Annotated in this window: 51 protein-coding genes (2 of these 51 only partly in view); 19 read left to right on the top strand and 32 right to left on the bottom strand. The window is 64.0% G+C overall.

Annotated elements, in window-relative coordinates; translation table 11 throughout:
* The 6 genes in view from ACE2AA_RS09285 to hrpB are tightly spaced (at most 36 nt apart) and all read right to left on the bottom strand, a layout consistent with a single transcriptional unit that may run on beyond the window.
* A protein-coding gene (locus ACE2AA_RS09285; RefSeq protein ID WP_141260991.1) for an SIMPL domain-containing protein crosses the window boundary here: on the bottom strand, positions 1-389 show its 5' portion. 376 nt of this gene lie to the left of the window's left edge; 389 of the gene's 765 nt are visible here — the first part of the coding sequence; the start codon lies at positions 387-389; the stop codon falls past the left edge of the window.
* The gene (locus ACE2AA_RS09280) at positions 386-709 is read right to left on the bottom strand and encodes a hypothetical protein (RefSeq protein ID WP_395369543.1); all 324 of its coding nucleotides are present in this window, start codon (positions 707-709) and stop codon (positions 386-388) included. Before ACE2AA_RS09280 ends, ACE2AA_RS09285 begins: the two co-directional genes overlap by 4 nt.
* A gap of 4 nt (positions 710-713) precedes the next feature.
* Positions 714-2291 carry a HAMP domain-containing sensor histidine kinase gene (locus ACE2AA_RS09275; protein WP_193557668.1) on the bottom strand — a complete coding sequence of 526 codons (1578 nt, stop codon included), beginning with the start codon at positions 2289-2291 and terminating at the stop codon, positions 714-716.
* A 30-nt stretch (positions 2292-2321) separates the two neighbouring features.
* Positions 2322-3002 (bottom strand): response regulator transcription factor, encoded by a 681-nt coding sequence (locus ACE2AA_RS09270; RefSeq protein WP_010508133.1) that lies wholly within the window; start codon positions 3000-3002, stop codon positions 2322-2324.
* A 30-nt stretch (positions 3003-3032) separates the two neighbouring features.
* On the bottom strand, positions 3033-4259 hold the full coding sequence (locus tag ACE2AA_RS09265; protein ID WP_141260986.1) for a S1C family serine protease: 1227 nt from the start codon (positions 4257-4259) through the stop codon (positions 3033-3035).
* Between the two features lie 36 nt (positions 4260-4295).
* A complete protein-coding gene (gene hrpB, locus ACE2AA_RS09260; protein ID WP_395369541.1) occupies positions 4296-6854 on the bottom strand; it encodes an ATP-dependent helicase HrpB in 2559 nt (852 codons plus the stop codon).
* Positions 6855-6945: 91 nt separating this feature from the next.
* Here hrpB and ACE2AA_RS09255 point away from each other — a divergent pair, with 91 nt between their 5' ends.
* Positions 6946-9057, top strand: coding sequence for a protein-disulfide reductase DsbD family protein (locus ACE2AA_RS09255; protein ID WP_395372178.1), 2112 nt, complete (start codon positions 6946-6948; stop codon positions 9055-9057).
* A 96-nt stretch (positions 9058-9153) separates the two neighbouring features.
* Here ACE2AA_RS09255 and ACE2AA_RS09250 read toward each other — a convergent pair whose 3' ends face one another.
* The 5 genes from ACE2AA_RS09250 to ACE2AA_RS09230 form a co-directional block, all read right to left on the bottom strand.
* Positions 9154-10083 (bottom strand): hypothetical protein, encoded by a 930-nt coding sequence (locus ACE2AA_RS09250; RefSeq protein WP_395369539.1) that lies wholly within the window; start codon positions 10081-10083, stop codon positions 9154-9156.
* Positions 10084-10179: 96 nt separating this feature from the next.
* Positions 10180-11160 carry an Hsp33 family molecular chaperone HslO gene (locus ACE2AA_RS09245; RefSeq protein WP_141260982.1) on the bottom strand — a complete coding sequence of 327 codons (981 nt, stop codon included), beginning with the start codon at positions 11158-11160 and terminating at the stop codon, positions 10180-10182.
* Between the two features lie 31 nt (positions 11161-11191).
* Positions 11192-11512: a hypothetical protein gene (locus ACE2AA_RS09240; RefSeq protein WP_141260980.1), complete on the bottom strand. Its 321-nt coding sequence runs from the start codon at positions 11510-11512 to the stop codon at positions 11192-11194.
* Positions 11509-12495 carry an ornithine carbamoyltransferase gene (gene argF / locus ACE2AA_RS09235; RefSeq protein WP_141260978.1) on the bottom strand — a complete coding sequence of 329 codons (987 nt, stop codon included), beginning with the start codon at positions 12493-12495 and terminating at the stop codon, positions 11509-11511. The genes ACE2AA_RS09240 and argF overlap by 4 nt, the downstream gene beginning before the upstream one ends.
* On the bottom strand, positions 12492-13697 hold the full coding sequence (locus tag ACE2AA_RS09230; RefSeq protein ID WP_395369536.1) for an aspartate aminotransferase family protein: 1206 nt from the start codon (positions 13695-13697) through the stop codon (positions 12492-12494). Before ACE2AA_RS09230 ends, argF begins: the two co-directional genes overlap by 4 nt.
* Before the next feature lie 291 nt (positions 13698-13988).
* Between ACE2AA_RS09230 and ACE2AA_RS09225 the strand changes: the two genes are divergently transcribed.
* The 12 genes from ACE2AA_RS09225 (at position 13989) to ACE2AA_RS09170 (ending at position 26012) form a co-directional block, all read left to right on the top strand.
* Positions 13989-14630: a regulatory protein RecX gene (locus ACE2AA_RS09225; RefSeq protein ID WP_141260974.1), complete on the top strand. Its 642-nt coding sequence runs from the start codon at positions 13989-13991 to the stop codon at positions 14628-14630.
* The gene (locus ACE2AA_RS09220) at positions 14627-15091 is read left to right on the top strand and encodes a CHAP domain-containing protein (RefSeq protein WP_141260972.1); all 465 of its coding nucleotides are present in this window, start codon (positions 14627-14629) and stop codon (positions 15089-15091) included. Before ACE2AA_RS09225 ends, ACE2AA_RS09220 begins: the two co-directional genes overlap by 4 nt.
* A 135-nt stretch (positions 15092-15226) precedes the next feature.
* Positions 15227-15472: a twin-arginine translocase TatA/TatE family subunit gene (locus tag ACE2AA_RS09215; RefSeq protein WP_141260970.1), complete on the top strand. Its 246-nt coding sequence runs from the start codon at positions 15227-15229 to the stop codon at positions 15470-15472.
* A 40-nt stretch (positions 15473-15512) separates the two neighbouring features.
* A complete protein-coding gene (locus ACE2AA_RS09210) occupies positions 15513-16136 on the top strand; it encodes a methylthioribulose 1-phosphate dehydratase (protein ID WP_193558361.1) in 624 nt (207 codons plus the stop codon).
* Positions 16133-16675 carry an acireductone dioxygenase gene (locus ACE2AA_RS09205; protein ID WP_141260966.1) on the top strand — a complete coding sequence of 181 codons (543 nt, stop codon included), beginning with the start codon at positions 16133-16135 and terminating at the stop codon, positions 16673-16675. Before ACE2AA_RS09210 ends, ACE2AA_RS09205 begins: the two co-directional genes overlap by 4 nt.
* A gap of 23 nt (positions 16676-16698) precedes the next feature.
* Positions 16699-17415, top strand: coding sequence for an acireductone synthase (mtnC, locus tag ACE2AA_RS09200; protein WP_141260964.1), 717 nt, complete (start codon positions 16699-16701; stop codon positions 17413-17415).
* A complete protein-coding gene (locus tag ACE2AA_RS09195; protein ID WP_141260962.1) occupies positions 17412-18371 on the top strand; it encodes a bifunctional riboflavin kinase/FAD synthetase in 960 nt (319 codons plus the stop codon). Before mtnC ends, ACE2AA_RS09195 begins: the two co-directional genes overlap by 4 nt.
* A 91-nt stretch (positions 18372-18462) precedes the next feature.
* The gene (ileS, locus tag ACE2AA_RS09190) at positions 18463-21336 is read left to right on the top strand and encodes an isoleucine--tRNA ligase (protein ID WP_395369533.1); all 2874 of its coding nucleotides are present in this window, start codon (positions 18463-18465) and stop codon (positions 21334-21336) included.
* Positions 21337-21341: 5 nt separating this feature from the next.
* Complete coding sequence (lspA, locus tag ACE2AA_RS09185) at positions 21342-21815, top strand: signal peptidase II (protein ID WP_395369531.1); 474 nt, start codon at positions 21342-21344, stop codon at positions 21813-21815.
* 94 nt (positions 21816-21909) lie between these two features.
* Entirely contained in the window at positions 21910-22398 is a 489-nt protein-coding gene (locus ACE2AA_RS09180; protein ID WP_395372177.1) for a DUF3035 domain-containing protein, read from the top strand.
* Between the two features lie 67 nt (positions 22399-22465).
* Positions 22466-24337, top strand: coding sequence for a DNA mismatch repair endonuclease MutL (gene mutL / locus ACE2AA_RS09175; protein WP_395369529.1), 1872 nt, complete (start codon positions 22466-22468; stop codon positions 24335-24337).
* Between the two features lie 133 nt (positions 24338-24470).
* Positions 24471-26012: an NADH-quinone oxidoreductase subunit M gene (locus ACE2AA_RS09170; RefSeq protein WP_141260955.1), complete on the top strand. Its 1542-nt coding sequence runs from the start codon at positions 24471-24473 to the stop codon at positions 26010-26012.
* Between the two features lie 157 nt (positions 26013-26169).
* On the opposite strand, the gene parE is transcribed toward ACE2AA_RS09170, so the two are convergent.
* Positions 26170-28209: a DNA topoisomerase IV subunit B gene (gene parE / locus ACE2AA_RS09165; RefSeq protein WP_141301159.1), complete on the bottom strand. Its 2040-nt coding sequence runs from the start codon at positions 28207-28209 to the stop codon at positions 26170-26172.
* Between the two features lie 149 nt (positions 28210-28358).
* Positions 28359-28892, bottom strand: a complete 534-nt coding sequence (locus ACE2AA_RS09160; protein WP_141260951.1) for a hypothetical protein — start codon at positions 28890-28892, stop codon at positions 28359-28361.
* Positions 28893-29296: 404 nt separating this feature from the next.
* Here ACE2AA_RS09160 and ACE2AA_RS09155 point away from each other — a divergent pair, with 404 nt between their 5' ends.
* Entirely contained in the window at positions 29297-29734 is a 438-nt protein-coding gene (locus ACE2AA_RS09155; RefSeq protein ID WP_395372176.1) for a hypothetical protein, read from the top strand.
* 60 nt (positions 29735-29794) lie between these two features.
* Here ACE2AA_RS09155 and ACE2AA_RS09150 read toward each other — a convergent pair whose 3' ends face one another.
* Positions 29795-30241: an Rrf2 family transcriptional regulator gene (locus ACE2AA_RS09150; RefSeq protein WP_026018474.1), complete on the bottom strand. Its 447-nt coding sequence runs from the start codon at positions 30239-30241 to the stop codon at positions 29795-29797.
* A gap of 154 nt (positions 30242-30395) precedes the next feature.
* On the opposite strand from ACE2AA_RS09150, the gene cysK reads away from it, so the two are divergent.
* The gene (gene cysK / locus ACE2AA_RS09145) at positions 30396-31385 is read left to right on the top strand and encodes a cysteine synthase A (protein WP_141301157.1); all 990 of its coding nucleotides are present in this window, start codon (positions 30396-30398) and stop codon (positions 31383-31385) included.
* Between the two features lie 109 nt (positions 31386-31494).
* On the opposite strand, the gene ACE2AA_RS09140 is transcribed toward cysK, so the two are convergent.
* From ACE2AA_RS09140 to gltX, 10 genes are all read right to left on the bottom strand, one after another.
* The gene (locus ACE2AA_RS09140) at positions 31495-32640 is read right to left on the bottom strand and encodes an OmpA family protein (protein WP_162851932.1); all 1146 of its coding nucleotides are present in this window, start codon (positions 32638-32640) and stop codon (positions 31495-31497) included.
* Between the two features lie 247 nt (positions 32641-32887).
* Entirely contained in the window at positions 32888-33226 is a 339-nt protein-coding gene (locus tag ACE2AA_RS09135; RefSeq protein WP_141260945.1) for a DUF1491 family protein, read from the bottom strand.
* Between the two features lie 78 nt (positions 33227-33304).
* On the bottom strand, positions 33305-35011 hold the full coding sequence (locus ACE2AA_RS09130) for a S41 family peptidase (protein ID WP_141301155.1): 1707 nt from the start codon (positions 35009-35011) through the stop codon (positions 33305-33307).
* Entirely contained in the window at positions 35008-37224 is a 2217-nt protein-coding gene (locus ACE2AA_RS09125; protein ID WP_395369527.1) for a ribonuclease R family protein, read from the bottom strand. The genes ACE2AA_RS09130 and ACE2AA_RS09125 overlap by 4 nt, the downstream gene beginning before the upstream one ends.
* A gap of 32 nt (positions 37225-37256) precedes the next feature.
* Positions 37257-39992: a type I DNA topoisomerase gene (topA, locus tag ACE2AA_RS09120; protein ID WP_395369525.1), complete on the bottom strand. Its 2736-nt coding sequence runs from the start codon at positions 39990-39992 to the stop codon at positions 37257-37259.
* 45 nt (positions 39993-40037) lie between these two features.
* Positions 40038-41213 (bottom strand): DNA-processing protein DprA, encoded by a 1176-nt coding sequence (gene dprA / locus ACE2AA_RS09115; protein ID WP_395369524.1) that lies wholly within the window; start codon positions 41211-41213, stop codon positions 40038-40040.
* Entirely contained in the window at positions 41210-41848 is a 639-nt protein-coding gene (gene plsY, locus ACE2AA_RS09110; protein ID WP_141260936.1) for a glycerol-3-phosphate 1-O-acyltransferase PlsY, read from the bottom strand. The genes dprA and plsY overlap by 4 nt, the downstream gene beginning before the upstream one ends.
* The gene (locus ACE2AA_RS09105; protein WP_395369523.1) at positions 41845-43140 is read right to left on the bottom strand and encodes a dihydroorotase family protein; all 1296 of its coding nucleotides are present in this window, start codon (positions 43138-43140) and stop codon (positions 41845-41847) included. Before ACE2AA_RS09105 ends, plsY begins: the two co-directional genes overlap by 4 nt.
* A complete protein-coding gene (locus ACE2AA_RS09100) occupies positions 43137-44102 on the bottom strand; it encodes an aspartate carbamoyltransferase catalytic subunit (RefSeq protein ID WP_395369522.1) in 966 nt (321 codons plus the stop codon). Before ACE2AA_RS09100 ends, ACE2AA_RS09105 begins: the two co-directional genes overlap by 4 nt.
* The gene (gltX, locus tag ACE2AA_RS09095; RefSeq protein WP_141260930.1) at positions 44095-45501 is read right to left on the bottom strand and encodes a glutamate--tRNA ligase; all 1407 of its coding nucleotides are present in this window, start codon (positions 45499-45501) and stop codon (positions 44095-44097) included. Before gltX ends, ACE2AA_RS09100 begins: the two co-directional genes overlap by 8 nt.
* Positions 45502-45615: 114 nt before the next feature.
* On the opposite strand from gltX, the gene ACE2AA_RS09090 reads away from it, so the two are divergent.
* Positions 45616-47811, top strand: coding sequence for a ComEC/Rec2 family competence protein (locus ACE2AA_RS09090; RefSeq protein ID WP_395372175.1), 2196 nt, complete (start codon positions 45616-45618; stop codon positions 47809-47811).
* Between the two features lie 157 nt (positions 47812-47968).
* Here ACE2AA_RS09090 and nth read toward each other — a convergent pair whose 3' ends face one another.
* Positions 47969-48688 carry an endonuclease III gene (gene nth, locus ACE2AA_RS09085; protein WP_141260928.1) on the bottom strand — a complete coding sequence of 240 codons (720 nt, stop codon included), beginning with the start codon at positions 48686-48688 and terminating at the stop codon, positions 47969-47971.
* A gap of 190 nt (positions 48689-48878) precedes the next feature.
* Between nth and ACE2AA_RS09080 the strand changes: the two genes are divergently transcribed.
* Entirely contained in the window at positions 48879-50663 is a 1785-nt protein-coding gene (locus ACE2AA_RS09080; RefSeq protein ID WP_395369520.1) for an ABC transporter ATP-binding protein, read from the top strand.
* Positions 50664-50779: 116 nt separating this feature from the next.
* Here ACE2AA_RS09080 and ACE2AA_RS09075 read toward each other — a convergent pair whose 3' ends face one another.
* Genes ACE2AA_RS09075 through hisB form a run of 7 tightly spaced genes read right to left on the bottom strand, consistent with a single transcriptional unit; the run spans position 50780 to position 55396 of the window.
* The gene (locus tag ACE2AA_RS09075; RefSeq protein WP_141260924.1) at positions 50780-51157 is read right to left on the bottom strand and encodes a histidine triad nucleotide-binding protein; all 378 of its coding nucleotides are present in this window, start codon (positions 51155-51157) and stop codon (positions 50780-50782) included.
* Positions 51158-51181: 24 nt separating this feature from the next.
* Positions 51182-51592, bottom strand: coding sequence for a phosphoribosyl-ATP diphosphatase (locus tag ACE2AA_RS09070; protein WP_141260922.1), 411 nt, complete (start codon positions 51590-51592; stop codon positions 51182-51184).
* Positions 51593-51623: 31 nt separating this feature from the next.
* Positions 51624-52385, bottom strand: a complete 762-nt coding sequence (gene hisF, locus ACE2AA_RS09065; RefSeq protein ID WP_141260921.1) for an imidazole glycerol phosphate synthase subunit HisF — start codon at positions 52383-52385, stop codon at positions 51624-51626.
* Positions 52385-53737 (bottom strand): 1-(5-phosphoribosyl)-5-[(5-phosphoribosylamino)methylideneamino]imidazole-4-carboxamide isomerase, encoded by a 1353-nt coding sequence (gene hisA / locus ACE2AA_RS09060; protein ID WP_141260919.1) that lies wholly within the window; start codon positions 53735-53737, stop codon positions 52385-52387. Before hisA ends, hisF begins: the two co-directional genes overlap by 1 nt.
* The gene (hisH, locus tag ACE2AA_RS09055) at positions 53734-54414 is read right to left on the bottom strand and encodes an imidazole glycerol phosphate synthase subunit HisH (RefSeq protein ID WP_395369519.1); all 681 of its coding nucleotides are present in this window, start codon (positions 54412-54414) and stop codon (positions 53734-53736) included. The genes hisA and hisH overlap by 4 nt, the downstream gene beginning before the upstream one ends.
* An 8-nt stretch (positions 54415-54422) precedes the next feature.
* A complete protein-coding gene (locus tag ACE2AA_RS09050; RefSeq protein WP_141260915.1) occupies positions 54423-54803 on the bottom strand; it encodes a hypothetical protein in 381 nt (126 codons plus the stop codon).
* Positions 54800-55396 (bottom strand): imidazoleglycerol-phosphate dehydratase HisB, encoded by a 597-nt coding sequence (gene hisB / locus ACE2AA_RS09045; RefSeq protein ID WP_141260913.1) that lies wholly within the window; start codon positions 55394-55396, stop codon positions 54800-54802. The genes ACE2AA_RS09050 and hisB overlap by 4 nt, the downstream gene beginning before the upstream one ends.
* A 176-nt stretch (positions 55397-55572) precedes the next feature.
* On the opposite strand from hisB, the gene ACE2AA_RS09040 reads away from it, so the two are divergent.
* Together ACE2AA_RS09040 and ubiM are read left to right on the top strand one after the other, a co-directional pair.
* Positions 55573-56160 (top strand): nitroreductase, encoded by a 588-nt coding sequence (locus ACE2AA_RS09040; RefSeq protein WP_141301137.1) that lies wholly within the window; start codon positions 55573-55575, stop codon positions 56158-56160.
* A gap of 203 nt (positions 56161-56363) precedes the next feature.
* Positions 56364-56893, top strand: partial view of a 5-demethoxyubiquinol-8 5-hydroxylase UbiM gene (ubiM, locus tag ACE2AA_RS09035; protein ID WP_395369517.1) — the start only. 652 nt of this gene lie beyond the right edge of the window; only the first 530 of its 1182 coding nucleotides appear in the window; the start codon lies at positions 56364-56366; its stop codon lies beyond the right edge, outside the window.

Raw genomic sequence — 56893 nt, 5'->3', positions numbered from 1 at the left:
TGGCGTGCCACCCATTGCGGTCTGCGGTTCTGGTGCGCGTCACCATCATCATGATGCACGAAATACGACTCGGCATTCAGGGTCAGTCCCGTTACATGGGCACTGGCCGCCGTGACCTTGCCCACCAGCGCGTTGACCTGCGCCTGTGCGCTGGCGGCCGTATCAGCCCGCGCTTCGGCCAGGAAGGTGGCGGTCAGTTCATCCGGCTGGGCCTGCACCGTGCCGGATGCGGACAGTTCCAGTTCTGTTGCATTGGGGGGAAGTGCGTTGTTCGCGGGCTGGGTCTGGGCCATGCTACCTGCCGGGTGCAGTGTTGCCGCCGCCAGCATGCCGGGCAGGGCTATACGCAGGCTGTGACGGGCAAGGGTCGTGAAAGCTGGAAAAGTCATGAATGCGTAGTCTCCTTCAGTTCGACCAACGCACGACGCAGCCGCACGATGCCAGAACGGATTCGCCCTGCGCGGCACATGTCTTCGCCCTGCGTGCGCAGGCTGTCTACATCCTGCGGCAGGGCCGGGCCATAGGCGTCGATAATGTTCAGCAGCCGGTTGCAGTAAGCCTTGGTGTCACTGGTAATGATCACGGGCTTGTCCGATCCATCCCGTGCGGCGATTACGTCCGCCCCGGTGTCAGCCCCGGCCGGGGCCGCGCCACACAGGCAGAAACTCATCACAACAATGGCAGGCGCCATGGCGGGGTGCATGTTCATGGCGTTACTCTACGCTACTGTTCATGTCATGCTGATGGGGGAAAGGTGACCTTTCCGTCATGCCTGATATGTGTGGGGGAGATGGAAAATCCTCCTCGCTTTTCGAAATCGCGCAGGCCGCGATCGGCAGCGCCAGCGAAACCGTAAGTCCGGGGTTATGCGCCGACAGGTGCATCCGCCCCCCATGCAGTTGCACGATGGCCCGCACCATGGACAGCCCCAGCCCCGAACCGGGGGTGTTGCGTGCCTTTTCCGCGCGGAAAAAACGTTCCGTGGCGCGGGCCATGTCGGCCTCGCTCATGCCCACGCCTTCATCACTGACACACAGGTCCAGCATCCCTTCGCCCGTGGGGCCGATAACGCGGCCAGGTGCCAGTTCGCGCACCTGCGCGCGCAGGTGGACGGTGCCACCGGGGGGCGAGAACTTGATGGCGTTGTCCAGCATGTTGGCCACGGCCTGCTGGACCAGCGAACGGTCACCGTAAAAGCTCAGGCTGTCGGGCAGGTCCAGCGCCAGCCTGATGTCATGATCTTCCGCCACGGCTTCATACAGGTCGGCAACATCGCGCAGGACCGGCACCAGATCGAATGTCATGAAGGCGGATCGGCGGGCGCCGGCCTCGATCTGGGCAATGCGCAGCAGGGCCTCGAACACGGCGGTTACGTTGTCCAGATTACCGACCGCGCGTTCGATCGCATCGCGCAGTTCCGCGTCCGATTTCGCGTGCAGGGCCGCATCTTCCAGCTGGGTGCGCGCGCGGGCGATGGGGGTGCGCAGGTCATGGGCGATGGAATTGGATACCTGACGCACGCCATCCATCAGGCGCACGATCCGGTCCAGCATTTCGTTGATGGCTTCGGCCACCTGATCCATTTCATCGCCATTGCCAACCAGCGGCATGCGGCGGCTCAGGTCGCCATGGGCGATGGCCGAGGTCGTGCGGGCCACGGTCTTGACCATGCGGCGGAAAATGCCATGCACCAGCACCGCCCCGCTGACAGCCAGCAGCGTGACCATGACCCATGCCCATAACAGCGAATCGGTCAGCAGGTGGCGCAGGATGCCGCGCGCGCGCACGTCACGTCCCACCAGCAGGCGGTAGCCGCTGTCCAGCTGTCCCGCGGTATGGCTCTGCGCCGTGCCGGGCAGGCGGTAGGCATGCAGTTCCGCCATCCCACGCAGTCCCGCCCGTGTATCAGGCAGGGAATACCAGCGGTCCGTGTACTGCACTTTCGCAGGCCATGCCGAGACATTGCCCGTCAGGTAATTTCCCTGTGGGTCGATGACGAGATAGATCGCATCGTCATCCAGATTCTGCTCCAGCCTGTCCTCGATGGTCAGGGCCAGCGTGGGCAGGCCCCCCATTATCCACCGTTCGGCCAGGGCGTGGGCGTCGGCGTTGATGGCGGTTTCCACCTGGCGTTCCAGAAACCCGATCGTGCCCCACCACATGAAGGACATGAACAGGATGGAGGACAGGGCGAACATCATGCCATACGCCAGCGAAAACCGCAGGCTGGCCGATCGCCATGCCCGCCAGCGTGACGGGCGGGGCATGGCGCGGGGAAAACCGGTGGGCATCAGTGTCCCGCCCACAGGCAGGAATGGGGCCTATTCGGCACGCAGCATGTATCCTGCGTTGCGGATGGTGTGGATCAGCGGCGTGCCGAACGGCTTGTCCACCTTCTGTCGCAGGCGCGAGACATGAACGTCGATCACGTTGGTCTGCGGGTCGAAATGGTAGTCCCATACGCCTTCCAGCAGCATGGTGCGGGTCACGACCTGCCCCGCGTGGCGGGTCAGGTATTCCAGCAGGCGGAATTCACGCGGCTGCAGGTCGATCTTCTGGCCTGCGCGGCGTACAGTGCGCGACAGCAGGTCGATTTCCAGGTCGGCCAGTTCCAGCTTGGTCTGGGGGGCCGTTTCCGTCCGGCCACGCCGGCCCAGGGCCTCGACACGGGCCAGCAGCTCGCTGAAGGCAAATGGCTTGGTGACATAATCATCGCCCCCCGCCTTCAGCCCCTGCACGCGGTCATCCACATCCGCCAGCGCCGACAGCAGCAGCACGGGGGTCGTGTTGTTCTGCGCGCGTATGGTTTCCAGCAGGCGCACGCCATCAATGCCGCCGGGCAGCATGCGGTCGAGTATGATCAGGTCAAATTTCTCGCTTACGGCCATGAACAGGCCGTCCTTGCCGTTATCGGTCAGTTCGACCAGATGCCCGGCTTCCTTCAGGCCCTTGGCCACGAAGTTGCGGACGGTGGGGTCATCTTCAACAACAAGAATATGCACGTTGCCTCACGTCGTTTGGGGCGGGATCAGTCAGTCTTCCATGTCCTCGTCGGGGCGGTGGCCGACACAGGCTGGCAGGCTTAACGCCTCGTGGTGGCGGCGGATGTGCAGCACCACGGTTGATTGGGGTCTTTTTGCCGCGATCGAGCGGATCAGCATGCGTGACGTATCGATCGGTTCATCGTTCACGGCGGTAATGACATCCCCTATATGCAGGTGCGCCTTCATGGCCGGTCCATTCCGGTCGATGCCGACAATCTGCACGCCGTCATGTCCCGTTCCGTCCGTCAGTGTAACACCCAGCCACCCCCGGTCGATATGGCCATTACGGCGCAGTTCTTCCACAATAGGTGCCACGATTTCCGACGGAAGGCCAAATCCGATACCCACCGATCCGCCGGTGGGGGAGACAATGGCCGTATTTACCGCCACCACCTGCCCGCCAAGGTTGAAGGACGGCCCGCCGGAATTGCCGGGATTGATCGGGGCGTCGATCTGGAAGAAATCATCAAACGGGCTGGTGCCGATATCGCGTCCGCGCGCAGACACGATGCCCGCGGTAACGGATGACCCCAGCCCGAACGGGTTGCCTGCCGCCATGATCCAGTCCCCGATATTGACCAGACGGCTGTCCCCCCATGGCACGAAGGGCATGGGATGGGGTGCATGGATCTGGATGACCGCGATATCCGTCAGGTCGTCGCTGCCAACCAGATGGGCGGGGAATTCCGTGCCATCGGCCAGTGACACGGTAATCAGGTCGGCCCCGCCCACTACATGCGCGTTGGTTACGATCACGCCCCCGGGGTCGATCAGGAAGCCCGAGCCGGCCCCCAGCATTTCCTCCCCATGTGCGCGCATGCGCTCGCGGAATTTGTGTTCAAACGGTGTGCCCTTGACGCTGGGGGGCAGGGGCTGGCGGCTGCCGGTGGTGGTGTGGCTGTCCTGCGCCACCGCGATATTGACCACGGCCGGTCCCACCTGGCGCACCAGCGGGGCGAAGGTCAGCGGTCCGGTCGAGACCACCGGCGGCACGGGTGGTGCGAACAGGGAAGGATTGGGTGACACGGCGGGTGAGGGCGTAATCTCCCCGGCGTACGCCACTGTTGCCATTCCGCCCGGTCCGGGCAGGCCCAGCAGCAGCATCGGTAACAGCCGGAAAGCCGGACGACAGACCATGGCAATCCGTTTCATGCAGGGCGGGGCGAAGGAATGTTCATGATGCCCCATGTTATCTGAAAAAAGCGGCAATGCCATGGCTGCATGACAACATCGACGTAAATGCATGCAGTTTTATGGTGTGCGCCGTGGTCCTGGCGGCGGTGGACTGGTCGTGGCGGGATTTTCAGGCCAGTCATGGCGGGGATAACGACCGCGCATGTCACGGCGCATATCCGCCCATGAACCGGCCCAGAATCCGGCCAGGTCGGCGGTGATGGCCTGTGGCCTGCCCGCAGGCGACAGCAGGGCGATACGCAGGTCCACCCGGCCACCGGCAATGCAGGGTGTCTGTGTCACACCATAGAAAGTCTGCGCCCGTGCCGCCGCCACCGGCACGGGTTGCAGGTAATCGATCGCGGCCCGCCCGCCCGGCAGGTCCAGATGGGTGGGCAGCATGCGATCCAGCCATTTCAGCGTGGCATGGTCCATCGTGGCGCGCAGCATGCCCAGCAGGTCCATTTCCGCCAGCGCCGACAGGCGGTTCACCCCCGCAAGCCATGGGGCCAGCCAGCTTTCTGTTGCCTGGGCCAGCGCCTCATCCGACAGGTCGGGCAGGTCTGGACGGTCCAGACGGGTGCGTGCCAGTTCCACGCGGGCCTGCAACTGCCGGCAGGCGTCGCCCCATGTAAATGCCGCGGCCAGGTTCTGCGCCGCCTGCGCGCATAACAGCGCACGGACTTCATCGGCACCTGCGGTCACGGTGCGGTCACGCAGCACAAGGTTGCCCAGGCGCAGCCTGCGCCGCGCCAGCACGTTGCCCGTTGTCGTATCCAGCGTGGTTTCAACCTGTTCACGTGCCCGCGCCAGCAGGCTGGCAGGCAGCGCATCACGGTCCAGCGGGACGGCAAGGCAGATCTCGGCGGCCTTGCGCACATGCATTCCCGCCACCGCCAGCAGGGAACATCGCGCCAGTTCATCCGTCTTGGACAGGCGTGCGCTGCCACCGCCAGCAAGGCGGAAAGACCCTGCATCCCCACGGGACTGCGCCACCCGGTCGGGGAAGGCTGCGGCAATCAGGGCGGCGGGGTCACCACTTGCGGGAATGTCACGTCCCAGCCCCAGCCGCCTGCGATACTGCCGGGCGGCATGGCGGATGCGCGACAGCGCCGCGCGGTCTGCATCGGGATGGTCGCCACCGGCCAGCAGATCCAGACGCAAGCGGATATCCGCAGGGGCCACGGGTGGCGCGCCCCGGCTGCCACCGGCGGGGCGACGGGGACGTAGCGGGTCGCGTTCCTCCAGCAGGGCGGCGATATCGGCGGCCATGGCGCGCTCGGCAGGTGTGCGCGCGGCCAGCATCATGGCGGCAAGGCGGGGATGGGCGCCAAGGACGGCCATGCGCGTGCCCTCCCGCGTGATCCGGGCATCATCATCCAGCGCGCCCAGCGCCTGCAGCAGGCTGCGCCCGGCCTCGAACGCGCCATTGGGGGGCGTGTCGGGAAAGGGCAGGTCGGCGGGCGCCGTGCCCATCGCATCCTGCCATGCCGCCGCATCCAGCCGCAGGCCGGTCAGTTCGGCCTCCATCATTTCGGGCTGGTCATGTGGTGGCATGGCGCGGGTGGTCATTTCCGTCCACAGCCGTATGGCGACACCGGGGGCGACACGTCCCGCGCGGCCCGCGCGCTGGCTGGCCGCAGCCCGCGAAATCCGCACCGTATCGAGTCGCGTAAGCCCCGTGCCCACATCCAGCCGGGGTACGCGGCGGAAACCCCCATCCACCACAATGCGCACGCCCGGCACGGTCAGGGAGGTTTCGGCAATGGAGGTGGACAGGATCACCCGCCTGCGCCCGTCGGGGCGGGGGGTAAGGGCGCGATCCTGCTCGGCGGGGGGGAGTTCACCATATAATGGCAGGATATCCGCCGCGATTCCGTCCAGCAGGCCACGTGTGCGGTGGATTTCGGCCACACCGGGCAGGAAGGCCAGCACATCACCGGGGGCCTGTGTGATGGCGGTGCGAATGGCGGCGGCCATCGCGTCAGGCAGGTCGCGGCGGTGGACAAGGTCGCGGGTGGCGTGGCGGATTTCCACCGGAAACATCCGGCCTTCGCTTTCCACCAGTTCGGCATTCATGCGCTGCGCCAGCGCCGCGCCATCCATGGTGGCGGACATGGCGACCAGCCTTAGCTCGGGCCGCAGGCTGCGTTGCAGGTCCAGGCAGAAGGCGAGGGCTGCGTCCGCATCAACCGAACGTTCGTGGATTTCGTCAAAAATGACGCATGCCACCCCATCCAGTGTGGGATCGGACAGCAGGCGGCGCACAAGCAGACCTTCGGTAATGACCTCTATGCGCGTGCGTTCCGACGTCGCACCATCCAGCCGGGTGCGGTAGCCCACCAGACCGCCCGGCTGTCCATCCATAAGCTCCGACATGCGCGTGGCGGCCGCACGGGTGGCCAGCCTGCGTGGCTCCAGCATCACGATCCGCCCGTCCCCCCGCCACGGGGCATCCAGCAGCGCAAGCGGAACCAGCGTGGTCTTGCCCGCACCCGGTGGTGCGACCAGAACGGCGTTGGACGTGCGCGCCAGCGCGGCCTGCAGCGGTGGCAGGGCTGCGGCGACAGGCAGTGCGTTGCCGTTTTCGGACAGAAGGGTGTTGAGACGGTTTTGCAAGGTGGGGTCTAAGGCCATATCCTGATCTTATGGCGTCCGGCATGGTGGTGGGGCAATCCTTGGCATGGTACACCGGTGCGTTTTTCCTTTACCCGGTTCTTGCGGAGTACTGTCCGTGCCCTTTCTGTGGCTTGTGTCCATCCTGTGCCTGCTGGTGAGCATCCTGCCCACGGCGCGTGCCGCACAGAGTGATGCCGTGATTTCCCCCCGGGCCACCGTAACCCTGGTCACGGATGACGATACTTACATGCCCGGCAGACCCCTGCATGTGGGGCTGCGCCTGCGGCTTGCGCCGGGGTGGCATACCTACTGGCTCAATCCCGGTGACGCGGGGGATGCGCCGACGCTGGATGTGCGGGCGACAGGCGGGGCAACAGGACAGGCCGGTACCATTGAATGGCCCACGCCACGCGTGCTGCATGACGGGCCGCTGACGTCCTATGCCTATACCGGCGATGTGCTGCTGCCGGTCATGCTGTCCCCGGTGGCCGGGGCAGGGGATGGACCGGTCACACTCAGTGCAAAGGCGGAGTGGCTGGTCTGCGCCGAAGTCTGCGTGCCGGAAAATGGCAGCTTCACCCTGACCCTGCCACGCGGCGATGTACACCCTTCGGCGGAGGCCGCGGCCTTCGCACGTGCTGCCGCTGACAGGCCGGTGCCGTCGCCCTTTGCCGCCCGCGTCTCGCCTGCTGGTGTCCTGCAACTGGACGGGCGTGGACTGTCACCGGATGCGGTGAAGGATGCGTGGTTCATGCCCGAAGTGGCGGGCGCGATCGATCAGGACGCGCCGCAGGCTGTCACCGTGCGTGACGGGGTCGTGCAACTGGTGCTGAAACCGGGGCCGGTCTTCCATGACGGGGCGGCCCTGTCCGGTATCGTGGTGCTGCGTGATCCCATGGGGCGGGAACGCGGTTTGTCGGTCCTGCCGGTGGTGGGCGAAGTGCGCACGCTCGTGTCGCCGCCCGTGGAAGCCCCCCCCGACGGGATCGTGCATGTCGGCTGGTTGGTGGGTATGGCGTTTGTGGGGGGAATGATCCTGAACCTCATGCCCTGCGTGTTTCCGGTGCTGGCGATGAAGGTACTGTCGCTGGAACGCATGGCGCGTGGCGAACGCAGGGCGGCGCTTGCCGGGGCCGGGGCCTATGCGGCGGGGGTGGTCGGGTCGTTTGTTGTATTGGGGGGGGCGATTGCCGCCCTGCGCGTGGCGGGCCAGCAGGCGGGATGGGGGTTCCAGTTCCAGTCCACCGGCTTTGTCATCGCGATCTGCCTGCTGCTGTTTGCCGTCGCCCTGAACCTGCTGGGTTTCTTTACCATCGGCCTGCGACTCATGGGACTGGGGGATGGGTTGCCTGCACATGCGGGGGATTTCCTGACCGGAGTGCTGGCGGTTGTCCTCGCTTCGCCCTGTACCGCGCCGTTCATGGGGGCGGCGGTGGCGGGTGCGCTGGCGGCACCGCCGGTGGTGGGGCTGCTGGTTTTCGTGTCCCTTGGGTGCGGGCTTGCGGCCCCTTACCTGTTGCTGGCGTGCATGCCGGGGCTTCTGGGCTGGCTGCCACAGCCGGGGCGGTGGATGGAAACCGTGCGCAACCTGCTGGCCCTGCCGGTGCTGGGCACATGCGTGTGGCTGGCATGGGTGGCGAAGCTGGAAGGTGGCATGGATGCGCTGGGCCTGCTGGCCGCGGGGCTGGTTTTGGTGCTGGTGGGGTGCTGGTGCCTGCGCCGTGCCAGCATGATGGACCTGCGTGACGCCATGGAAGGCCGCGCGGGGCTGTATCGTGCCATGGCGATCCTTCTGCTGCTGGTGGCGTTCGTGGGGGGCGGTGTGCTGCCACCCGCCAGCGTGCATGACCGCAGCCGGGGGACCGACCGGGTGACGGATGGCAGTTCCGCCTTTTCCCCCACCCGCCTGGCGGAACTGCGTCGGCAGGGCCGTCCGGTATTCGTGGACATGACGGCGGCATGGTGCATTTCATGTCTGGTCAATGAACGCGTGGCCCTGTCCACCCATGCGGTGCAGGATGCCTTTGCCCGGCGCGGGATCGTTTACATGAAAGGCGACTGGACCCTGCGGGATGCGGCTATTACCGCCTTCCTGCATGAGCATGGACGCGATGGTGTACCGTTTTACATTTATTATCCAGCCCACGGGCCGGAGGTGATCCTGCCTGAAATCCTGACACCCGGCCTTGTCATTCGTATGACCGCGCCGGAAGAGAAATAAGCATAAAGGTTTCTGGTGAAGCTTTTTTCAAAAAGCTCCGGAAGAATACCGCCTTTTTGAAAAAAAAGGCGGTACCAAAAACTGGGAATGGAAAGATCAGTCGGTGCTGCCCGGCAGCGTCAGGTTCCCCGGTGGAGGGGAACGCAATTGCGGCTTGGCCACCGGTGTCGCGCTGTCTCCGTCATCGGATGGATAGCCGGTGGGGAAGATGGCGTCCGGTCCCTCATTCGCGGGTTTGGGGGTGGCCTGCGCCGGGGCGGACGTGGAAGGTGCCGCGGCCGGAAGATCGGTCGGTCCGCCGCCAATGGTCATTGTGCTGGTGTCCGGGGTGGTGGGGGTGGCCTGTGTGGTCGGGGCGGGCTGAGGCTCCTCGGTTCCATCCAGAGGCTGTGCGACGATGCCGCCGGGCACCTGTCCCTGTCCGGTGACCAGCCAGTTGCCCAGATTGTTGCGGATCTGGTTCTCCAGCTCTTTGTTCATGTCCACCAGCATCATGTTGGTGAGCGTGTTCAGGTTTTCCGGCGTGTCGCTGTTACCGTGCTTGCGCTTTGGGTCATAGGACCGGGTTACCTGGGCTACGGCATAGCCCGTCCGGCGGCCATCGGCCGAAGTCACGTCCAGATGCACGTTCAGTTGCCCGTCCAGTATGCCGCCGGGTTCATGCAGGATGGAGGCCCGGTCGATGGTGAACACACCCTCGCCCCCGCTACCGGCGGCAATCAGCCGGTCATGTGCCATCTGCTTGAGAAGCTGGTCAGGCGGATTGGGTGCACGGCCTGACAGGTCGCCCGGCACCAGCCCCGGCTGCCCCCGGTCCACGATCGAGATGGACGCCACATTCAGGTTCAGCGGCTGGGCATCGCCATATTGCGGTCCCTCGAACGTGGTGGGGGCGTCATTATGATGGCTGCGGCTGTAGGCAGGACCGCACAGCGGCAGCGTCAGGAACGGCAGGCTGGCCACAAGCGCCATGCGCAGGCTGCGGTGCAGGGCAGGGGCGAAAAACGGCGAACGGTTCGGTCGCATGGATTATATCCCGGTAACGGCAGGCGCTGGCAGCGCAGTAGGTCAGGCTGGCAAGCGTGCCACGTTACGCGCTGGTGGAACAGGGGCAGGGCAGCGTCAGGCCGCCTGGCCGCCGATCTCATCACGCTGGAAGTGGAAGCTGTGGTTGCAGAACGAACAGTTCATGGTGATCGTGCCGTCCTGTGCCATATGGTCCAGGTCATCCAGCGGGAAGGTCTCCAGAATACCCGACAGGCGGGCACGCGAACAGCGGCAGCCAAACGCCAGCGCGCGCGGCTGTCCCGGGATCAGTCCTTCGGCATGAAACAGGCGGTACAGCAGGTCCCCCGATGACAGGTTGTCATCCAGCACCTCACGCGCCGTCAGCGTCGTGGCCAGGGTGACGGCGGTTTCCCATGCATCATCACCTTCTTCGGTCGTGATGTCGTTGTCCACGCCGCCATCCATGGCGATCTTTTCCATCACCAGCGCACCCGAGCGCCAGCCAGCGGGCGTCTTTTCACAGAACAGCCTGACCCAGCAGGCATGCTGTTCACTGGTGGCGAAGTAATGCGCGGCCATTTCCGACAGGCTTTCACCATTCATCTCGACAATACCCTGATGGATGTCGGTGTCTGGCCCCTGATCGACGCTGAACGCAATGTAGCCCTTGCCCAGCAGCTGGCTTGCGGTCGGGTCGGGGATGGTTTTCAGCAGTTCGGCCACCTGTTCATCATCCGAACGGGCATGGAAACGCAGCGCGCCGGAATCGGTGCAGTCAGCCAGCAGCAGGCTGACCGGGCCATCGCCCTTGGCCTGCAGGGAAAATGATCCCTTGAACTTCAGGGACGACGCAAGGGCCGCGACCAGCGCCAGCGCTTCCCCCGCCAGCCGCAGCACGGCGTCGGGATTGTCATGGCGGGTCAGCAGCGTGTCGGTCAGCACGCCGGGGCGGACAAGGCGGCCGCGCACCGGCCGGTGGTCCAGATAGAATGGCACCACACCCTGCGGCACGACCAGATCGGGCGTGTCAGGACGGCTGGCGTCGAGAAAGGCGGGGGAGGAATGATTGGCAGTCATGGCAGAAACCCGCAGCATCACGCACCCCGTTGCCGGGGGGCGTGGGTCATCAGAGATTGGCGGTAATGTCCGCCTCCAGCGCGGCGAGGCGCTGGTCGAGGTCTTTCAGCTGGCCCGCAGGCAGCAGGCCGTCCGTTTCCAGCGCGGTCATGGCGCGCAGGCGGCAGCGGTCATGCTCCATATCCAGGTCTTCCGTGCGGCCAGCGCCGGCAATGCAGTCCAGATAGGCATCACGCACCGCATCAATGCGGGTGTCACGGGTGGGCAGGGCGGCAAAGATGTCGCGCACGCTTTTTTCCGCCCAGCCGGGGACTTCCGGCGTATCTTCGGTAGCGGAGGGCAGGGCGGGCTGTTCGGCCGGTCCGGTCATGCCGTGGGTTCCTTTCCATATTGCTGCCAGTCTTCGCCACACAGCGCCCAGACAAGGATGCCCTTCTGCGCATGCAGGCGATTTTCGGCCTCATCGAACACGACGGAATGCGGGCCTTCGAACACGTCTTCCGTCACCTCTTCCCCGATATGGGCAGGCAGGCAGTGCAGGAAAAGGGCATCGGGTGCCGCATGCGCCATTAAGGCTGCATCGACACGGTATGGCTCAAACGCGCTGATGCGCTGTGCCGATTCCTTGTCGGACATGCTGACCCATGTATCGGTAATGACCGCATCTGCCCCCCTGACCGCCGCCAGGGGGTCGGTTGTGACTGTAATCTGCGCCCCATGTTCGCGCGCCCACGCAACGGCAGCACCTGACGGTGCATGCGTCGCGGGGGTTGCCAGACGCAGGTGGAAGCCGAACAGGGCCGCCGCCTCGATGAAGGATGTGGCGACGTTGTTGCCATCGCCCACCCATGCCAGCGTACGTCCCCGGATCGGGCCGCGATGTTCCTCGAACGTCATGATGTCGGCCATGATCTGCACCGGATGCGAATCCGGCGTCAGGCCGTTGATGACGGGAACGCTGCTCCACCGCGCAAGCTCGCGCAGGTTTTCCGTCCTGCCGGTGCGCAGCACGATGGCGTCAACAAAACGCGACAGCACGCGGGCGGTATCGGCAATGCTTTCCCCCCGGCCCAGCTGCATGTCGGCCGGCGACAGCAGGATCACGTTTCCGCCCAGCTGCTGCATTCCCACTTCGAACGAGACGCGGGTACGCGTGGACGGTTTGGACAGCATAAGGCCAAGCGCGCGTCCATGTACCGGCAGGGCCGGGTGCAGCGGGCGGGCGCGATGGCGCTGCATGCGCTTGATCCCGGCCGCGACATCCAGGATCGCGCGCAGGGTGGCAGCGTCAAGGTCACGCAGGTCAAGGAAATGGCGCGGGGTTACGTGGATGGGGTTCTGCAGCGCATTCATGCCACGTTCTCCGGCTTGGCGGCGGCGACATGTGCGCGCACCCGCTGGGCCGCGCGGTCCAGCATGGACAGGGCATCCACGCAATCGGCCTCGGTCACGGTCAGGGGCGGCAGCATGCGCAGCACGTTGTCCCCCGCCGTGACACTCAGCATGCCCTCAAGGATGGCGGCATTCTGCACCAGCGCCACATCGGCCTTGCATTTCAGGCCGATCAGCAGCCCAAGCCCGCGGCGGCCCGCGAAAACATCGGGATAGGCCGCGCACAGCCGGTCAATGCCCGCATCCAGCTGTGCGGCACGTGCGCGCACGCCTTCGAGGAAACCGGGGGCGAGCAGGATGTCCAGCACCGCATTCGCCGCCGCACATGCCAGCGGGCTGCCGCCAAAGGTCGTGCCATGGCTGCCTGGCGTCATGTGCTTCGCTATGGTTTCGGTGGTCAGTACCGCCCCCATGGGGAAACCGCCGGCAATACCCTTGGCTGTGGACAGGATGTCCGGGGTTATGTCCGACCATTCATACGCGAACAGGCGGCCGGTGCGGCCCATGCCGCACTGGACTTCATCCACGCCCAGAAACAGGCCGAATTCATCGCACACCGCGCGTAATTCCTGCATGAAGCGCGGGGTGGCGACATGGATGCCGCTTTCGCCCTGCACCGGCTCGATCATGATACCGGCCGTCTCCGCCCCGATGGCGTCGCGCACGGCGTTCATGTTGTTGAGCGGTACATGGTCAAATCCCTCCACCCGCGGGCCGAACCCGTCGAGGTACTTTGGATTGCCCGTGGCCGACAGCGTCGCCAGCGTACGCCCGTGGAACGCGCCGTTGAAGCAGATGATGCGCGTGCGTTCGGGGTGACCGGACCTGGCCTGCGCACGGCGGATCATCTTGATCATGCCTTCGTTGGCTTCCGCGCCGGAATTGCAGAAGAACGTGCTGTCGGCAAAGGTGTTGGCCACCAGCCGTTCCGCCAGCCGCTCGGCCTGCGGTACGCGGTACAGGTTGGACACATGCATCACGCGCTGCGCCTGCTGTGTGATGGCGCCGACAAGGTGGGGGTTGTTGTGTCCGACCGAGGATGTGGCGATGCCGGACCCGAAATCGAGGAATCGTCGCCCGTCCACCGTGTACAGCCAGGCACCTTCGCCGCGCTCGAAAGCGAGGTCGGCGCGATTGTAATTCGGCATCAGGGCGGAAATCATGGAACAGCCTTGTGATTTCAGGTCAAAGAAAAAGGATCGGGGTTCAGAAACGAAAACGGCCCACCGCCATGGGGGTGGGCATATTCCGTTTTCCGATTTCTCCGGCTACTACGGGGTGGCGCCCCAACGCGCCGTCCTGTCTCCGTATGTCAATCCGGAAAGAAGGAAGAATATGGCCCGCCTGTGCGAAATGCAACCTTCGCGCCATTTCCGCCCCCGATACGGCCATGGCAGCCATACATCCGTGCATAGTGATGGGCGCGGGCGCATGGCTGTGGCACAGTAAGGACTATGGTGGCCCGTCCTTCCCGTTCCGAACCCCGACCGCTTGCCCCCGTGCCGGATGCAGCCCGGCTGCGTGAGGCGGCTCTTGCCTATCTTGCGCGCTTTTCCGCGACCCGCATGGGCGTGGAACGGATGCTTGCGCGTCATATCGACCGCTGGGTACGTCGCGCGGTCAGCAGCGGCATGGATGCAGATGAGGCAGCCCGCGCCGTGCTGCCCGCGCGCGGCGCCATTGCCGGTATCGTGACCGACATGGAGGGGCTGGGCGCTGTGGATGACGCCCGCTTTTCCGAATTCCGCGCCCGCTCCCTTACCCGCGCGGGCCGGTCGCGGCGCATGGTCGCCGCCCATCTGGGCGCGCGCGGCGTGGATGAGGCCACGGTGGGCCACGCGGTGGAGGAAGCCCTTGGCCCCCGTGACGGGGAAGGGCGGGATACCGAACTGGCCGCCGCCCTTGTCTTTGCCCGCAAGCGGCGCGCCGGTCCCTTCGTCCGGCCCGATGCGGATGAAGTCGAGGCGGATAAACGTTACCGCCGTGCGATGGACGCCATGGCGCGGGCAGGTTTTGGCCATGATACGGCGCGCAGGGCGCTGGACATGGAACTGGAGGAGGCGGAGGACAGGATCATGCGCATGAGGATGGCATGAAGGGCGTGCTGGGGCGGATTGCAGCCGTGGGCGGCCTGCTGTCGCTTGCGGCCTGCGCAGGTGGCGGCAGTGGACATGGCTGGCACGGGGCGGTGCAGTGCGCACCCTATGCAAGGCAGGTTACGCATGTGCAGCTGAGTGGGGCGGCCGCGTCATGGTGGGGGCAGGCGCAGGGCCATTACCCGCGTACCCATGCGCCAAGATCGGGGGCGGTGCTGGTGTTCCGCGCCACGGGCCGCCTGCCCGACGGGCATGTATCCGTCGTGCGTTCGGTACGCAGCCCGCGTGAGGTGCTGGTGGACCAGGCCAACTGGGTGCCCGGACGCATCGGCCGGGGTGAGCCGGTGATCGACGTGTCGGCCCGCAATGACTGGTCGCGGGTGAAGGTATGGTGGTCCCCCATTCACGACATGGGCAAAACCGTCTATCCTGCTTACGGGTTTATCCTGCCGGCGGGCTGACCGGTATTGTGGCGGGGGTGCTTGCATATCACCGGTTCTCCCCTCACATAGGCGGGGAAGGGCAGGCCGCCGCCATATGGGATGGCGGATGGACAATACGGTATTTTGCGTCATGGACGCGGATCGAGGGATGCGATGGGTAGCTTGAGCTGGGGACATTGGCTGATCGTGCTGGCGGTGGTGCTGGTGCTGTTTGGCGGCGGTGGCAAGATCAGTTCGCTCATGGGTGACATGGCGCGCGGGATCAAGTCGTTCAAGAAGAACATGGCGGACGACACGCCGGAAGAGCCGGTGCCGACCGGCCATATCCAGGGGCCGGGCAAGGAAAAGGACGCGTCCTTTTCCGAAGCACCGCAGCATTCGGCCAATAACGTAAAATGATGATGGACCGTGCGCCGGCGGCGCACGGGTGGGCGGCGTAATGGATAAAGCAGTGTTTCCGGCTGGTGCGTACTGCCGCGCGGTGGAACAGGTCATCGCGGCGGGACAGCGCATGGACCGCTTTGGCTGGGTGCCGGCCACGGCTGGCAATATCAGCATCCGCCTGCCCGACGGCAATCTGGCCATCACGCGCTCGGGCGGCCACAAGGGCATGCTGGGGGTGGATGGGGTCATATGCGTTGATGCGGCGGGCAGGCCCCTGACCACAGGCGACCGGCCCAGTGCGGAAACCCTGCTGCATTGCCAGATCTATGCCCATGACCCACATGCGGGTGCGGTGCTGCATGGCCATTCCGTGGCCTCCACCGTGCTGTCGCGACTGGGTGGGGATGCGCTGGTGCTGGACGGGTATGAAGTCCAGAAGGTGTTTGCGGGCCAGAGCACCCACGCGGCACAGGTGCGCGTGCCCATATTCGACAATGACCAGGACATTGCCCGCCTGTCCGGTGTCGTGGCCCCGCATCTGGATGGCATGTGCGCAGGCTACATCATCCGTGGTCACGGGGTGTATGTGTGGGGCGCGGACATGGATACCGCGCTGGCCCGGCTGGAAGGCCTGGAATTCCTGCTTGCCTGCGAACTGGAAGAAAGAAAGATCCGATGAGCAGCCTGAACGTCTATGCCGATAACAATCCCGGCACGCCCATCATCCATCTGACCGACCCGAAGCGGATCGCCTCCGAACTGGCGGCGATCAATGTGCGCTTCGAACGCTGGGACAGTCCCGTCGTCCCCGTGCGCACCGCATCCGAAACCGAGGTACTGGATGCCTACCGTCCCTATCTTGACCAGCTGATGGGCGAGACGGGCGCCGGCTCAGCCGATGTGCTGCGGGTCGGCCCCGAAACACAGGGCTGGGCGCAGGCGCGCAGCAAATACCTGTCCGAACACGTCCATAGTGAGGACGAGGTCCGCTTTTTCGTCCATGGGCAGGGGGATTTCATCCTGCATGTGGGCGGGCGCGTGTATGACGTGCGCTGCACGGCGGGTGACCTGATTTCAGTACCCGCCGGTATTCCCCACTGGTTTGATGGGGGGGAGACGCCGGATTTCGTGACCCTGCGCATATTCACCAACCCCGATGGGTGGATCGCGCAATATACTGGCAGTGACATCGCGGCCCGCTTCCCCGTTGAAGCCTGATCCGCACTGAGGGAGATGAGAACGTGACCCAGGCCACGCAGCCGCCAGTACGCGCGGTGCTGCTGGATATTGAGGGAACGACCATACCGGTTTCCTTCGTCCATGACACCTTGTTCCCCTATGCCCGCAAGGCGCTGCCAGTACTGCTGCGCAAACAGGCGGACGACCCGTCCGTCCATGCGCAGGTGGAAGAAATCGCACGGCTTGCCCCCGGCGTGCCGCCCCTGCGCCAGCTTGAGACATGGATGGACGCCGATGCCAAGGTAGCCCCCCTGAAGGCGCTGCAGGGCATGGTGTGGGCGCAGGGCTATGCCGATGGCGTGCTCAAGGCCACGCTATACCCCGACGTCACGCCCGCGCTGCGCTGCTGGGCGGCGGCGGGACTGGCGCTGGCGGTCTATTCATCGGGGTCGGTCGCAGCGCAGAAGCTGATCTATGGCCATACGACCGATGGCGACCTGAGCAGCGTGTTCGTCGGCTTCTATGACCTGCAGATGGGTGGCAAGCGCGATGCGCAGAGCTATGCCAGAATCCTGCAGGACGCGCAGTGGCAGGCGGGCGATGTGCTGTTCCTGTCCGATGTGGTGGCCGAACTGGATGCGGCAGCGGCGGCAGGCCTGCGCACCTGCCAGATCGTCCGCCCGCAGGACGGCACGCAGCCCGGCACCGCGCATCCCGTGGCCGCGACGCTGGATGAGGTTGCCGAACGCTTTGGCCTGCCCCGCGCGGGGCAGGCATGAAGGCGCACCTGCATACAGACTGGCGCGATATTCCCGATACCGCGCGGGGGACCGTGGCGGCGCTGGGCAATTTTGACGGCGTGCATCTGGGTCATGCCCACTTGGTACAGGCCCTGCACACGGCGCGTCCTGACCGGAAGCTGGCCGTTGTGACGTTCGAACCGCACCCGCGTGAACTGTTTCGCCCGCAGGACCCTCCCTTTCGCCTGACATTGCCGCAGGAACGCTTTGCCGCCCTGTCCGCCCTTGGCGTCCAGCATGTGTTCCAGATCGGCTTCGACCGTGAATTTAGCGCAATGAGTGCGGAGGATTTCGTCACCCGCGTGCTGCATGAAGGATTGGGGCTGCATCATGTCGCCTGCGGCATGGATTTCGCCTTTGGCCACCGCAGGCGCGGCAATGTCGCTTTCCTGACCGAACGGACTGCTGAACTGGGCATCGGGCTGAGCGTGGTGCCACCGCTGTCGGATGCGCTGGGGCCGTATTCATCCAGCCGTATCCGCAGGTTGCTGCAGGATGGCTACCCCGAACGCGCGGCGGAGGAACTGGGCCGTCCATGGTCGATTCGTGGCGTGGTCCAGCATGGGGACAAGCGCGGTCGCCTGCTGGGTTTTCCTACCGCCAACATCGCGTTGGGCCGCCATCTGGAACCTGCGCGCGGGGTATATGCCGTCAGCGTGCGCATGGCCGATGGCGGTGTCTATCCCGGCGTTGCCAATATCGGCCGCAGGCCAACCATCAATGACGGACAGGAAAGCCGGCTGGAGGTCCACCTGCTGGGCTTTTCAGGCGATCTGTATGGCCAGACCCTGTCGGTGGCGCTGCATACCCTGCTGCGGGCCGAACGCCGGTTTGACGGTCTTGACGCGCTCAAGGAACAGATCGGGCGGGATTGCACGCAGGCGATGTCGTACCTGTCCACCCACGAATTCGCGCCCATATCCGCCAGAACTTGACCACGCGCCGTCGCGGTCCCCATAACGTTGCCCTGCATGCGGGCCACCGGTCACGCATGCACTTCCCCTTGCCAGAAGAACAGAACAGGCCATGTCCGAGTCAAAACCACAGGATCTCTACCGGGAGACGGTCTTCCTGCCGACCACTTCCTTTCCCATGCGGGGCAACCTGCCCAGGCGGGAGCCGGAGATTCTGGCGGGGTGGGAGAGCGAGAAGCTTGATGACCGCCTGTTCGAACAGGCGCGTGGGCGTGACGTGTTCATGCTGCATGATGGCCCGCCCTATGCCAACGGGCACCTGCACATCGGCCACGCGCTGAACAAGATTCTCAAGGATGTCATCAACCGCGCCCACCGCATGTCGGGCTACGGCATCCATTATGTGCCGGGCTGGGACTGCCACGGCCTGCCGATCGAATGGAAGATCGAGGAAGAATATCGCAAGCGCGGGCAGGACAAGGACAGCGTGCCCGTCCTGCAGTTCCGCGCCGAATGTCGCGCCTATGCCCAGAAATGGCTGGATACGCAGGCCAGTGAGTTCCGCAGGCTGGGCGTGCAGGCGGAATGGGCCAACCGTTACGCCACCATGGATTTTTCATCAGAAGCGGCAATCGCGGGCGAAATCGGTAAATTCCTGCTCAACGGCCTGCTGTACCGTGGCCTGCGCCCGGTCATGTGGAGTCCGGTTGAAAAGACCGCGCTGGCCGAAGCCGAGATCGAATACCGTGATCACGAATCCACCGCCATCCACGTGGCCTTCCCCTTCGTGACCGATCCCACGCCGGCGAAGGCGCTCAAGGACGTGGCGGCAGTGATCTGGACCACCACGCCGTGGACCATTCCCGCCAACCGCGCCATCGCTTATGGTCCCGACATCACTTACGCCGTGGTGCGCGTTGATGGCGTGGGCGACAATGCAACACTGGAACCCGAAGCCCGCGTGCTGGTGGCCGAAGAACTGATTGCACCGTTCTGTCAGGCGGCGGACGTGACGGCCCATCATGTGCTGTACACACTGCCCGGCAGCGCCCTGGAGGGGGCCATATGCGCCCATCCGCTGCGGGGGCAGGGCTATGATTTTGACGTGCCGCTGCTGCCCGGCGTGCATGTTACGACCGAAGCGGGCACCGGACTGGTTCACACTGCTCCCGCCCATGGCGAGGACGACTTCAACCTCGGCCGTGCCTACGGGCTGGAAATCACTGAAATGGTGATGGATGACGGCCGCTACGCCGACTGGGTGCCGCTGTTTGCCGGTGGCCATGTGTTCAAGGCGGCCGAGCCGGTGTGCCAGGCGCTGCTGGAGGCCATGCAGCGCGCCGTGGTGGCAGGCGCGGCACCATGCGGCCTGGTGGCGCGTGCGTCACTGGTCCATTCCTATCCGCATTCATGGCGGTCGCGCGCGCCGATCATCTACCGTGCCACACCGCAGTGGTTCATTAGCATGGACGGTGAAGGTCGCCTGCGTGAACGGGCACTTGCGGCGCTGGAAAAGGTAACGTTTGTCCCTGCGCAGTCGCGCAATCGCCTGACATCCATGGTGGCGGGCCGTCCCGACTGGTGCATCAGCCGCCAGCGCGCATGGGGCGTGCCGATTGCCGTGTTCGTGGAAAAGCGCACGGGTGAGGTCCTGCGTGACGCCGCGGTGATGGACCGCATCGTCACCGCCTTCCGCGCCGAAGGGGCTGATGCGTGGTACAGTTCTCCCGCCTCGCGCTTCCTTGGTGAGGGCCGCAACCCCGACGATTACGAACAGGTGTTCGATATTGTCGATGTGTGGTTCGAAAGCGGTTCGACCCATGCCTTCGTGCTGGGGCATGGCGACATGCCATTTCCCGCCGACCTGTATCTGGAAGGCTCCGACCAGCATCGCGGCTGGTTCCAGTCCTCGCTACTGGAAAGTGTCGGCACCCGTGGCATCGCCCCCTACAAGGCGCTGGTCACCAATGGTTTCGTGCTGGATGAGCAGGGCCGCAAGATGTCCAAATCGCTGGGTAATGTCATCGCGCCACAGGACGTGAATGACAGCCTTGGTGCCGACATCCTGCGCCTGTGGGTCATGAATTCGGATACGAATGATGACCTGCGCATCGGCAAGGAAATCCTCAAGCAGCAGGGTGAACTCTACCGTCGCCTGCGTAACACGCTGCGCTGGCTGCTGGGGGCGCTGGACGGCTTTGCCGAAGCCGAGCGCGTACCGTTCGGGGAACTGCCGGAACTTGAACGCTGGGTGCTGCACCGCATGTCCGAACTGGGCAGCCTTGTGGCGCGTGCGGTGGAAACGCATGAATGGGTGGGCGTCTATCCCGCGCTGCATGGGTTCTGTGCCGCCGACCTTTCGGCCTTCTATTTCGACGTGCGCAAGGACACCATCTACTGTGATGGCGCATCCAGCCTGAAGCGCCGTGCTGCGCGCACCGTGCTGGACCATCTGCATCGCTGCCTGTGCGCCTGGCTTGCCCCTGTGCTGGTTTTCACGGCGGAAGAGGCATGGCTGGCCCGTCCGGGCAATACCGAAAGCGTCCACCTGCAGCCCTTCCCCGAACTGCCGACGCAGTGGCATGATCCCGAACTGGGTGAACGCTGGGCCATGCTGCGCGCGGTGCGCCGCGTAATTACGACTGAAATCGAGACAGCGCGCCGCGACGGCATGGTCAAGTCATCGCTTCAGGCGGCACTGGAACTGCCACTGTCGGAAGCGGAAGCCGCACGGTTTGATGGCGTGGACTGGGCGGAACTGACCATCGTTTCGCAGGCGGATGTAAACGTCATCGCGGGTGCCGGTTCGATCTATCTGGGCGAGGACGGGGCGCAGGAAGGCGTGCCGCACGGCATTCCCACCATCAGTGTGGCGGCGGGCCATAAATGCGCGCGCTGCTGGAAGGTGCTGGAGGAAGTAGGTCAGGACAAGGCCCACCCCGAACTGTGCCTGCGCTGTGTCGACGTGGTGCGGGACGGGACGTAACCTTCATGAACAACCGTGTTCTGGGCGGCGCCTGCCTGCTGGGCGCGCTGGCCGCCGATCAGGCCAGCAAGTTCTGGATACTGGATATCTATGACCTGCCGACGCGTGAAAGCGTGCCGCTGCTGCCGGTGCTGAACCTGACGATGGTATGGAACCATGCCATCACGTTCGGCATGCTGGGTGGGGCCGGTGCCGCCGGGCGCATCATCTTTTCCGTGGCGGCGCTGGCGATCGTGGCGGGTCTGTCGGTATGGCTTGCGCGCACGCCGCGCCGGTGGGTGGCGGTTGCGCTGGGCATGATCATGGGGGGCGCGATCGGCAACGTGATTGACCGGTTGCGCTTTGGCGCGGTGGTTGATTTTATTGACGCCCATGCCTTTGGCTGGTCATGGCCGGTGTTCAACATCGCCGACGCCATGATTGATTGTGGCGTCGCGATCCTGATTATCGACAACATGCGTAATCGCGATGTAAATTAAGGGGGGCGCGGCCTGCACATGCTTGCCGAACCGTTCCACTAACGGTAATAGGCGAGATATGGCGATTTCTGTTCTCAGACCCCTTTCCTGTGCAATGCTCGTGTCGGGTGGCTTCCTGTTGTCAGGCTGCACCGGTGCCGATGTTTCGCGCGCCTTCGGCCTGGAGCGGAGCCTGCCGGATGAATACACGGTCACGACCCGTGCGCCGCTGTCCATGCCGCCGTCCGATGAGCTGGGAGCACCCAACAGCAACGCCATCCAGCGCGCGCAGGACACCAATCCGCGCATGCAGGCGCTGGAAACGCTGTCCCCCAATGTGGCGCTGCAGGGCGCGGATGGCACCGGCAGCGCCGGGCAGACCGCGCTGGTGGGTGAGGCGCAGGTTGCCTCCAATGAGGAAGACAAGGGCGAAATGGGCCGCGCCGACACCAGCTTCGTGGACAAGCTGATGTTCTGGCATGGTGGCGGGGCCGGTAACCTTGTGAACGGTAAGGCGGAAAATGCCCGCCTGCGTGAGGATTCGGCCCTTGGGCGCAACCTGACGCAGGGTGCGACGCCCACTGTCAGCGGTCCCGCCAAATAAAGTGTCCCTGACGCGCGTCCTGTGGGCGTGCGGCATGTGGCCTGATGCGTGAAGTCCGGTCCGTGATATGAACATGTCTTCTGGTAATGGCCAGCCGGTCATCCGTCGCCTGTCGGAACAGGTCGTCAACCGCATTGCTGCGGGCGAGGTGATTGAACGCCCGGCCGCAGCCCTGAAGGAACTGGTGGAAAACGCCATCGATTCCGGTGCGCGCCGGATCCACGTCCGTCTGGACCGTGGTGGTATCGACCGGATCGATGTCACGGATGATGGCTGCGGCATGTCGCCCGATGACCTGCTTCTTGCGGTGGAGCGGCATTGCACGTCCAAGCTGCGTGACGAGACACTGGTGCGTATTTCCACGCTTGGTTTTCGTGGCGAGGCCCTGCCTTCGATCGGCGCGGCGGCGCGGCTTACGGTCATGTCCCGGCTGCACAACAGCGATTCGGCATGGGCGATCCGTGTGGAAGGTGGCGTGGTGGGGGAAGTGGAACCCTGCGCCGGGCCGCCCGGCACGCGCGTGCTGGTGGAAGACATGTTCTTTGCCACACCCGCGCGGCGTAAATTCCTCAAAAGCCCACGTGTCGAATCCAGCCATGCCGAAAACGTGGTGCGCCGTCTGGCCCTGTCTGCCCCGCATATCGCCTTCCGGCTGGAGTTCGACCAGCGTGTGGTCCTCGACCTTCCGGTGCAGGATATGGCCGCGCGCGTGGCCGCCATTCTGGAGGCGGGCCATGCCGATGGCCTGCTGCCGGTGGAAGGGCAGCGTGGTGATCTGAAGCTGAGTGGTTTTATCTGCGCGCCATCCGTACACCGTGCCACGGCCAACGGGCAGATGCTGATGGTCAATGGCCGCCCCGTGGTGGACCCGGTCCTGCGCACGGCGGTGCGGGTGGCCTATCGCAATGTAATGGAACACGGGCGGCATGCCGTTGTGGCGTTGTCACTGGACATTCCGCCAGAACAGGTGGACGTGAACGTGCATCCGGCCAAGACGGAACTGCGCTATGCCGACTCGGCGGCGGTACGGGCGCTGGTGATCGGATCGCTGGGGCGCGCACTGGGCACGGGGGCAGGGGTCGCAGGTGTCAGGCCCGACCTGCTGCAATCGCGTGGGCCATCGTCCGCGCGGATCTGGTACCCCAGCGAACGCAAAGCTGATGCAGCAGGGGTTTCCGCCCGTCTGGCCGCCCCTCTTGATGCCCCTGGCCAGCCTGATGCGGGCCTGCCGCCGGGCTTTGCCGAATCGACATTGCCCCTGTCCGCCCTGCCTGCCGCGCGCAAGGTGGTGCCCGACGGGCCGGGACAGCCGGCAACCGATGACATGACGCCTGCCATCGACCACCCGCTGGGTGCTGCGGTGGCGCAGGTTCTGGGTACCTATATCGTGTCCCAGACGGCTGATGGTGCGCTGGTTCTGGTGGACCAGCACGCAGCCCATGAACGCCTGACCCATGAAATCCTGCGTCAGCAGTATCTGGGTGGTGAAATCCGCGCCCAGCGCCTGCTGCTGCCTGAGGTAGTGGATCTGCCGGCACGACAGGTGGAGGCGCTGCTGTCCTTTGGCGCCGCCCTTGCCCGGCTGGGAATCGAGATCGAACCCTTTGGCGGCACGGCCGTTCTGGTCCGGACCATGCCAGCCCTTCTGGGCAAGGAAGACCCGGTGGGCATGTTGCGTGATCTGGCGGAGGAACTGGAAGCTGATGATCTGGCCAACCCCGCACAGGCCGATGCGCTGGATGCGCGCATGGACGCGATCATCGCGCGCATGGCCTGTCATGGCAGCGTACGGGCAGGTCGGAAGCTGACACACGAGGAAATGAACGCCCTGCTGCGTGACATGGAACGTACCCCCCGTTCAGGCACATGCTCACACGGGCGGCCGACATGGCTGAAGCTGGAAAAAGCTGATCTGGAGCGGATGTTCGGCCGCAGGTGATCCCCTGCGGCCAGTACCCGCGCATGCTGGTGACGGGGTGGCTGGACACGGAACGGGGCATGGCCTCTGCATAATGTGAGCGGCGGCTTACTGGATTCCCGGGGCGTAACACCCCTAGGGTCAGCCATTATCCATGGATGATGTGAGACCGAATGTGCATCCGATCCTGCTGTCCCTAGTTACGTATCTGCCCCTTGCCGGGGCCCTGGCCATATTGCTGACGCGCGGCACGACCCAGACGGTCGAGACCGCCGCCCGATGGGTGGCGTTGTGGACCAGCGGCATCGTATTCGCGCTGGCCGTGATCATGTGGGCCGAATTCGACCCCGCCCGGCCCGGCATCCAGTTCGAGCAGCAGGTGGGATGGGCCAGTAATGCCGGCATTTCCTACCATGCCGGGCTTGATGGCATCAGCCTCATGTTCGTGCTGCTGTCCGCGTTCCTGACCCCGCTGTCCATTATTGGTGGCTGGCGTCAGGTGACGGGGCGGGTACGGGATTACATGATCGCCATGCTGGTGCTGGAAACAACGCTGATCGGGCTGTTTTCCGCCCTTGATCTGGTGCTGTTCTACCTGTTTTACGAAGCGACGCTGCTGCCCGCCAGCCTTATGATCGGCGTCTGGGGTGGGCCGAAGCGGGTCTGGGCGTCGCTGCAGTTCTTCCTGTTCACCTTTGGTGGGTCGCTGTTCATGCTGCTGGCGTTGCTGGCCATGTGGAACGTTGCAGGTACGACCGACATCGTGGCGCTGCAGCATCATGGTTTTGGCCATGCCATGCAGTGCTGGCTGCTGGCAGGCTTCATCATTGCCTTTGGCGTGAAACTGCCGCTGTTCCCGCTGCATGCATGGCTACCCGATGCCTATACCGAGGCTCCGACCCCTGCATCCGTCATGCTGTCAGGCGTGCTGTCCAAGGCGGGGGCGTATGGCCTGCTGCGTTTTGGCGTGATGATGTTTCCCGACGCCGCGCGGATGTTCGCGCCGGTGGTGCTGACGCTGGGTGTGATTGCAGTGATCTACGCCGCCATGATTGCGCTGGCGCAAACGGACATGAAGCGGGTGATCGCCTATTCCTCGTTCTCGCATATGGGGGTGATCGCCATAGGGCTGTTCACCATGACGCCGGAGGGAATCGACGGCGCGATTTTCCAGATGCTGTCGCATGGCATCGTGATCGCGGCGCTGTTCTTCTGTGTCTCCGCCGTGTCGTGGCGGGCGGAAACGCGTGAAATCAGTGCATTTTCGGGGGTTGCGCACAAAATGCCGGTGCTTGCCACGCTGGCCATGCTGTTTGTCATGGCCAATATCGGCCTGCCAGGCACGGGCGCGTTCGTGGGTGAATTCCTCGTCATGGTCGGCGCGTTGCACGTGTCGTTCTGGCTGGCCTTCCTTGGGGGAACCAGCATGATCCTTGGTGCGGTCTATATGCTGGTGCTGTATCGCCGGGTATTGTTCGGGGCGGATCAGGGTGGGGTTGTGGCCCTGCTGCGTGACCTGACGGGACAGGAACTGGCCGTGCTGGTGCCGCTGGCTGTCGTGACGATCTGGATGGGAGTGCATCCGGGATCGTTCCTGCGGGTGTTTGATCCGGCGGTGACCGGTCTGCTGCATCCGGTAACAACTGTTGCTACGGTTGACCCGCAGCAGGTTGTTCCGCTGAACAGCGCGGGTTGAAACTGACAGAGCATAATAAAAGTTTCTGGGCGCCACCTTTTTTCAAAAAGGCGGCGTTCCGTGAGGCTTTCTGAAAAAAAGCCTCGGCAAAAAGCTTCTTATGAAAAAGCCCGGCTACCTTGATGCAGGCAACCGGGCTTTTTTTGTTTCGGATGGTTCAGACGTCGAGGTTATCGACCTGACGGGCATGTTCCTGAATGAAGCGGAAGCGCAGTTCCGCCTTGCGGCCCATCAGGTGTTCCACGCGTTCCAGCGTCAGCGCCCTGTCCTCGGGCGGGGTGATGACCTTCAGAAGGGTGCGGTGTCTGGGGTCCATGGTGGTCTGTTTCAGATCACCCGGCGGCATTTCACCAAGCCCCTTGAAGCGTGAGACCTCAACCTTGCTGTTGGATTTGAAATCTTTCTTCATCTTTCGCTCACGGTCGGCATCGTCCATGGCATAGATGCTCTTTCCGCCCTGTGTCAGGCGGTACAGCGGTGGCTGGGCCAGGTACAGATGCCCGCCCCGGATCAGGCCCGGCAGTTCACGGTAGAAGAACGTCATGAGCAGCGAGGCGATATGCGCCCCGTCCACATCCGCGTCGGTCATGATGATGATGCGGCCATAGCGCAGCTTGGTCGCGTCAAAGCGTTCGCCCATGCCACAGCCCAGTGCCTCCACCAGATCGCGCAGTTCCTGATTGCCACGCAGCTTTTCGGTCGAGGCGCTGGCAACGTTCAGGATCTTGCCACGTAACGGCAGGACCGCCTGCGTTTCACGGTTGCGGGCCTGTTTGGCAGATCCACCCGCCGAGTCTCCCTCGACCAGAAAAATTTCAGTTTCAGCCGCGTTTTCACGCGTGCAGTCCGTAAGCTTGCCCGGCAGGCGCAGGCGGCGGGTCGCGCTTTTGCGCGGGGTTTCCTTCTGCTCCTTGCGGCGCAGGCGTTCCTCGGCGCGTTCCACGACAAAGGCCAGCAGGTTGTCCGCCTGTTGCGGGTTACCCGCCAGCCAGTGGTCAAAGCGATCACGCAAGGCGGTTTCAACCAGCTTGCTGGCCTCGCTGCTGGTCAGCTTTTCCTTGGTCTGGCCCTGAAACTGCGGGTCACGGATGAAGACCGACAGCTTGGCGGCGATGCAGCCAAGGATATCATCGGCGTTAATGCTGGCCGCGCGCTTGTTGGCGCGCTGTTCGCCCCAGTTGCGCAGGCCCTTGAGCAGCGCGTTGCGAAAGCCCGTCTCGTGCGTGCCGCCATTGGGCGTGGGAATGGTGTTGCAGTATGACGCAAGGGCCGCAGTGCCCTGTTCCAGAAAGGCGATGGCCCATTCCATCCGGCCCGTATCCGCCCCGTCGGGGCCGGTAGGCAGGTCTGCATCCCCCGACCACAGGTCGGTCAGCAGGGCGGCCCTGTCACCAAGTTCGTCACGCAGGCTGTCTGCCAGCCCACCGGGGAAGTGCAGGACCGCTTCCGCCGGGACTTCATCATTCTTGATAAGGGACGGGTCGCATGACCAGCGGATGGTCACGCCCCGGAACAGGAACGCCTTTGACCGGCACAGCCGGTACAGGCGCAGGGGTGAAAAGTGCAGCCGCCCGAAAATCTGCGGATCGGGGGTAAAGCGGATCTGTGTTCCGCGCCGGTTGTTGACCGGGCCGATCTTTTCAACGCCGCTCAGCGGGTGGCCGCGTTCATAGACCTGCCGCCACAGTTCGCGGTCGCGGGCGATCTCGACTTCCATACGCGACGCCAGCGCGTTGACCACCGACGATCCTACGCCATGCAGGCCGCCCGACGTGGCATAGGCCTTGCCCGAAAACTTGCCACCCGCATGCAGCGTGGTCAGGATGACTTCCAGCGCCGAACGGTCGGGAAAGCGCGGGTGCGGGTCCACCGGAATGCCGCGCCCGTTGTCGCGTATGGTCAGGCAGTCACCGGCTTCCAGTGTCACATCAATGGTGGTGGCGTGGCCAGCCACCGCTTCATCCATCGCGTTATCAAGGATTTCGGAAGCGAGGTGGTGGTACGCCGTCTCATCCGTGCCGCCGATATACATGCCCGGACGGCGGCGCACGGGTTCCAGCCCCTCCAGCACTTCGATGGCGCTGGCGTCATAGGCATCGGGGCCGTTCTTGGCGTTATCTGGCATGGGGTCAGCGGAAACCTTGCGTCGGGTAGGCTTTGCGGGGCCTGCAGGTGCGGAAAAAAGATCGTCGTTCATGAAGCGTTCTTTTGTTCTGTCAGATCGCGTCCTGTCAAGCCGTAAGGCCCTGCACGCGGCATGGACTATGCCTGCACTTGCGGGCATGAAAAAGGCCGGACACGGGGCCGGCCATATTTTTTCTTCATACCCGTGTGGTGGGTGACAGCCTAGCTGCGGACCGTGCGGCGGGCCGGGGCGCGGCTGCGTGTGCTGGCGGCCGGGCGGTTGGGCGCAGTGCAGGTCAGGTAGGATGCAGGCTGCAGGATATCCTTCGCCTGGGCATAGTTGGACAGGTCGGCGGTGCTGTCGAGTACCTGCACTTCATCAAACATGGACATGCGCTGCTGGCAGAAGGCGGTGCCGGATTTCAGGCCACGTTCGGACTGCACGTTGGCAAGCTGCGTGATGTAGTCGTCATGCTGGCGCTGTGAGTTACGGCCGTAGGTGCTGTTGAAATAGCTGTTGAGGACATGCTCCTCGGATGCCAGCTTGGTGCGGAATTTCATGACAAAGCTGTTGTATCTGTCCTGTGCGCCGCATGACAGGGCTGTCACCATCAGCTCGCTTTTCAGGCCCTGCACATCAAACGCCTCATGCGCGGGGGAGGGGGAGCAGGGGCCGGCAGCCAGTGCCTGCCCACCATTAACCAGCCCCATAAGGGCAAGGGCAGCAGCGCCAGCGCGCCAGATCGACATGGACATCAGGACGGGTTCTCCAGATATTGGGGCAGTTGCCAACGGGGAATGCACGGACCCCGCATATTCCGGCAGGAATGAAATCCGGATCAGGTCTATAGCGCAAACCGGCAGTCGCCAAAAGGGAGGGATATCAACCCACGTTCAAAAAGATGCGTTATGATGGCGGCATGGGATGACAGCGCCACCCGGGGCAGGTATGCCACATGGGCAGGGCTTGTCCGCTTGCGTAAAAGGACCAACGGGTCTTTCCCGCCGGGGTGCGTTGCTCTAGAGCATATGCCAAAGCGGTTAGCCGTTGTGCCGATCCAGACCGTTACGGGACGGCGCGGGCGAAACTGACTGTCCTGATAACGGGTATGTATCAAATACAGCGGAGCTGACGAGTGCGACTGCGACTGTCTGCAATCATGATGACGACGGGCATTCTGCTCGCCGGATGTGACAACAAACCGGCCGTGAACCTTGGTGGTATCGGCGGAACCCCCAATCCCTACAACTACATGAAGGCGTCGGGGCAGTGCCAGGTGACCGGCCCCACCGCTGCGGGCAAGGACACCAGGACCGCCAGCATGCAGGTGCGCAGCGATGACGGGTACTGCGCGATCGAGACGCGTGTTTCTGCAGGCCACCCCTATGCCTCGTTTGGCGTGTCCCCGGCACCTGAGCATGGCAAGGCGTTCATCTACAACTACAACGATCACACTTATGTGACGTATACGCCCAACACCGCCTATTCCGGCGCGGACAGGTTCCGCGTCGTGCTGATTACGGGTGAAAAGCAGCCGCGTGAATACATGGACGTGACGGCCAACGTCACCGCACCTGCCGTAAGCACTGTGAAATAAGGCCGGTTTTCCGGCCCTGACCGGGTCGGGACACGCGTCAATGCGTATCCCGGCCCAATATCAGATGGAAAAGGTGATGGGTTCGGGTAACGGACGGCGCATGCCGGCATGTTCGGCACGGCGCACCAGGTCATCCAGGCTGATCTTGCGACATTCCTCATCCAGCATCGTGTCGAATTCCTGCCAGCAGGGTTCAACCACCTTCTGGAACAGTCCGCCGATCGGGCCATCATCCGTGTTGTCTTCCGCCGTGATGACGGACAGGATATCCGACAGCAGGATATCACGCCGGGGCCGACCCAACCGGTAGCCCCCGCGCGGCCCCCGCACGCTTTCCAGCAGTCCGGAACGCGACAGCGTCTGCAGCAGCGGTTCAATTCCGCGTCGCGCCAGACCCGCGCGCTCTGCAATATCGGCCGCACTGATGGTGCCATTGCGCCCTGCGTGGAAGGCCACATCTAGCATGATCAGGATTGCGATCATGGTCCTGTCCCGCCGGAGCAGCATATCGTTCAGCCTCGCTTTTAATGGATTTGGAAACCAGCCCGCTTCATTTACCAGCAATCCCCCGATTGATCCACGCTTCTGTTAAGGAGGATGGTGGATTATGTACAGACTGTATGCGTGAATAGGCCATTTCCGCAACAAGGAGTGATAACGAATGAAAAAGACCACCCCGCCAGATCGCACGTATGGTTTTGCAGCACCTCGAGGCAGGGTCTACGACTCCATTGTCGATACCGTGGGGGGAACGCCACTGGTGGCGCTGCCGCATCTGACCCGTGAGGATGGGTTGCAGAGCCGGGTGCTGATGAAGCTGGAATTTTTCAATCCACTCGGCTCGGTCAAGGACCGTATTGGCGCGGCCATGATCGAGGATGCGGAAAGCCGGGGGGAAATCCATCCGGGCAAGACCACGCTGGTAGAACCGACTTCGGGCAATACGGGTATTTCACTTGCGTTTGTCGCCGCCGCCCGGGGATATCGCCTGATTGTCACCATGCCCGAAGGGGCATCGATCGAACGGCGCAAGATGCTGCGGCTGCTGGATGCGCAGCTGGAACTGACGCCGTCGCGTCTGGGTATGGCGGGCGCCATCGCACGCGCCGAGGAAATCCTCGAAAAGACTCCGAATGCATGGATGCCGCGCCAGTTTGACAATCCGGCCAACCCGGCCATTCACGCCGCGACCACGGCAGAGGAAATCTGGGCCGATACGGCGGGCGAGGTCGATATCGTTGTGGCCGGACTGGGTACGGGTGGCACGGCCAGTGGCATCGCACATGGTCTGAAGCCACGCAAGAAAAGCCTGCAGGTCTATGGTGTCGAACCCATGGAAAGCGCCATCCTGAACGGTGATGAACCCGGGCCGCATGGCATTCAGGGCATCGGGCCGGGATTCTGTCCCCGGACACTCGATCTGGCCGCCCTTGATGGCGTGATCCCCGTATCGGAACGTGAGGCCATTGCGGCCGCGCGCCGCTGTGCACGGCTGGATGGGGTGCCGGTGGGCATTTCATCGGGTGCTGCACTGCATGCGGCCGTGCAACTGGCAGGACGCCCGGAAAACGCGGGCAAGACCATCGTGACTATCGCACCGTCCTTTGCTGAACGTTACCTGTCCACTTCGCTCTTTACCGGGTTGGTCTGATTCATCCCATATGCGCGGCCTGAGGGCCTGCGCATATGGAAAAAGCGGCTGCCCCTAGGGGCGCCGCTTTTTTCTTTTCCATAGTCAGGTCAGATGGGTTGTGGCGGGATCAGTGCAGGATGATCTCGACACGGCGATTCTGCGCTTCGCGTGTGTTGGCCGCAGTCTGGACCAGCGGGTTGCTGTCGCCATAGCCATGGATGTCGATGGCGGGACCAGGCACACCGTCACGTACCAGTTCCGCCTTGATGACCTGCGCCCGCTTCAGGGACAGGGTCTGATTATATTTTTCACCCTGCGGACCGGGATGGGCTGCCGAGTTGTCGGTATAGCCGTTGACCTCGATCCGGGTGGTCTGGGTATTGGTCGATGCCTGTGCCGCGACAGCTACGATGGAACGGGCCCGCTCGGTCAGGTCGCTGCGATCCCAGTCAAAAAACACGAGATAGGTCCGGTTTTCAGCCGGTGCCGGTGCCGCGACGGAAGTGGGCGCAGGCGGCGGCGGGGGGGCGGGGTTGAACTCGTACCGCAGTCCCAGCATCAGCGAATGATTGAAATCGGTCCGGCTGTCGCGGTTGCCATTGCGGAAGCCGTAATCGCTGTTCATGGCTGACAGGGCCGTGGAACTGCCGCTGACAATGGAATGGTGCGACTGCGGGCCAAGCATGGTCCAGAACCGGTATTCCGCCGTGGCTGACAGGCCCACGGCAAACGGCATGGGGAAGGACAGGCCGAAAATACCCTGATAGGCGAAGTTGCCGTATGTGCCCCCGACGTGCTGGCTGTAGTTCTGCCCGCCTACGTTGCCGGTAATGGTGCTGTTCATGTTCTGCCAGCCGTAACCGATACCCGCGCCGAAATATGGGAACAGCCAGCTTTTGCCGATATCAAGGTCAAACAGGGCGTTGGCCATAAGCCCCGATGTCTGCTGCCGGCCATCCGCATGGGCATGATAGGCTGCGTTGCCGCCCACCGTCTTCATGTCGTTGCTGCGGTAAAAGCCTTCCAGTTCGACACGGAAACCGTTGCCCAGCCCCCAGCCAAGGCTGCCGATGCCCGTGCCCCCTGTCTTGAACTCATCACGTGCGGAGGAATGACGTATGACCTGTCCCTGATTGAAGCTTGCACCGCCAGCACCTGAAATATACAGGCCCTGAACAGGCTGGGCGAATACCGGAGCGGAGACCAGTACGGAGCCCAGGGTAACCGAGGCAGCCAATAAAGACCCTGCAAGCAATCCGTACCGCAGATTCATACTCTTCTTCTCCCTTCGACGGGCCTCTTCCGGCATATCGGCCCGGTCGGGTGCACGTGCCCTATTCCTTGGAATGATCAGCATCAGCATTCTTTTGCTGAAAGAAACCAGCCCTGACAATCCATTGCCACCACCTTATCGGCCGCTTTGGGCTGCCGTGCCAACTGGCGGACCTGACTGTGTGCAAGATGCCACACCCCTGTCCGGTCCGGTTTCACTGTTTTTCAAACCTGTGGAATCACGTCTTTCATATCAACTTTGCTTCAAACGGTGGCGTCAGATCCGGTGCGTCGAATTCAAGAACCCATAAATCCGGGTCCCGTTCCATCTGTCTTGTAACATAGGCATCCACACCGGCCTGATCTACAGCCGCCTCTCCTGTAGCGCGGAACCATGCCCGCCGTCCATCGGGGGTGCGGGTCTGGGCCAGCACGGACATGTGTCCGCCGCGGCCCAGCAGCACGATCAGAACGCCACCCGCATCGTCATCGCCATGGTGCAGCACCATGCCCGGATTTCCCGTTTGTCCAGCCTGGCGCAGCATTGCCCGGACCCAGATGCCGGTTTTCAGACGTGCTTCTTCCATTGGGGCGGACTTCTCCGGTAATGCAGAAAAACAGCGGGAGGTATGCAGGAATAGCACGGTTTCCCGCATGGTTGTGGCTTACCCGCCACCGGGCGGGGGTGGCCCTTCTTCGGGTATGGTGGACAGGGCGGCATGGTACTCGACCGGGTTATCCAGCAGGGAATGGGCGGCATCAAGATCACCATCCGTGCCGATCGCGGCGGGACAGGCCTTGCGTATGGTCAGGATGCGCGCCAGGTCCACGGGATAGCGGACCTGGCGGGCGGCCGCGATCCATTCCCGGCTGTCGGCCGCGCCTTCGGCCAGGTCCTGCAGCTGGCGTTCCAGTTCGCTTTCCCCAAGGCTGGTGCAGACCTGGGGCATGACGCCCAGTCCCTGCAGGGGCCAGCCCAGCGGCGCCAGCACGCGACTCCATGTCACGAACAGTTCGGCCCCGTTGGGCATCTGCCCGATGGTCTGCACCAGTCCCTTGCCCAGCGTGGCGCTGCCTATGACAACGCCGCGTTTCTGGTCGGCCAGGGCTGCGGCCAGTATCTCGGCGGCGCTGGCGGTCCGGCCATCGACCAGAACAATGATGGGCAGGCCATTGGTCATATCGCCCCCCTGCACGGCCCAGACATGGTTGGCCTGCGGGTCCCGTCCCTGTGTTATGGCCGCCACACCGTGGTCCAGCATCAGGGCAGATGTGGTGACCGCCTGCTGCAGCACGCCACCCCGGTTGCCGCGCAGGTCGATGATCAGGCCCGAAATGCCGGGAACGTTCATCGCTTCGTCCAGGTACTGGCTCATTTCCTCCGCCGTGTTGGCGGAAAAGGCGGTGATGTGCAGGACGACGTGCTTGCCGCTGGTATAGGCGAAGACGGTTTCGGGGGGCGTGGAGGCCCGGTGCAGCGTGACCGTGCTCCGCCGTCCCTTCGACTCGACCGTTATGCGGACAAGGCTGCCATTGGGACCGTTTAGCCATGAGGTCACGGTATCCAGGCTGCGGGACTCGGTGGGACGTCCGTTGATCGCGCGTACGATCTGGCCCGCTGCAAGGCTGGTTGGCCATGCGGGGCCATTCGCGTTGACGGCTGTAATGATGATGGCGTGATGGTCCAGCCCCAGCGTCAGGCCCGCCGTGGCCTCACCCCCGGTGCGGATGCTGCGGTCCGATACGGCCGCCCCCGGCGGGACATAGCGTGAATACGGGTCGAGATGGTTGAACAGTTCATCAAAGAAACCCTGCAGCACGCCATCCTGTCCCGTGCTGCGCATGGCGGGGGAGTGATGCCACGCCACATCCAGTATGCGGGTGATGGCGGCACTCCATCCCGTTACGTCGTCCGGCGCGGGGACAGGCAGGGCGAGGACGGTTTTCTGCGTCGCGGCCAGTTGCAGGAAGCCGTGCTGTTCCTCGATGCTCAGCGACGGGTCCAGCGCGCTCAGCCCGTTCAGGCCCCATAGCGCGAAATCACGGATCTCATGGCTGTCCAGTGTCCGGGGCTGCAGGAATGACAGACTCGCCTGAATGACCGAGGAAATGACCCCAAGGTCCATGCTGGCGGCATCGGTCGTGTCCACGCTGTCTTCATGCATGGGGGGCTGGGGCGTGGGGGTGCGCGGGGTTGTGGGCATGTCATCGGCACAGGCGGCCGTGGTCAGCCGGATGATGACAAGCAGCAGGACAATGGTGTCACGCGGGATATGCCCGAGTGTGGAGATACGGCGACGCCACATGCTGGCGTTTTCCCGTCCCGTGGCCTGCGGGCGCAGGATGATGACCGGAAACCGGCTGCGTTTCATGTCCGCCGCCTGCGGTGGCTGGGTGGGGCATCGGGCAGTGCCAGCAGGACTGTCCCCCGGATGGCGCATGCTTCTTCTATCCGTACGCGCAGGGCCTGACCGGGGCGGAATACCATGGTCGTATCGCGTGCGGTCAGTGTCTGCGTTTTTTCGTCATGATGCCATTGATCTTCCGGCAGGGCAGACATGGGCAGCAGCGCGGAGGTGCCGGTTGCATCCAGCACGGTGAAAATGCCGAATCGGGACAGGCTGGATATATGCGCGTCCATGACCATGCCCACGCGGGCCTGCAGCCATGTGGCGGCGTAGCGTTCCAGTGTTTCGCGTTCGGCCTGTGCCGCGCGGCGTTCGGTGCGGGTAATGGCGATACCCGCTTCCTCCAGTTCGTCATGGCCGGGGGCCGGACCGGGTTCCAGCCCGATGGCCACCAGCAGGGCGCGGTGGGTCAGCAGGTCGGCATAACGGCGGATCGGACTGGTGAAATGGGCATAGGACGCAAGGGACAGGCCAAAATGCCCGACCGGTTCGGGACTGTATTCCGCCTGGTTCTGCGCGCGCAGGATCAGTTCGTTTACCAGTCCGGCCTGGTCGGTATCGCGTACCTGACGCAGCACATGGTCAAGGTCGGCGGCGCGCAGGCTGCCCACAGGCGGCAGCTTCAGGCCCATGGTGTCCAGCGTGCGGCGCAGGCTTTCCAGCCGTTCGGGCGTCGGTGGTGCGTGGATCCGGTACAGGCAGGGCAGGTGCCGTCCTTCAAGGCAGCGTGCGGCGGCGACATTGGCCGCGATCATGAATTCCTCGACCAGCCGGTGGCTGTCGAGGCGGATACGTGGCGCAATGGCCGCAATCCGCCCATGGTCATCCAGCCGCACCAGCCGTTCGGGCAGTTCAAGGTCCAGCGTGCCGCGCTGCGCCCGTGCTGCCGACAGGCATCGCCATGCCCCGAACAGACTGTCCAGCAGTCCGTCGGGCAGGCCGGCGATGGTGGTGTCCGGTGCGCCGTCATGCGCTTCCTGCACCTGTTCATAGGTCAGGCGCGCGGCACTGCGCATGATGCCGCGCCCGAAGCGGGCATTGCTGATGGCGCCATTGGCCGCCACATCCATGTTGACGAACAGACATCCCCGGTCTTCCCCCGGTCGCAGCGAGCACCACCCGTTGGACAGGTCTTCGGGCAGCATGGGGATCACCCGGTCGGGAAAATAGACCGAATTGCCCCGCAGACGGGCTGCGCGGTCCAGTGCGCTGTTCGGTCGCACATACCATGCGACATCCGCGATCGCGACGGTAATGCGGAAACCGTCGCCAACAGGTTCGGCATAGACCGCATCATCAAAATCCCGTGCATCCGCGCCATCAATGGTGACCAGCGGCATGTCACGCAGGTCGGTGCGGTCCTGTGCCGCCACGCCACGGGCGGCCTTTGCCTGTGCCAGCGCCTCGGCCGGAAAGACATGCGGGATTCCCAGCATGGCTACCGAGATCATGCTTATGGTCCGGGCATCCCCCTGCGGGCCAAGGCGTTCAATGATTCGCGCAGGATGCAGCCCCGGTCCGGACTGGGGCAGGGGAGTGGCAATGACGATTTCGTCATCAGGGCTGTCCGCGTCCTCGCCCATGGGAATGACCCATTGCGCCTTCGCCCGCCGGTCGGCGGGGGTCAGCGTGCCGGCCGGGCGGTAGCGGGCGGGTGCGGACGCCATGGGGTCGGTTTCACTCAGGGTGCGGAACAGGCCCACGACCTGCATCGGCGCATCGGTCAGGCGGCGTAGCGTGCGGCCTTCATATTTGCCCGGTCCGATGCGACGCAGGCGGGCGACCACGCGTTCGCCCGGCGCAAGTGCGGCGCGGCCACGCAGTTCCGGGTGCATGAAGACGACGGGGGCATGTCCTTCCCCATCCCACTGCACGGGGCGGGCGATGGGGTCGCCATCGGAATCCGTGCCGGTCACCTGCACGACCATGGATTCGGGCAGGCGGTCCGAAACACGGAACCGTCGCGCGCCCGCAGGGGCCAGTGTGCCATCCAGCGCCATGTCGCGCAGCATCTGCCGCAGGGCCTGCCTGTGTTCCGGTCCCAGCCCGAATTCCCGGCAGATTTCGCGCTTGCCGATCCGCCCGGTTGCGTTTTCGATAAACGCGCGAAGCTGTTCACGATCCGGCAGGCTGCCCGCACGGGCCTGTGGCGTGCCCGTGGGCAGGGGGTCCGGCATCTCGGAAGTTGCTGGACGCTGCCGTTTCATGATCAGTCAGTCTCGCTTTCAGTCTTGGCCGGACTGGCCTTCTTGCGGGTCGTGGTCTTGCGCGTGGTCGTTTTGGCTGCCGTTTTGGTCGCTGTCTTGCGTGGGGCTGCCTTCTTTTTGGGGGCGGCTTTCGCCTCGTCCGCGCCCTCTGCCCCCTCTGCCGTCTTGGCCCTGGTCTTGCGGGCGGTGGGCTTGCGGGTGGTGGTCGTCTTCTTGCCCTTGGCTTTCAGCGGCTTGCCCTTTTCGGTCAGCAGCGTCAGCGCCTCGTCCATGGTCACATCGTTCATGTCCTGCCCGCGCGGCACGGTGGCCACGATCGAGCCATGCTGCACATAGGGACCAAAGCGGCCCTTGCGCACCATGACCGGCTCGCCATCCCTGGGGTGGGGACCAATGGTGCGGATGGATGCCAGCTTTTTCGCCAGCGCATCCACCGCGCGGTTCAGGCCTACGGTCAGGACATCATCATCCTTGTCCAGCGACCCGTAGACCGCGCCCATTTTCACATACGGCCCGAAGCGGCCCAGACCGGCCTCGATCGGTTCACCCAGTTCGGGGTGGATACCCACGATGCGCGGCAGGGACAGCAGGCCCACGGCCTGTTCCAGCGTGATCTTGTCCCCATCCAGCCCACGCGGGATGGTGGCGCGCTTCGGCTTGGCCTTCTTGTCCTCGGGGTCGGGTTCGCCCTGCTGCACATACAGGCCCCACGGGCCACGGCGCACGGTGACTTCCTCGCCCGTGGGGGCATTGCCCAGCACGCGCATGCCATCTTTCAGCGCCGCTGCGTCCTCGCCTTCCTTGGAAGGGTCAACCACCAGTTTGCGGGTGTACTGGCAGGTGGGATAGTTGGAACACCCGATGAATGCGCCATAACGCCCCAGCTTCAGCCCCAGACGCCCGGTGTGGCAGGCGGTGCAGACGCGCGGATCCTGCCCGTCCTCGCGCTGCGGGAAGAAATAGGGGGCAAGGTCCGCATCCAGCGCCGTGATGACGTCTGAGATTTTCAGGTCCTTGGTCTGGTCCACCGCGTGGGAGAAATCGGACCAGAACGCGGACATGACATCGCGCCAGTTGGCGCGGCCGCCGGAAATGTCATCAAGCTGTTCTTCCAGCCCCGCCGTGAACTGCGTATCGACATAGCGTTCAAAGAAGGAGGTGAGGAAGGCCGTGACCAGCCGCCCCCTATCCTCAGGCACGAATCGCCGGTTTTCCAGCTGCACGTAATTGCGGTCGCGCAGTACGGTCAGGATCGAGGCGTAGGTGGAGGGACGGCCAATGCCGATTTCCTCCATCTTCTTTACCAGCGATGCTTCCGAATAACGCGGCGGCGGCTGGGTGAAGTGCTGTTCCGCCGCGACATCACCCCGCCCGATGGCGTCGCGTTCCTTCATGGCGGGCAGCATGCGGTCCTGATCGTCATCCGCCCTGGCGGGGGAATCGTCGCGGCCTTCGCTGTACAGGCGCAGGAAACCATCGAATGCAATCATGGAGCCGGTGGCGCGCAGGGTCACGCGCTGCTGGCGGTCCACGATGTCGACGGCGACCTGATCCAGTTCGGCCGACTGCATCTGGCTGGCGACCGAGCGTTTCCACACCAGATCATACAGCTTCTTCTGCTCGGGTGAGAGGTAGCGCGCCATGTCGGCTGGCGTGCGGCGCACGTCGGTCGGGCGGATGGCTTCATGCGCTTCCTGCGCATTCTTGGCCTTGGTGGAATAGATGCGGGCTTTTTCCGGCACGTATTCCGGGCCGAAGCTGTGGCCGATATGGCCACGGATGGCCCCGATGGCCTCGCCCGCCATCTGCACGCCATCGGTTCGCATATAGGTGATCAGGCCGACCGTCTCACCACCGATGTCAATGCCTTCATACAGCTGCTGGGCCGTACGCATGGCCACCTGCGCGCCCATGCCCAGCTTGCGTGATGCTTCCTGCTGCATGGTCGATGTGGTGAAGGGCGGTGGCGGGTTGCGGCGGACCTTGCGGCGTTCAACCTTTTCAACGCTGAAGTCGCCTGCCTCCACCGCCGCCTTCGCGTCCATGGCGCGGGCCTCGTTGTTCAGGTCGAACTGGTCCAGCTTGTGCCCGTCCAGATGGGTCAGCCGCGCGGAGAATGCGGCCCCGCCCGGTGTGGTCATGCGCGCGATGACCGACCAGTATTCACGTGGCTTGAAGACCTCGATCTCCGCCTCGCGCTCGCAGATCAGGCGCAGGGCGACCGACTGCACGCGCCCCGCGCTGCGCGATCCGGGCAGCTTGCGCCACAGCACGGGCGACAGCGTAAAGCCCACGAGGTAGTCCAGCGCGCGGCGGGCGAGATACGCCTCGATCAGCGGGAAATCCAGTCCGCGCGGGTGGGCCATCGCGGTCTTGATGGCGCTTTTGGTGATTTCATTGAAGGTAACGCGTTGCACGTCGATCCCCCTGAGGAGGTTCTTCTCCTCCAGGATCGCGCGTACGTGCCACGAAATGGCCTCGCCCTCACGGTCGGGGTCAGTGGCGAGGTAAAGGTGCTTTGCCCCACGCAGCGCCTTGGCAATGGCCGCAATCTGGCGGCTGCCGCGCTCGTCGGTTTCCCACACCATGGCAAAGCCTTCGTCGGGCTTGACGCTGCCATCCTTGGGCGGCAGGTCGCGTACATGCCCGAACGAGGCAAGAACCGTGTAGTTATCACCCAGATACTTATTGATCGTTTTCGCCTTGGCTGGCGATTCGACCACCACGACGTCAGTCATTCTGTCTCCGGATCACGATTCTAAAACCTTGTATAATCCCGGCTGTCAGGCGGGGGGTGGACGCCGCACGACCATATCCCCCGCAAGGAATTCGATCGTACCCGCAATCTCCATTTCCGACAGGACGGTCAGGACTGCTGCTGTCGAGAACTGGCAGCGCCGTACAAGATCGTCAACAGGTGATGGCGTGAAAGATAGAAAACCCTCTATCATTTCATGTAGGTCGCCCGTTCCCTCCGGGGGGGCGGCAGGCGGCGGCGCGGGCATGGCCCGTGGCCGGGATTCATGGCGGGGAGCGGGACCACGCGCCGTTGCAACCGATGGCGGTGCCTGTAGGGGAAATAGCGTGGTTTCTTCCATGAATTCAGGTAGTTCACGCAGAATGTCACGTTCGTTTTCCGTCAGCACCGCGCCCTGGCGCAACAGGTCGTTGCTGCCATGGCAGCGCGGGTCCAGCGGCGATCCGGGCACGGCAAATATGGTGCGGTCATATTCCAGCGCCATGCGTGCGGTAATCAGGCTGCCTGAACGCAGTGCCGCCTCGATCACAACGCAACCCAGCCCCAGACCGGCAATCAACCGGTTGCGGCGCGGGAAATGCCGGGCCTGCGGCACAGTGCGCAGCGGGGCTTCGGTCACAACCGCGCCAGTATGTGCGATCTGGTCCTGCAGGGCGTCATGTTCGGGCGGATAGGGACAGTCCAGTCCCCCTGCAATGGCCGCCACCGTGCGGCCTGCCGTCATGGCACCACGATGGGCTGCGGCGTCGATCCCGCGCGCCAGCCCCGACACGGTGTCCACACCGTGGGCGGCCAGTAATGCTGCCAGGCTTTCCGCCATGCGGATTCCGCCCGATGAGGCATTGCGCCCGCCTACGATTCCTACCATGCGATTCGCCAGCAATGCGGGATCACCCAGAACGCTTAATACCGGTGGCGCGTCATGCAGGTGGGCCAGCAGGGGCGGATAGCCGGGCTGTCCATGTACCAGCAGGTGCGCGCCCATATCCTGCAGGCGGTCGATTTCGCGTAATGCATCATCGCGCGGACAGACAGGCCCCACGCTGCGGCTTATGCGCGTTGCCCCGCGTTCGAGCATGTCGAGTGCTGCATGCACGCTGCCATGCGTGCGGACAAGGCGGCGGTAGGCGACCGGGCCGATGCCGTCCGTCCGCGCCAGCCGCAGGCAGGCCAGCACCGTTGCGGCATCGGGTAAGGTCATGCGCTTTTCTGGCCGATCCTGGGTTCCGTGCCTTTCAGCAGGCGCATGATGTTGGCGTGATGGCGGATCAGGATCATCATCGCGATCAGGCCGCCCGCGACATAGGCGGGAGAGGAAAAGTCGATCCGTCCCGGCCGGATCATGAGCAGCGGCAGGGCCGCGAAGGCAATGATCGCGCCCGCCGATGAAATGCGCGTGACCTTGGCAAAGATCAGCCACAGAGCGCAGCAGCACAGACCGACACCGGGCATGAGGGCAAGTATGCAGCCCAGCCCGGTCGCAACCCCCTTGCCGCCACGGAATTTCAGCCATACGGGAAAGCAGTGTCCCGCCACGGCAAAGACGGCAGCCAGGGATTCGGCAGCCAGCGTATGGAACGGGCACAGCACGAAAGCGCAGAAAACCGCGAAAGCCCCCTTTGTGCCATCCAGCGCCAGCGTGCCTGCCGCCAGCCCCTTGCGCCCGGTGCGCAGCACGTTGGTGGCCCCGATATTGCCCGACCCGATCTTACGGATATCCCCGTTGCCCGACAGTGCCGTCAGTACCAGCCCGAAGGGGATGCTGCCGATCAGGTAGGACAGGAACGCAACCGCCGCCATAAGCGGCAGGTCGTAGGTGGGAATGCCGTAAATCATGCGGCGGTAGTCCCGAATACGCGTCGTCCGTTTTTCCATGTGCCCAGCACGCGGCCTTCCAGCGCCCGGCCGTCAAACGGGGTATTCTGGGCCTTGCCCGGCAATTCGCCCGCCCGCACGATCCACCCGGTATCGGGGTTGAACAGGCACAGGTCGGCAGGTCGGCCCGCAACCAGCGTCCCGGCCCCGCTGCGCAGCACGCCAGCAGGGCGATGGGTCAGCAGGCCAAGGGCGTCCATCATGCCGATCGTGCCTGAATGTACCTGTGCCATGGTTACGGCCAGCAACGTGTACAGGCCCGTTCCCCCGGCGGCGGCTACGGCAAAGGGCTGGCGTTTATCATCCGCGTCGCAGGGCATGTGGTCGGATGCGACAGCATCGATCGTGCCATCTGCCAGCGCCGCGCAGACCGCCTGCCGGTCTGCTTCCGTACGCAGCGGCGGCGACAGCTTGGCATAGGTGCGGAAGTCCCCGATCACGGTTTCATTCAGGTCAAAATACGGCGGCGCGGTATCGCATGTCACCCTGATGCCATCAGCCCTGGCCGCCCGGATCAGGTCCAGCCCCTCGGCAGTGGAGACATGGCCGAAATGCAGCCGTCCCCCCGTCATGCGCGCAAGGCGCAGGTCGCGCGCGATCAGGATGGCCTCGGCCGCCGCCGGTATGCCCGGCAGCCCAAGGCGGGTGGCCAGTTCGCCATCGGTCGCACACCCGCCGCGCGCCAGTGACGGGTCTTCGGGATGCTGGACGATCAGCGCGTCGAATCCGCGCGCATAGGTCAGCATCTGCCGCATGATGCGGCTGTCGGCAATGGCGTGGGGACCGTCGGTAAACGCAATGGCGCCCGCTTCGGCCAACAGGCCGATTTCCGCCATTTCCTTACCCGCGCATTCCCGTGTCAGCGCGCCATAGGGCAGGATGTCGATCATGCCCGTTTCCTCGCCGCGCGCACGCAGCAGGCGGGCAAGGGCGGGGTTGTCTATGGTCGGGCTGGTATTGGGCAGCACGGCGATGGTGGTGATGCCCCCGGCAACCGCAGCCTTTGCCGCGGACAGCACCGTTTCACGGTATTCATAACCGGGTTCGCCAATTGTGACCCGCATGTCCACCAGGCCGGGGCACAGGACAAGCTGGCTGCCGCCATCCACGATTTCGGCCCCTTCCGGCACGCCTTCGGCCTGCGGCAGGTCGGTGCCGGCAATCACGCCGTCCTTCACCAGCAGGCGACCGGGGCGGTCAAGGGCGTTTGCGGGATCGATCAGGCGGACATTTTCAAACAGGACCGGCTTCATGCGCCATCTCCCCCACGGGAGAGGATGTCCAGAACCGCCATGCGCACGGCAACCCCCATTTCCACCTGTTCACGGATTACGCTCTGGTCGGAATCGGCAACACGGCTGTCAATTTCCACGCCCCGGTTCATCGGGCCGGGATGCATGACCAGCGCATGCGGCTTCGCCAGTGCGAGGCGTTTGTTGTCCAGTCCGTAGAAACGGAAATACTCGCGCGCACTGGGCACCTGCGTACCTTTCATGCGTTCGCGCTGCACACGTAGCATCATCACCACATCCACCCCGCGCAGGCCGTCTTCCATCGTATGGTGGATGCTGACCCCCAGCGCCCCGATGGCGCCGGGAACCAGTGTTGGCGGCCCCACCACGCGCACCTGACAGCCCATGGCGGTCAGCAGGTGGATGTTGGAGCGTGCGACACGGCTGTGGCTGACATCACCGCAGATGGCGATGGTCAGCCCTTCGAACATGCCGAAATGACGGCGGATGGTCAGCGCATCCAGCAGCGCCTGTGTCGGATGTTCATGCGTGCCGTCACCGGCATTGACCACGCTGGCCTGTACCTTCTGCGCCAGCAGGGCGGGCGCGCCGGACTGCGAATGGCGCACCACCAGCAGGTCTGTATGCATGGCGTTCAGGGTGGCTGCCGTATCCAGCAGGGTCTCCCCCTTGTTGACCGAGGAACTGGCAACCGTCATGTTCACCACATCCGCGCCCAGCCGCTTGCCCGCCAGTTCGAATGAGGTGCGCGTGCGGGTACTGTCCTCGAAAAACAGGTTGATCAGCGTGCGCCCGCGCAGCAGGTCACGCGGGGTTTTGCGCGAGCGGTTGAGCAGGGCGTAATGTTCCGCCAGATCAAGGAAGGGCGTGATCCGGGCGGGATGCATGCCCTGCACGCCCAGCAGGTGACGCGCCGGGTGGGTCAGGAAGACATTGCTGCCATAGCTGCCGCGCTCACTCATGGGCGGCAACCGCGTTGATGCGCGCCAGCACTTCGTCACGGCCAAGGGCCGCCAGCGTATCATCGATGCCGGGCGACATGGTGCTGCCGGTCACGGCGGCGCGCAGTGGCTGCGCCACCTTGCCCAGCTTCATTTCATGCGTTTCGGCAAACTGGCGCAGGGTCGCGTCGATGGCGTCCTTGTCAAACGGCGCCGTCGCCTTCAGGGCTTCGGCCAGCCTGCCCAGCATGACGCGGTTCTCAGGCGTCAGCTGCTTTTCGGCCTTGGGATCGAACGAAAGCGGCAGTGAACGACCAAGAAAGGCGGCGTTATCCGCCAGTTCCACCAGCGTCTTCGCACGTTCCTTCAGTCCCGGCATAAGGGCCAGCACCTTTGCGCGTGTTGCGTCGGAGGTATCAACGCCCTCCATCCTGCCCAGGCGTTCCATCACGTCATTGGTCAGACGCGTGTCATCGGCCTGACGCAGCCATACGCCATTGATGTGCAGCAGCTTGGCGTAATCCATGCGCGATGGCGAGCGGCCCACGCCATCGAGGTCGAACAGTTTGATCTGTTCTTCACGTGACAGGATCTCGGCATCGCCGTGGCCCCAGCCAAGACGCAGCAGGTAGTTGTTCAGGGCTTCGGGCAGGTAGCCCATGTCACGGAATTCAACCACCGACTGGGCCCCGTGCCGCTTGGACAGCTTGGCGCCGTCCGGCCCGTGGATCAGTGGCAGGTGGGCGAAATGCGGCAGGTCCCAGCCCATGGCGCGGTAGATCATGGCCTGGCGGAAGGTGTTGGTCAGGTGGTCATCGCCACGGATTACGTGGGTAATGTCCATGTCATGGTCATCCACCACCACCGCAAGCTGGTAAACCGGGGTGCCGTCGGCGCGCAGGATGATCATGTCATCCAGTTCGGCATTGGCCACGCGCACGTCGCCCTGCACCAGGTCGTGGATGGTTGTTTCCCCCTCACGCGGGGCCTTGATGCGGATGGTGTAAGGGGTATTGGCGGGGGCTTCGGACGGGTCGCGGTCGCGCCACATGCCGTTGTAGCGGGGAGGACGGCCCTCGGCCATCGCCTTCTCACGCATTTCCTTCAGTTCATCCGCCGTGCAGTAACAGCGGTAGGCCAGCCCTTTTGCCAGCAGTTCATGCGCCACTTCGGTATGGCGCGCCTGCCGGGTGGACTGGAATACCGGTTTTTCGTCTGAGTGGATATCCATCCACGCCAGCCCGTCGAACAGCACATCGACCGCTTTCTGGGTCGAGCGTTCTCGGTCGGTATCCTCGATCCTGAGCAGGAACTGGCCACCGTGATGACGGGCATAGAGGAAATTGAAAAGGGCGGCACGGGCGTTGCCGATATGCAGCAGGCCGGTGGGGCTGGGAGCAAAACGCGTACGGACAGTCATGAGCCGGTTCTTTATCATGTTTTCGCCCTGCTGACAGGGGGCAGTCTGGCCTGTGTGCCATCTCCACCGGTAGGGTGTGCATTCCGGCCACGCATGGGCATGGTCGTGTCACGGGTGCAGATCATTACGGGGGTTGTCCTGCCGCGCCAGCATATTGACCGGATCAGGGCCGGACTTTCGCATGTGAATGCGGGCGTCAGTGCATGGCTGTGGGGGCAGCATGCCCGTTTCGCGCTGTGGCTGCCTGTCCTGCTGGCGGCGGGTGCTGCCGTGTATTTCATGCTGTCATGGGAACCTTCGGTCACATGGGCGTGGGGGGCTGGCATGGTGGTCGTGGCGTGTGTGACCGCGCGGCTGGTATGGGGCACGGGGCTGCTGGTACGCATCGGTAGCGGTATGGCGGGCGCATGTGCGGCGGGGGCATTGCTGGCATGGGTGCAGGCGCACCACATGCCGCCGTTTCCCGACCTGCCCCGCCGGGCGGTGCATCTGTCGGGTCAGGTGCTGGATGTGGACGCGCAGGTCCTGCGCGATGGCACGCAGGCATGGCGGGTGCGGCTGGCGGATGTCCGCTTTCTTGATGGCATCAATATCGGTATGCCGCCGCTGCGCCGTGCCCTTCTGCTGCGGCTGCGGCCTGATAACGCCTGCATGCCCGTGCCGGGTGATACCGTTCTGGCGCGGGTGATGCTGTCACCGCCTGCCTTTCCCGCCCTGCCGGGTGGCTATGATGCCCAGCGCCGGGCATGGTTTGACGGGCGGGCGGGCAGTGCGCGTGCGCTGGATGGGGTGATATGCCTGCATGGGCAGGCCCCGATCGGCATGTCCAGCCGCATCGCCAGTGTGCGGCAGGCCGTGGCCCGACGGATTCGCACGGCCCTGCCGGGCGTGCGCGGCGATATCGCGGCAACCGTTCTTGTGGGGGCGGATGGCGTGATTGCACCTGGCGTGCGGGATGCCTTTGCCGATGCGGGGCTGGCTCACCTGCTGGCGGTGGCGGGGCTGCACCTTGCCATTGTCATGGGGCTGGTCATGGCGGTGGTGCGCATGGGGCTGGCGCTGTCCGAACGCGCGGCCCTGTTCTGGCCATGCAGGCAGATTGCGGCGGTATGTGCGCTGCTGGCCGGCGGAGGATATGTCATCATCACCGGCGCGCACCTGCCGGCACAGCGCAGCCTGTTCATGGCGGGCCTTGCGGTCATGGCGTTAATGGCGGGCAGGCGGGTGATGTCGATGCGGGCCCTGGCGATGGCGGTGACCGTCCTGTTGTGCCTGAATGCGGAAAATGTGGTCGAACTGCCCCTGCAGATGTCGGCTGCGGCGGTAATGGCACTGATCGCCGGTTTCGATGCGCTGCGCCCGTACCTGTCGGCATGGGAACATGACATGACGTGGTGGCGCAGGGCTGGCGCGTGGCTTGCTCACCCCCTGCTGGCCAGCGTGCTGGCGGGTAGTGCGTGCATTCCCATCGGCATGGCGCATTTTGGCACGGTGCAGCCATGGTTCGTGCTGGCCAACCTGCTGGCGGTGCCGCTCATGTCGGTGTGGATCATGCCATGGGGACTGGCGGCTTTCATTCTGTTGCCGCTGGGGTGGGAAAAACTGGCGCTGCTTCCCATGGGGTGGGGGATCGGGCTGGTGGCATGGCTGGCGCGGCAGGTGGCCTGCCTGCCGGTAGCGCATATCAGGATGCCTGCCATCAGCAATGGCGGGCTGGCATTGTTTTTTGCCGGGTTGTGCTGGCTGTGCCTGTGGGGTGGGCGCGGACGGCTGCCGGGATTCGTCCCGGTTGTGCTGGCGCTGCTGTCGCCGTGGTGGGTGGCACGCCCGGCGGTGATGGTGTCACCCGACGCGCGGATGGCGGGTATTGTCACGGGCCATACGATCCTGACCGGTCCCGGGGGGCATCCCGATCCGTTCGTTTTGCAGGAATGGCAGCGGGTGACGGGGCAGGATGCAGGGCTGTTGCCGGATTACGGCAGGCAGGGACCGGTATCCTGTCAGGCAGGTGCGTGCCGCGTCCGGGGACGGGTGGGGGATATTGTGCTGCTGTTATCCGTGTCGCGGCCGGGACAGGCGTTATGTCGTGATGCCCGTATGGTGGTGAACCTGTCAGGTCAGGCTGGCTGTCCCGATGTCCCGGTAATCGGGCGTTTCGACATATGGCGCAATGGGGCGCATGCCCTGTTTGCCCCTTATGATGGCGGTGTAACGGTGTGGGCTGACCGGCAGGTGCGCGGGACACGGCCGTGGGTCATGCGAGCCGGAGGGGCAGGCATGCCTGACCTGCCGCTGGCCCGCACGGAATAGGGGCCGTGCCATCCATCGTTTGCGGCCGTGACCGCAGGACATTGTGCATGCATGAGATCTGTCGGGGGCAGGGCGGAAAAAACCTGTGCCTGTCAGATATCCTGAAAATCAGAAGTTGTTGTGGGCTCATCGTTCCCGGACCGCCATGCCTGTCCATTCATTCCGGCGAAGGGGGCGGGATTCTGTCCGGGCCTGTCGCACGCAGGTCGTTCTTCATGCGGTACTGGCACGGATCAAAGGCGGGACAGCGCCAGCATTCGGGCTTGCGGGCCTTGCAGACATACCGCCCGTGCAGGATCAGCCAGTGATGCGCGGGGCGCAGCATGTCGGAGGGAATACGGCGGACAAGCTGGTCCTCCACCGCGCGCGGTGTCGTGCCGGGCGCCAGGCCCGTGCGGTTGCCAATACGGAAAATGTGGGTATCGACCGCCATGGTGCTGTCGCCAAACGCCACGTTCATGACCACGTTCGCGGTCTTGCGTCCCACGCCGGGCAGCGATTCAAGGGCCGCGCGGTCATAGGGCACCCTGCCGTCAAAGCGTTCGAGCAGCTGCTGCGACAGGGCCACGACATTACGTGCCTTGGTCCGCCACAGCCCGATGGTGCGGATATGTGCGCCGACCTTTTCTTCCCCCAGTTCCACCATGGCCCGTGGCGTGGGCGCATCACGGAACAGTGCCTTTGTCGCCCTGTTGACCGAGGCATCGGTCGCCTGCGCCGACAGGACCACGGCAACCAGCAGGGTATAGTCGTCCACGAAATCAAGTTCGCTTTCGGCATTCGGGTTGGCAGAGGCCAACCGGGTAATGAAGGCGCGTACTTCCGCCAGTGTCATGGCGCGGCGCGCGGGTTTCTTCGGGGCTCTGGCTGTTGTCATCTGATACTCGCAGGCATTGGATCGCCCGGCATTGTGCGGCGTTGCAGGGGGCGGTGTAAATCACCCGGCCCTCTGGCCGCGGCCATTATCCTTGCGCATGGCTGCTGCGGAGGCTAGTCGTTCCGGCCCCGGCGGTGCATGTGTCCCGAACGCATGGTCGTGCGGTTTCCTGCATCAGGGCGTGTTGGCAATGGCATCCTTTTTCTCCCGCCCGGCATCGGGACGACATGAGTTTTCCGCCGTGCTGGGCTTTGTCTGGCGCAGGTGGTGCGCGCATCCCGGCTTTCTTGCATGGACACTGGTAGGGATTGCATCTGCCACCGTGGCTGATGTGATGATGCCACTGGTGGCGGGCTGGCTGGTCAATGATGTGTCTAAGCCCGCGCGCCATGCTGCGGTCCATCGCGCCATATGGGATGTGGTCGGCCTGGCCGTGCTGGGTCTGGGTGGCATCATTGCGCGGCGCACGGCCTATATCGGCATTACCCACCTGACATCGCGCGTCATGGCCGGCATCGTGACCGAGGTGTTCGCACGCGTGCAGCGGTTTTCCAGTGAATGGCATGCCTCCAACTTCGCCGGGTCAACCGTAAGGCGCATCACGCGCGGGATGGGGGCGGTCGATACGCTGGGCGATACGCTGCTGCTCATGCTGGTGCCGGAGGGGATCGTGCTGTGCGCCACCACTGCCGTACTGGCCTTTCACTGGCCGCTTATGGGGATGGTGCTGGCGGTGGGATCGGCGGCCCTGGTAGTGCTGTCGGTCATGCTGACGCTGCGTTACGTGGCACCGTCCGCGCGTCTTGCCAATGCTTGGGATACGCGCATGGGCGCGACCCTGTCGGATGCGGTAACATGCAATGCCGTGGTAAAGGCATGCGGGGCGGAAGCGCGGGAGGATGCGCGTCTTGCATGGGTCGCGGGCCGCTGGCGGCAGCGCACGGTGCGGTCATGGCTGCGCGGGACGGACAGCGCCAATCTGCAGAACCTCGCCGCCCTCATCATGCGCATGGTGCTGATCGCAGGGGTGGCGCTGTTATGGATGCATGGTCGCGCGGGACCGGGAGACGTGGCCTATGTGCTGACGATGATGTTCGTGATCCAGGGATACCTGCGTGACATCGGCCAGCAGATTTCTGTCGTGCAGCGTTCGGTCAATGAAATGGAGGAACTGGTCACCCTGTTCCACACGCAGCCTGCAGTGGCCGATTGTCCCGGTGCCGCGACATTGCGCGTGATGCAGGGCCATATCCGTTTCGAGCATGTGCGCTTTGGCTATGAACGCCAGCATGGCAGGCTGCTGTTTGATGACCTGAACCTTGATATCGCGCCGGGCAGCAAGGTGGCCCTTGTAGGCCCGTCAGGTTCGGGCAAGACCACACTGACCCGGCTGCTGCAGCGCCTGTATGACGTGCAGGGGGGACAGATCACGATTGACGGGACGGATATCGCCACCGTCACGCAGTCCAGCCTGCGTGGACAGATCGCCATCGTGCCGCAGGAGCCATTGCTGTTCCATCGTTCTCTGGCGGAAAACATTGCCTATGGCCGCCCCGATGCCACGCTGGCTGAAATCGAACATGCGGCCCGGCAGGCCAATGCAGCGGACTTCATCGCCCGCCTGCCGCGCGGTTACGCCACCATGGTGGGGGAACGCGGCGTCAAGCTGTCGGGCGGGGAGCGCCAGCGCATCGCCATCGCGCGCGCGTTCTTAAGCCATGCCCGCATCGTCATCATGGACGAGGCGACATCCAGCCTTGATTCCCGCTCCGAAATGCTGGTCCAGCAGGCTATGGAACGGCTGATGGCCGGGCGCACGGTGCTGGTCATCGCCCACCGGCTGTCCACCGTGATGGGACTGGACCGCATTATCGTCTTCCGCCATGGGCATGTGTGCGAGGACGGCCCCCACGCAGTGCTGATGGCGCGTGAGGGCGGACTCTATCGCGGACTGTTTGAACTTCAGTCCTTATAGGTATCACTGGAAAACACCCAGTAATCATAAGGCCGTTTTTTGGTGGGGATTTTTTCAAAAAGGCCGCACCAAAAAACGTTTATTTTCTGATCAGAAGGTTGTTTTTAAAGAACCATTTAGCCCGGCAGCATGGCGCCCAGCGCCCTGCCACCAAACAGGTGGACATGGAAATGCGGCACTTCCTGCCCGCCCTCCACGCCCACATTGGACAACAGGCGGTAGCCGGGCGTTTCCAGCTTCAGGTCACGTGCAACCTTGCCAACCGCGCGGGTGAAACCGGTGATTTCGGCATCCGTCGCATTGCTGCTGAAATCGGCAAAGGAGACAAAAGGTCCTTTGGGAATGACCAGCACATGCACCGGCGCCTTGGGGGCGATGTCATGGAAGGCGAGGGCGTATTCGTCCTCATAGACTTTCTTGCACGGCAGTTCGCCACGCAGGATACGGGCGAATACATTCTGCGGGTCGTAGGGTCCGGTGCCGTTGACGGCCATGGGTATTCTCCTGTTTGCGGGGGATCAGGCCAGCGGGTCGTGCGGGCGCGACGCCTTTTCCGCGACGCCGCTGGTGCCTTCGCGGCGCAGCAGTTCCGTCCAGACTTCCGCCGGTTTCACCCCGGCATCCACCCACATCACGATCAGATGGTACAGCACGTCGGCACTTTCGCTAACCAGTTCACCCCGGTTGCCGGCCACGGCCTCGATCAGGCATTCAACGGCTTCCTCGCCAAATTTCTGCGCGATCTTGCGGCGACCGCGCGCCAGCAGGCGGGCGGAATGGCTGACCGACGGATCCGTTCCGCGCCGGGATTCCACAACATCGAACAGGCGGTCCAGCACATCAGGGGTGGCAGGCCCCACCGCTTCCAGCTTAAGGCTGGCGGCGGCTTTTGCCGGGGCGTTCTTGCGGGATTTTTCTGGCTTGGCCATCACAATGCTCCGATAGGCAGGAAATAAGGAATCAGTCGCTAAGGCGGACCGGCAGGCCCGCTGCCGCCAGCGTCTGCTTGACCTGTGGAATGGTGAACTGGCCGAAATGGAACACGCTGGCGGCCAGCAGGCCGGTCGCACCCGCGCGCGCGCCTTCGACAAAATGTTCCAGTTCTCCCACCCCGCCAGAGGCCACGATGGGAATGCGCACCGCCCTGTTGGCCGCGCGCAGCAGGTCAAGGTCGAACCCCTTGCCCGTGCCGTCGCGGTCCATGCTGGTCAGCAGGATTTCGCCAGCACCCCGTTCGGCCACTTCGCGGCACCAGTCGATGACGTTGCGCCCGGTAGGGGTGCGGCCACCATGGGTGTAGACTTCCCATGATCCATGGCCGTCACTGCGTGCATCAATGGCGACGACCACGCACTGGCTGCCGAATTTCCGTGCTGCCTCACTGACCAGTTCGGGGCGCGAGACGGCGGCCGAGTTCATGGCGCATTTATCAGCACCCGCCAGCAGCAGGCGGCGCATGTCATCCGTAGTACGCACGCCGCCGCCCACCGTCAGCGGCAGGAAGATACGTTCCGCCGTGCGGCTGACGACATCAAGGATGGTGTCGCGGTTTTCATTGCTGGCGGTGATGTCGAGAAAGGTCAGTTCGTCCGCCCCTGCTGCATCATACACGGCCGCCTGTTCCACCGGATCGCCCGCGTCACGCAGCGAGACGAAGTTGACGCCCTTGACCACGCGGCCATTCTTGACATCCAGGCAGGGGATGACACGCAGCTTCAGCATCAGGACAGGACCCGCAGGGCTTCGCCCAGATCGATGCGTCCGTCATACAGCGCGCGCCCTACGATCACGCCCTCGATGCCCGGTGCCCGTGCGGTCGCGGCGCGCAGGGCCTCAAGGTGTTCAAGGTTGCCGACCCCGCCGCTGGCGATGACGGGAATGGACAGGGCATTGGCCATGTCGGCGGTCTGTTCGATATCAATGCCCGTCAGCATGCCATCGCGGCTGATTTCGGTAAAAATGACGGCGGCGACGCCTGCATCCTGCATGCGCTGGCCCAGTTCCACGGCCTTCATTTCCGATGTCTCGGCCCAGCCTTCGGTCGCAACCTGCCCGCTGCGCGCGTCAATGCCCGCCACGACCCGTCCGGGGAACAGGCGGCAGGCCTCACGCACCAGTTCGGGGTTCTTGACCGCGATGGACCCCAGGATCACACGGCTGATTCCGGCATTGAGCCATTTGCCGATGCTGTCCAGGTCACGCAGCCCGCCACCCAGCTGCACCGGGACGGAGGCATTGGCGATGATGGACTCGATTGCTTCTGTATTGGCTGAACGTCCTGCGAAGGCGCCGTTCAGGTCCACGACATGCAGCCAGCCGCATCCGGCATCGATCCATGCCCGCGCCTGTGCGCCGGGGTCATCGGAATAGACGGTGGCGTTATCCATTTCCCCCCGGCGCAGGCGCACGCATGTGCCGTCCTTGAGGTCTATTGCGGGGTAAAGTGTCAGGCTGTGTCCGGTCACGGGGGCATGTCCTGCTGCAGGAATGGGGGTTGAAGCCGCCTGCGGGTGGGCGGGTACGATCCGCTCGTCATCCTGCAGGCGCTTGGTGAAGAACAGGCCGCGCACGGTGCGGCCGTCGGTGCGGGCGTAGCTGGGGTGGGTGCCCCAGTGGTGGAAACCGCTGCTGCGGAACAGGCGCACCGCGTCGGTCTGGGTTTCGCGCACATCAAGGTTGATGATCTGGTATCCCATGCTGCGCGCGCAGCTTTCCACTTCGTTCAGAAGCAGGCGGCCCAGCCCCAGCCCGCGGGCATAGGGGGCGATATAGAAATGCATGAGTGTCGCACTCATGGCCTGTGCTTCGTTATTGCGCGGCGGGCGGACAAGCTGGGCCGATCCCACGATCATGTCATCCAGCCGCGCAACAAACATCTGGCGTTCGGGCACCAGCAGGACGCCACGGAAATACCGTTCCAGTGTTTCACGCGGCGGCGGGGCCAACCAGCCAAACCCGCCACCTTCCAGAATGGCGGCGTTGGTCGCGTCACACAGGGCATGCAGGTCATCTTCATGCATCCGCTGCACGCGTTCGGCATGGATCGTGCCGGCAGTAGGGGCCTGCCGTGTCATGTCATGCGGTCCGGCACGGGTGTCCAGCGCAGGAAATTGGACAGGATGCGCAGGCCCACCTTCTGGCTTTTTTCCACATGGAACTGCGTGCCCGCCCGGTTGCCGCGCGCGACGATGGCGGGCACCGTGCCGCCGTAATCGGTGGTTGCCACCATGTCGGCCGGGTCATATCCACGCAGGGCGAAGGAATGGACGAAATAGCCATGGGCTTCCACCGGCAGGCCTTCGGTCAGCGGGTGGATGCCGGGCGTGAACTCAAGCTGGTTCCACCCCATCTGCGGCAGGCGCAGGTCCGGGGCGTCCATCAGGGCGATTTCGCCCGCGATCCAGCCAAAACCGGATGTTACCCCATGTTCGCGCCCGCGTTCGGCCATAAGCTGCATGCCGACACATATGCCCAGGAAGGGCGTGCCGTTATCGGTTGCCTCAACAATGGCATCATGCAGGCCGGGCCGTGCTGCAAGGCCCGCCGCGCAGTCAGCAAATGCGCCCTGTCCGGGCAGGACGATCCGGTCGGCCTGCATTACGGCCTGCGGATCGGCGGTGATGGTGACGGTGGCGTCAATGCCACTGTCGGCCGCCGCGCGGGACAGGGCGCGGGCTGCGGAGGCAAGGTTGCCACCGTTATAGTCGACCACCACGATGGATTGTGCGGAAGAATGCGCGGACGTGGGCATGGGATGCCTCATGATACGGGGGAAAGGGGACGGGACCGGTCATGGTCCATCCAGCGCAGCACGGCTGCCTTGGGGTCGGTGGCGTAAACGCCGCGCACGGGCCGGTAGCCACGCAGGCGCAGTTCCCACTGCCGCAGGTCCGGGGCGTTCAGCGCCAGGATAAGGTGCAGTCCGCCCAGAATCGGCAGGGCGACCGGCAGTGGCAGCAGTTGTTCGATCAGAATGGCCGCTCCCCCTGCGATCAGTCCGCTGATCCAGCAGCCACGCAGCAACAGCCCGACCCATCCGCACAGCAGCACCAGCCACGACATGCGCCACGCCACCATGACCGGCCATGCGGCAGGTCCTGTTGCGCGGGCAGGGGGCAGCAGGGCGGAATGGAATGTCACAGGCTGCCCTTGGTGGACGGGATGATCCCGCCCGAGCGTGGGTCGGCCTCGCCTGCGGTGCGCAGCGCGCGGGCCAGCGCCTTGAAGGCGGCTTCGGCGATATGGTGGCAGTTATGCCCCGCGCGCTGGATGACATGTAGTGTGACCAGCGCGCTCATGGCGAAGGCGCGGAAGAATTCCTCGAACAGTTCGGTATCCATTTCCCCGATCTTGTCGCGTCCGAAGGTGACGGACCATGCCAGGAAGGGGCGGCCAGAAATATCCACTACCGCTTCGCACAATGCCTCGTCCAGTGGCACGGTGGCGCTGCCGTAACGGCGGATACCACGCTTGTCGCCTATGGCTTTGGCAAAGGCCTTGCCCAGTGCGATGCCGGTATCCTCCACCGTGTGGTGGTAATCGATATGCAGGTCGCCCTTGGCGGTAATGTCCAGATCGCACATGCTGTGACGGCCGAGGGCTGTCAGCATGTGGTCAAAGAAGCCAATGCCGGTATCGATATGGGTCTGTCCCGTGCCATCAAGGTTGATGGTGACGGTAATGTCGGTCTCGCTGGTGGCGCGGTGGACCGTGGCTGTGCGCGGGGTGTTCATGCCTCCCCTTCTATAGAAGCCCGTAGCTGGAATCCATACCGATCCCATGGTGTTGGCCACGCATGGCGGGGTGGATATTGGCAGGACGGGATACTTGCTGCATGGTGTCGTGTCATGACACCCGCCATCAGGCCATGGACTGTCAGCGGGCGCCCAGTTTATCAGGGAATGACCATATGACATCGCTCGATCTTCTTCTGTCGCGCTTTTCCACCGACGCGCTGATGGAACCAGCACCCGCGGGGGACGTGCTGCACGCCATCCTGTCTACCGCCATGCGCGCGCCCGACCATGGCAAGCTGCGGCCGTGGCGTTATGTGCTGGTGGAAGGAGATGCCCGGCCAGGACTGGCACAGCGCGTGGTGGCCAGCATGAAGCGTCTGGACCCGGATGTTGAACCCGCCAAGATCGAGAAGCGCCTGTCGCGTTTTTCCACCATGCCGCTGACCATCGTGCTGGGCATGCACCTGTGCCCCGAACACAAGATCCCCCTGATCGAGCAGGAACTGGCGGTAGGTGCCGCGGCGATGAATATCCTCAATGCCCTGCATGCCACGGGTTTTGGCGGGGTGTGGGTCAGTGGCGATGTGGCCTATGATCCGGAGTTCGCGGCCGAACTGGGTTTTCCTGCCCCACACAAACTGGCGGGTTTTCTGTTTGTCGGCACGCCAAAGCCGGATGCGACCGCGCCGAAACGTCGTCCGGTTGACGGATATGTGGCCAGTTGGACGGGAAGCCCCGTGCATTTCGGCGCGGATGCATGATCTGCAAAAGCCTTCTTGAAATAACCAGTTGATAGATAAAGTAAAAGTTTCCAGGTGCCGTCTTTTTGAAAAAAGGCGGCGTTCTTCGAAGTGTTTTGAAAAGGGCTTCTCCGGAAACTTCTTTATAACTGGCAGGATATCTCAGGGGCAGGCTTTTCAGATAACCTCATCAGGGCGGCAGATGGACAGGAAACAGGCAGGCAATGGCATATTGTGATGTAACCATAATGGGTGGCGGTCCGGCAGGGCTGGCTGCGGCCCTGTCGCTGGAGGCCTGTGGCCTGTCCGTCGCGGTGCTGGAACGTGCCCCGCAGCCGCGCTGGGCCGAGCCTGCCTTTGATGGGCGCGAAATCGCCCTGACCCATCATTCGGTTTCGGTGCTGAAGGAACTGGGGGCGTGGGAACACATCCCGCAGGTCGCCATTTCTCCCCTGCGGGAAGCGCGGGTGGAAACCGGGCGCAGCAATCATCCCCTTACATTCGATACGCAGGGGCGCGGCGTTGATGCGCTGGGTTATCTTGTGTCCAACCACTGCATCCGGCGCGGGCTGTACCTTGCAGCCAGCCAGCGTCCCGGTATCCGCCTGCTTGGCGGCACCTCCACCCAGCATATCCGGCGCATAGGGGAGGATATGACGGTCGTGCATGACGGGGGCGAGATCACATCCCGCCTTGCAGTAGGGGCGGATGGACGCTTTTCCCAGCTCCGCCGCCTGCAGCGCATTGGTGCGGT

This window comes from Komagataeibacter diospyri, assembly GCF_043995075.1.
Classification (GTDB): Bacteria; Pseudomonadota; Alphaproteobacteria; order Acetobacterales; family Acetobacteraceae; genus Komagataeibacter; species Komagataeibacter diospyri.
The sequence above is the reverse complement of the archived record's forward strand: the minus strand, read 5'-3'. Positions and strand labels throughout refer to the sequence as shown.

What these genes read in the sequence shown, in the direction of transcription:
- nth (WP_141260928.1), bottom strand. Translation starts at nt 48,688, where the DNA reads ATGACAACAGCCAGAGCCCCGAAGAAACCCGCGCGCCGCGCCATGACA.
- ACE2AA_RS09250 (WP_395369539.1), bottom strand. Translation starts at nt 10,083, where the DNA reads ATGCGACCGAACCGTTCGCCGTTTTTCGCCCCTGCCCTGCACCGCAGC.
- ACE2AA_RS09070 (WP_141260922.1), bottom strand. Translation starts at nt 51,592, where the DNA reads ATGGCCAAGCCAGAAAAATCCCGCAAGAACGCCCCGGCAAAAGCCGCC.
- ACE2AA_RS09210 (WP_193558361.1), top strand. Translation starts at nt 15,513, where the DNA reads ATGGATAAAGCAGTGTTTCCGGCTGGTGCGTACTGCCGCGCGGTGGAA.
- ACE2AA_RS09240 (WP_141260980.1), bottom strand. Translation starts at nt 11,512, where the DNA reads ATGACCGGACCGGCCGAACAGCCCGCCCTGCCCTCCGCTACCGAAGAT.
- hisF (WP_141260921.1), bottom strand. Translation starts at nt 52,385, where the DNA reads ATGCTGAAGCTGCGTGTCATCCCCTGCCTGGATGTCAAGAATGGCCGC.
- ACE2AA_RS09105 (WP_395369523.1), bottom strand. Translation starts at nt 43,140, where the DNA reads ATGAAGCCGGTCCTGTTTGAAAATGTCCGCCTGATCGATCCCGCAAAC.
- ACE2AA_RS09280 (WP_395369543.1), bottom strand. Translation starts at nt 709, where the DNA reads ATGAACATGCACCCCGCCATGGCGCCTGCCATTGTTGTGATGAGTTTC.
- ACE2AA_RS09180 (WP_395372177.1), top strand. Translation starts at nt 21,910, where the DNA reads ATGCTCGTGTCGGGTGGCTTCCTGTTGTCAGGCTGCACCGGTGCCGAT.
- ACE2AA_RS09080 (WP_395369520.1), top strand. Translation starts at nt 48,879, where the DNA reads ATGGCATCCTTTTTCTCCCGCCCGGCATCGGGACGACATGAGTTTTCC.
- topA (WP_395369525.1), bottom strand. Translation starts at nt 39,992, where the DNA reads ATGACTGACGTCGTGGTGGTCGAATCGCCAGCCAAGGCGAAAACGATC.
- ACE2AA_RS09245 (WP_141260982.1), bottom strand. Translation starts at nt 11,160, where the DNA reads ATGCTGCGGGTTTCTGCCATGACTGCCAATCATTCCTCCCCCGCCTTT.
- ileS (WP_395369533.1), top strand. Translation starts at nt 18,463, where the DNA reads ATGTCCGAGTCAAAACCACAGGATCTCTACCGGGAGACGGTCTTCCTG.
- ACE2AA_RS09220 (WP_141260972.1), top strand. Translation starts at nt 14,627, where the DNA reads ATGAAGGGCGTGCTGGGGCGGATTGCAGCCGTGGGCGGCCTGCTGTCG.
- ACE2AA_RS09205 (WP_141260966.1), top strand. Translation starts at nt 16,133, where the DNA reads ATGAGCAGCCTGAACGTCTATGCCGATAACAATCCCGGCACGCCCATC.
- mutL (WP_395369529.1), top strand. Translation starts at nt 22,466, where the DNA reads ATGAACATGTCTTCTGGTAATGGCCAGCCGGTCATCCGTCGCCTGTCG.
- ACE2AA_RS09150 (WP_026018474.1), bottom strand. Translation starts at nt 30,241, where the DNA reads ATGCTGCTCCGGCGGGACAGGACCATGATCGCAATCCTGATCATGCTA.
- ACE2AA_RS09170 (WP_141260955.1), top strand. Translation starts at nt 24,471, where the DNA reads ATGGATGATGTGAGACCGAATGTGCATCCGATCCTGCTGTCCCTAGTT.
- ACE2AA_RS09140 (WP_162851932.1), bottom strand. Translation starts at nt 32,640, where the DNA reads ATGAATCTGCGGTACGGATTGCTTGCAGGGTCTTTATTGGCTGCCTCG.
- ACE2AA_RS09275 (WP_193557668.1), bottom strand. Translation starts at nt 2,291, where the DNA reads ATGCCCACCGGTTTTCCCCGCGCCATGCCCCGCCCGTCACGCTGGCGG.
- ACE2AA_RS09075 (WP_141260924.1), bottom strand. Translation starts at nt 51,157, where the DNA reads ATGGCCGTCAACGGCACCGGACCCTACGACCCGCAGAATGTATTCGCC.
- hrpB (WP_395369541.1), bottom strand. Translation starts at nt 6,854, where the DNA reads ATGGCCTTAGACCCCACCTTGCAAAACCGTCTCAACACCCTTCTGTCC.
- hisA (WP_141260919.1), bottom strand. Translation starts at nt 53,737, where the DNA reads ATGACACGGCAGGCCCCTACTGCCGGCACGATCCATGCCGAACGCGTG.
- parE (WP_141301159.1), bottom strand. Translation starts at nt 28,209, where the DNA reads ATGAACGACGATCTTTTTTCCGCACCTGCAGGCCCCGCAAAGCCTACC.
- hisH (WP_395369519.1), bottom strand. Translation starts at nt 54,414, where the DNA reads ATGCCCACGTCCGCGCATTCTTCCGCACAATCCATCGTGGTGGTCGAC.
- ACE2AA_RS09100 (WP_395369522.1), bottom strand. Translation starts at nt 44,102, where the DNA reads ATGAGTGAGCGCGGCAGCTATGGCAGCAATGTCTTCCTGACCCACCCG.
- lspA (WP_395369531.1), top strand. Translation starts at nt 21,342, where the DNA reads ATGAACAACCGTGTTCTGGGCGGCGCCTGCCTGCTGGGCGCGCTGGCC.
- ACE2AA_RS09155 (WP_395372176.1), top strand. Translation starts at nt 29,297, where the DNA reads ATGATGACGACGGGCATTCTGCTCGCCGGATGTGACAACAAACCGGCC.
- ACE2AA_RS09040 (WP_141301137.1), top strand. Translation starts at nt 55,573, where the DNA reads ATGACATCGCTCGATCTTCTTCTGTCGCGCTTTTCCACCGACGCGCTG.
- dprA (WP_395369524.1), bottom strand. Translation starts at nt 41,213, where the DNA reads ATGACCTTACCCGATGCCGCAACGGTGCTGGCCTGCCTGCGGCTGGCG.
- ACE2AA_RS09130 (WP_141301155.1), bottom strand. Translation starts at nt 35,011, where the DNA reads ATGAAACGCAGCCGGTTTCCGGTCATCATCCTGCGCCCGCAGGCCACG.
- ACE2AA_RS09265 (WP_141260986.1), bottom strand. Translation starts at nt 4,259, where the DNA reads ATGGCATTGCCGCTTTTTTCAGATAACATGGGGCATCATGAACATTCC.
- argF (WP_141260978.1), bottom strand. Translation starts at nt 12,495, where the DNA reads ATGAATGCGCTGCAGAACCCCATCCACGTAACCCCGCGCCATTTCCTT.
- ACE2AA_RS09215 (WP_141260970.1), top strand. Translation starts at nt 15,227, where the DNA reads ATGGGTAGCTTGAGCTGGGGACATTGGCTGATCGTGCTGGCGGTGGTG.
- plsY (WP_141260936.1), bottom strand. Translation starts at nt 41,848, where the DNA reads ATGATTTACGGCATTCCCACCTACGACCTGCCGCTTATGGCGGCGGTT.
- cysK (WP_141301157.1), top strand. Translation starts at nt 30,396, where the DNA reads ATGAAAAAGACCACCCCGCCAGATCGCACGTATGGTTTTGCAGCACCT.
- ACE2AA_RS09160 (WP_141260951.1), bottom strand. Translation starts at nt 28,892, where the DNA reads ATGTCCATGTCGATCTGGCGCGCTGGCGCTGCTGCCCTTGCCCTTATG.
- ACE2AA_RS09135 (WP_141260945.1), bottom strand. Translation starts at nt 33,226, where the DNA reads ATGGAAGAAGCACGTCTGAAAACCGGCATCTGGGTCCGGGCAATGCTG.
- hisB (WP_141260913.1), bottom strand. Translation starts at nt 55,396, where the DNA reads ATGAACACCCCGCGCACAGCCACGGTCCACCGCGCCACCAGCGAGACC.
- ACE2AA_RS09125 (WP_395369527.1), bottom strand. Translation starts at nt 37,224, where the DNA reads ATGCCGGACCCCCTGCCCACGGGCACGCCACAGGCCCGTGCGGGCAGC.
- ACE2AA_RS09195 (WP_141260962.1), top strand. Translation starts at nt 17,412, where the DNA reads ATGAAGGCGCACCTGCATACAGACTGGCGCGATATTCCCGATACCGCG.
- ACE2AA_RS09225 (WP_141260974.1), top strand. Translation starts at nt 13,989, where the DNA reads ATGGTGGCCCGTCCTTCCCGTTCCGAACCCCGACCGCTTGCCCCCGTG.
- ACE2AA_RS09230 (WP_395369536.1), bottom strand. Translation starts at nt 13,697, where the DNA reads ATGATTTCCGCCCTGATGCCGAATTACAATCGCGCCGACCTCGCTTTC.
- gltX (WP_141260930.1), bottom strand. Translation starts at nt 45,501, where the DNA reads ATGACTGTCCGTACGCGTTTTGCTCCCAGCCCCACCGGCCTGCTGCAT.